Genomic DNA, 55057 nt, shown 5'->3' with positions numbered 1-55057 from the left:
CGAAAGTTACGCGATAGACTGCCCGGTGCTGGCCACCGAGCGGCTGGTGATGCGGGCGCCGCGCGAGAGCGACATCGCGCAACTGGTCGAGCTTGCCGACAACCGTCACGTCGCCGAGATGCTGGCGCGCATGCCGCACCCCTATGGTGAGGCCGAGGCCCGCGCATTCCTGGCCATGACACGGTCGCGCCGCGCCGGCATCGCCTACGCCTTGACGCTGGCCGGCACCGACACGTTCGTCGGCTGCGCGGGGCTCAACACCACCGATCGCGGGCTGGAGCTCGGCTACTGGATCGGCGAACCCTACTGGAAGCGCGGCTATGCGACGGAAGCCGCCCACGCGCTGGTCGACCTCGCCTTCCAGCAGACGTCGGTCCAGGTGCTGCATGCCTCGACGCGGGTGATCAATCCGGCCTCGCGCCGGGTCATCCACAAGTGCGGCTTCCAGTATGCCGGGCAGGGCATGCTGAATTCGATCGTCGCCGGCCAGGTGCCGGTCGAGCGTTACAGGCTCGACAGGAAGACGTGGACGAGCCTGCGCAACTGGGTGCATTTTTGATGAATGGCGCCGGGCAAGCCAATGGTCGATGACAGCAACGATGTCGAAACGATCGCGATCGCGCCGATAACGCCGGATCACATCGACAGTTTTCATCGCGCGCTCGATCTCGTTGCGCGTGAGCGGAAGTACCTGTCCTTCCTCGAGGCGCCGCCACTGGATCAAACGCGGCGCTTCGTATTGGACCGTATCGCGGCCGGAGATCCAGGTTTCGTGGCCGTTGTTCGCGGCGAGGTTGTCGGCTGGTGCGATATCTCACGCCATGACCGGCTCATCCATGCGCATCGCGGCAGCCTTGGAATGGGGATTGTTACTTCCCATCGCGGGCGTGGCCTCGGACTGAGGCTTATCAATGCGACCTTGGCGCAGGCACGCAAGGTGGGCCTTGTCCGCGTCGAGCTGTTCGTACACGCCGACAATGCCCGCGCCATCGCTCTTTACGACAAGGTCGGGTTTGTCAGGGAGGGTCTGCAGCGCGACGCTATCCATATCGACGGGCAATACGGCGATACGATCATGATGGCGATCGTCGAACGCGAAAACGCAGCCTGATGAGGTGCGTCAGCCCAGTTCGGCCCATACCGGCAGATGGTCCGAACCGGTTGCCTGCCGGTCGACCCACAGGCGCTGCAGCGATCGGGCCAGCGAGGCGCTGGTGAAGACGTAGTCGATGCGCTTGTGGCGGCTGGTGTTTGCCGGGTCCTTGGGGTCGACCCAGCTGGCGAGATCGTCGCCGGTGACATCGAGGCGCACGGCGGCGTCAACGGCGAAGTCGGCGGTCAGCGGCATGCCGAATTCATGGTCCGGCCGGCCGGCGAGTTCGACATATTCGGGCGAGCCGGCCAGCATGTTGAAATCGCCCATGGCGACAAAGGCCTCGGGATGGGGCAGTTCCGGCAGGCCGATCTCGGCGACGCCGGACAATGCGCCGCCTTCGAGCGCATAGTTCAACAGGCGCCGGCGCAGGAACTGGATCTGCCTGGCGCGTTCGACCGGGCTGCGGTGATCGAGATGGATGGAATAGAAACGGATGAAACCAAGCGGCGTCTCGATCAGCGCCTCCAGCGCGCCGCGCTGGAAATTCATCATCTCGAAGCTGCGGCTGCGCGGCAAAAGCAGGTTGCGCGACAGATGAATGGGCGTCTTCGACAGCATCATGTTGCCGAGCTGGAAGGTGGTGGTGATGGCGCGGCCGTTCTCGATGCGCGAGCCGATATTGGCCTCGAAATTGCTGCCATAGACGGCGAAATAGTCGGGCAGCGCCTCGCCGATCTCGGCGACCATGTCGCGCCCGCCGTTCCTTGGATTGTTGCGGGTGACCTCCTGCAGCGCGATCACATCGGCACCGCACACCGTGTCGGCAATGCGGGCGACATCGTATTGTCCATCAAGGCCGATGCCGTACTGGATGTTGTAGGTTACAAGTTTCATCCCGACATGTCTCCGGCCGACCCCACGCGGCCATTGTCATAAAACGGTCTCGCCCTTGACCGCGCCTTGGTTTAGAGCAAGGCCCAAGGTTTAGAGCAATGCCGCAAGGCCAATAAAAGAAACTGCAATCCCATGAAATTTCTCGATCAAGCCAAGGTCTATGTCCGCTCGGGTGACGGGGGCGCCGGTTCGGTGTCGTTCCGGCGCGAGAAATTCATCGAGTTCGGCGGGCCGGACGGCGGCGATGGCGGCCGCGGCGGCGATGTCTGGCTGGAAGCGGTCGACGGGCTGAACACGCTGATCGATTATCGCTACCAGCAGCATTTCAAGGCCAAGACCGGCGTCCACGGCATGGGCCGCAACATGACCGGCGCCAAGGGCGCCGACGTGACGCTGAAAGTGCCGGCCGGAACGCAGGTGTTCGAGGAAGACAATGAGACGCTGATCTGCGACCTCACCGTGGTCGGCCAGCGCTTCCTGCTCGCCAAGGGCGGCAATGGCGGCTTCGGCAACCAGCATTTCAAGACCTCGACCAACCAGGCGCCGCGCCGCGCCAATCCCGGCCTTCCCGGCGAAGAACTCAACATCTGGCTGCGGCTGAAGCTGATCGCCGATGCCGGGCTGGTCGGGCTGCCCAATGCCGGCAAGTCGACCTTCCTGGCCGCCGTCACCGCGGCCAAGCCGAAGATCGCCGATTATCCCTTCACGACGCTGCATCCCGGCCTCGGCGTCGCGCGCATCGATGCGCGCGAATTCGTCATTGCCGACATTCCGGGCCTCATCGAGGGCGCGCATGAGGGCGTCGGCATCGGCGACCGTTTCCTCGGCCATGTCGAGCGCACGCGCGTGCTGTTGCACCTGGTTTCGGCGCAGGAGGAAAATCCGGGCAAGGCCTACAAGACCGTGCGCGCCGAGCTCGAGGCCTATGGCCACGGCCTGACCGAAAAGGCCGAGATCCTGGCGCTCAGCCAGGTCGACACGCTCGATGCCGATGAACGCAAGAAGAAGGTCGCCTCGCTGAAGCGCGCCGCGGGCCGGGCGCCGATGCTGCTGTCCGCCGTCACCGGCGAAGGCGTGGAGGCGGTGCTTCGGGCGCTGATGGCCGTCGTTGCCGAGGCGCGGGCGCAGATTGCCGCGCCGGTCGAGACGCGCTGGGAAAAGTAAGGCCATGCAGTCGCTGAAAAAATACCGGCGCATCACCGTCAAGATCGGCTCGGCGCTGCTCGTCGACCGGGCGAGCGGCCTGAAGCGCGACTGGCTGGACTCGCTCGCCGACGACATCGCGGTGCTTGCCCAGGGTGGCGCCGAAATCCTCGTCGTCTCCTCCGGCGCCATTGCGCTTGGCCGCACCATCCTTGGCCTCGGCAAGCGGGCGCTGAAGCTCGAGGAAAGCCAGGCGGCGGCGGCGGTCGGACAGATCGCGCTCGCCGGCGCCTGGTCGGATGCGCTCGGCAGGGGCGCCCTGAAGTCGGGCCAGATTCTTCTGACGCTTGGCGACACGGAGGAGCGCCGCCGCTATCTCAATGCGCGGGCGACGATCTCGACATTGCTCAAGATGAAGGCGGTGCCGGTCATCAACGAGAACGACACGGTGGCCACCTCAGAAATCCGCTATGGCGACAATGACCGGCTGGCCGCGCGCGTTGCCACCATGATGGGCGCCGACCTCCTGGTGCTGCTCTCCGATATTGACGGGCTCTACACCGCGCCGCCGGTGCGCGACCCCCAAGCCAAGTTCATTCCGGTGGTCGACCGCATCACATCAGACATCGAGGCGATGGCGGGGGCTGCCGCCTCCGAACTGTCGCGCGGCGGCATGCGCACCAAGCTCGATGCCGGCAAGATCGCCACCGCCGCCGGCACGGCGATGATCATCACCTCGGGCACGCGGCTGTCGCCGCTGATGGCGATCGAGCGCGGAGAACGCGCCACCTTCTTCCGGCCGAGCGCCAATCCGGTCAAGGGCTACAAGACCTGGATCGCCGGCCAGCTCGAACCGGCCGGCCGGCTGACGGTCGACGCCGGCGCCGTCGGTGCGCTGGCATCGGGCAAATCGCTGCTGCCGGCCGGCGTCAAACTGGTCAGCGGCAATTTTTCGCGCGGCGATACGGTGGCGATCCTGTCGCCCGAGGGCCGCGAGATCGCGCGCGGGCTGGTTGCCTATGATGCCGCCGATGCCGTAAGGATCGCAGGCCTGAAGACGGCCGAGATCGAAACCGTGCTCGGTTACGAAGCGCGTTCGGCGATGATCCACCGCGATGATCTCGTGGTGAGTCACGCGGGAGGCGACATAAGCGGAGGATGAGCCATGCTGAAGCTGCATGAAAAATCCGGGGATGACACCGTGGCGCTGATGGCCGATATCGGCCGCCGCGCCCGCGCCGCCGCCCGACCGCTGGCCATCGCCGCCACCGCCGCCAAGAACGCCGCGCTGCTTGCCATGGCAGAGGCGATCGTCGCCGGGCAACAGGACATTCTCGACGCCAACGCCATCGACATCTCGAATGGCCAGGAGTCAGGGCTTTCCGCCTCCTTCATGGACCGGCTGAAGCTCAATCCGGCGCGCATCCGTGCCATGGCCGACGGCATCCGCGAAATCGCTGAACTCAACGATCCGGTCGGCGACGTGATCGCCGCATGGGAACGGCCGAATGGCCTGCGGATCGAGCGCGTACGGACGCCGCTCGGCGTCGTCGGCGTCATCTATGAGAGCCGCCCGAACGTGACGGCCGATGCCGGTGCGCTCTGCCTCAAGGCAGGCAATCCGGTGATCCTGCGCGGCGGTTCGGATTCGCTCAATTCGTCCGCTGCCATCCATGCCTGCCTGGTCGAGGGCCTGAAGGCCGCCGGCCTGCCGGATGACGCCATCCAACTGGTGCCGACCACCGATCGCGCCGCCGTCGGCGAGATGCTGAAGGGGCTCGATGGTGCGCTCGACGTCATCATCCCGCGCGGCGGCAAAAGCCTGGTCGGGCGGGTGCAGAGCGAGGCGCGCGTGCCGGTCTTCGCCCATCTCGAAGGCATCTGCCACCTCTACATCGACCGCTCCGCCGACCTCGACATGGCGGTCAAGATCGCCGTCAACGCCAAGATGCGGCGCACCGGCGTCTGCGGCGCGGCCGAGACGCTGCTGGTCGACCGCGCGGTGGCGTCCACGCATCTGGTGCCGATCCTCGATGCGCTCCGCGCCGCCGGCTGCGAGATCCATGCCGATCAAGAGGTGCTGAAGGTGTTTTTCGACGCCAAGCCGGCGACCGATGCCGACTGGGTGACCGAATATCTCGACGCCATCATCGCGGTGAAGCTGGTCGACGGCATCGGTGGCGCGATCGAGCATATCGAGACCTTCTCCTCGCATCACACCGAGGCGATTATCGCCGAGGATCCGAAAGCCGTGGAGCGGTTCTTCAACGAGATCGATTCGGCGATCCTGCTGCACAATGCCTCGACGCAGTTCGCCGATGGCGGCGAGTTCGGCATGGGCGCCGAGATCGGCATCGCCACCGGCAAGATGCATGCGCGCGGGCCGGTCGGCGTCGAGCAGCTGACCTCGTTCAAATATCGCGTGCGCGGGTCGGGACAGGTGAGGCCTTGAAGCTTCTCGTTGTCAGAGCCTGAGGCGATGCTGGCATCTTCCGGACCGCCAGTGCCCTCCGCCTACCTGAAAATGCCGCATGCCGAGAAAGGCCTGGCCGTCGGCCTGTTCGGCGGCTCGTTCAATCCGCCGCATGCGGGCCATGCACTGGTCGCCGAGATCGCGCTGAGGCGCCTGGCGCTCGACCAGCTGTGGTGGATGGTGACGCCGGGCAATCCGCTGAAGAGCACGCGGGAATTGGCGCCGCTGGCCGAGCGGCTGCAACTGTCCGAGCAGATCGCCAAGAACCCGAAGATCAAGATCACCGCCTTCGAGGCGGCGCATCATGTGCGCTACACCGCCGACACGCTGGCGCTGGTCAAGGCGCGCAATCCGGGTGTCGACTTCGTCTGGATCATGGGCGCGGACAGTCTGCGCGATTTCCACCGCTGGCAGCGCTGGCGCGAGATCGTGCTGACGTTCCCCATCGCGGTCATCGACCGGCCGGGCGCGACGCTGTCGTTCCTGTCGTCGGTGGTCGCCAAGACCTTCGATTATGCCCGCATCGACGAAGGCGACGCGCCACTGCTCGCCCACATGAAGGCGCCGGCCTGGACCTTCATCCACGGCCCGCGCTCATCGCTGTCGTCAAGCGCGATCCGCAAGATGGCGAAGGGGTAGGGCTTGCACGGATCTTCCTTCTTCCCTTGCGGGAGAAGGAAGATCGCTGATGTCGTTTTTGCAGGGGCTTTTCGCCGCCGAATGGGCGATCGTGTCTGAACATGGCCACTCCCGTGAAGCACCATACCAAAATCGAACCGGAGCATAGCAGCGCGCCGACGCCGCTGATCGCGATCGCCAGTGTCATCGTGTCGATGGCGCTGATCGCCATCGGCAACGGGCTGATGTTTGCCTACATCCCGGTCCGGCTCGGCGTCGAAAGCTTCGATCCGACCTGGGCCGGGCTGATCGTCACCGGCCTGTCGGCCGGCGGTCTTGCCGGCTGCATCCTGACCGGGCCGCTGGTGCGCAGGGTCGGCCATGCCCGCGCCTTCATGGTGCTGTCTGCGCTGATCGCGCTGTCCAACGCGGCCATCGGCGCCGGTCCGCATCCCGTGCCGTGGATCGGCGCGCGTGCTCTCTACGGCTTTGCCATATGCGGCCTGTTCATCGTCGCGCAGAGCTGGCTGAACGATGCCGTGGCCAACACCATACGCGGCCGGGTGATGGCCTTTTTCTACGTCGCCTATGTCGCCGGGCTCGGCGTCGGCTATGCGACGCTGGCGTTGGTCGACATCAAAACCGCGGACGCGCCGTTGATCGGTATTGCCTTCACGGCTTTGTCGATCCTGCCCGTCGGCATGACACGGCTGGCGCAGCCACCGGCGCCGCAGGCCGCCTCCGTGGCGCTGCGCCGGGCCTGGCGGATTTCGCCGGTCGGCGTTGCCGGCATGCTGGCGGTCGGCGGCCTGTCGATGTCGATTTCCGGTTTCGCGCCGATCCATGCCACGGCCAAGGGCTACAGCCAGGCCGATGTGGCGTTGCTGCTTTCGGTGATGCCGCTCGGCACATTGATCCTGCAGCTTCCCTTCGGCTGGATTTCCGACCGCACCGATCGCCGTTACGTGCTGATCGGGGCATCCGCGCTGGCCGCGGTGGCCGGCATGTTCGCGCTCGGTTTCGACGGCGGCGCGCTGCCGGCGCTGCTGGTGATCTATGTCTTGTGGGACGGCGCCTCGGAATCGATCTATTCGCTGTCCAGTGCGCACGCCGCCGACCGGGCCGGCAAGGACGACATGGTGGCGCTGTCCAGCTCGCTCCTGTTCGCCTGGTCGCTGGCCGGGTTCGTGGTGCCGGGTATCGTCACGGCGCTGTCGGCCGTCTTCGGCACGCAGGCCTTCATCTATGTTACTGTCGTCATCGCCTGCGCCTTCTGCCTGTTCGTGCTGTTGCGTGTGTTCACCACACAGGCGGTACCCGCCACCGACACCGGCAGCTTCGCGCCGATGACGGCACAGGCGCCGCTGCCGGTCGAACTCGCTTATGCGCCGGACGAGACCGCAGGCCGGACCAAGGACTGAACCGGTTTCCTTCGCACGGCCGGGGGGAAAGCGCTCTGGACGCCTCGCGGCTGCTTACTGCTTACGGGTCTCTTGTGCAGGCGCTTCCGGCGGCGGCAGCGGGATGGAGATGCCCTCGCTGTCGAAAGCCTGCTTTGCGCGCTTCGTCATGTCGATATTCGTGGAGAAATAGTCGGCCGCCGAGGTCCAATAGCGCAAGGTAAGCGAAACGGTCGTATCACCGAGGCTGGCCACGAAGGCGATCGGCGCCGGTTCACGACGGATGCGCTTGTCGGCACCGGCAAGGGCAAGCAATGTCTTCTGGGCGCCGTCGATGTCGTTCCACGAGCCGATGCTCAGGCTGATGTCGGAGCGGCGCACCCCGTTGCGCGAAAAGTTGCGGACCGGCTGGTTCCACAGCGTCGAATTGGGCGCCAGTATGTAGACGCCGTCGGCGGTCCTGAGCCTGGTGGCGAACAGACCGATTTCCTCGATCGACCCTGAAATGGCGCCGACCTCGACGGATTCGCCGATGCGGAACGGCCGCAGCGCCAGAAGCATGATGCCGGCGGCGATGTTCTGCAGCGTGCCTTGCAGCGCCAGGCCGATGGCCAGGCCGATGGCGCCGATCGCGGCGATGATCGAGGCGGTCTGCACGCCGAATTGGCCGAGCACCATGATGACGACCAGGATCAGGATGGCGTAGCGGACGATCTTGGAAAAGAAATGCCGCAGCGTGGCGTCGAAACCGTGGATATGGCCGAGGCCGGCAAAGATCGAGCGCTCGGCGAGGCCGGCGACGATATAGCCGACCACCAGCAGGATGATGGCGCCGATGGCCGAGAAGGAATAGGAGACAATCAGCGTACTGAGCTGCGCCAGGCCGGCCTGGACTGTGAGAAGCGTGTTTTGTGGGTCGATCGGCATGACGGGTTTCCGGTTGGTCGGTCAGCCGATAACCCATGCCAGACGCCAGGGTTCCGATCTTTTTTGCGCCCCGCATGGAACAGGCTGGCAATCGGCGAGTTCGCGTCAGTTGTGACTGCGTCTTGAAACTGCAACGGAACTCTGCCTATCTAAGTGGTGTCACCTGCTTTTGGGGTGATTTGGTTGTTCTTGCTGCGAAAGGAAATACACTGAGAACAGCACTGCGGAAGAAGGCCGACATCGTGCCTTCGCCGGCCGGGATCAGCGTAAACGACGCCGTGTCCCGCGCCATCAACACAGTCCTTGCCAGTCTGGAAGACTCCAAGGCCGAAAACATCGTCTCAATCGACATTCAGGGGAAATCGAGCCTCGGCGACTACATGGTCGTCGCGTCGGGCCGATCGCACCGGCATGTCTCGGCTGTCGCCGACCATCTCCTCAAGGCGCTCAAGGATGCCGGCCTCGGCACGGCGCGCGTCGAGGGGCTGTCCGGCGCCGACTGGGTCCTGATCGATTCGGGCGACATCATCGTCCACGTCTTCCGCCCCGAAGTCCGCGAATTCTACAATCTCGAAAAGATGTGGCAGGCGCCGGATCTCGAGGAAGAGACCCTCCACTAAGCCGCCTTTGTTTTGATGCATGTCATTGCCCCAAAACCGCTTCCCACTTTTGGGTGACATGCATTAGCGGCTTATAGAGGCGAGGATGAAGATTTCAGTTCATGCCGTGGGCCGAATGAAAGCCGGCCCCGAGCGGGAGTTGGCCGACCGCTATTTCGAGCGCTTCGCCAAGAGCGGGCCGGCGGTCGGGCTTGAATTTGTCGGGATAACCGAGATCACCGAGGGCCGGGCGCAGAGCGCTATCGAGCGCCAGCGCGACGAAGGCTCCCGACTGCAGGCGCAGCTGCAGCCGGGCACGGCGCTGATCCTGCTCGATGAGCGCGGCAAGAGCCTTTCCTCTCAGGATTTAGCCAATCGCATCGGGCAGTTGCGCGACGGTGGGCGCAAGGCGCTGGTTCTGGCCATAGGGGGCGCCGACGGCCACGATCCACCGCTGCGCGACCAGGCCGATCTGGTGCTGTCGTTCGGTGCGCTGACCTGGCCGCATCAGCTGGTGCGGGTGATGCTGGGGGAGCAACTCTACCGAGTGGCGACGATCCTTTCCGGCCACCCCTATCATCGCGCGTGAGCCTGCCGCTAGAGTTGCAATCAGCAGTGATTCGTCGCCCATTGCCCGGATTTCCGCCCCAATGCCGAGCTAGATTGAGAATCTGTGGTTTTGATGCATGTCGTTGCCCAAAACGGGGACCACTTGGGGCAACATCCATTCGGGGACGGGCTGGTCAAACATGGTTGATGGTTCGTTAACGAAGCCGCGGATAGTATAGATCGCGAATGTTTGAGGGCTGGAAATCGACAACGGGCCCGACAGGGGGCTCCTGGCGCGCGCGCTGCGGCATGGCTGCGGTGGCGATGTTCCTGTCGCTCCACTCGGCGCGGGCCGAAAACACGCTCGACATGGCGCCCGATCCGGACCAGAGCCGCGCCGAGTACGAGCAGGTTTCCAAGGAAATAACGCTGTCGTCCGAACGGCTTGCCAAGCTCGCCGCCGATATCGCCGCGGTCAAGAAGGACCATGCCTCGATTACCGCCGCGCTGATCCAGTCGGCGATGACCGAGCAGAAGCTTGGCCAGGACATCGAGGATATCGGCGCCAAGCTGGAAGGGCTGAAGAACCAGCAACAGAAAATCCGCGGCTCGCTCATGGCGCGACGCGATGTGCTGGCCGAAGTGCTGGGCGCGCTGCAGCGCATGGGGCTCAACCCGCCGCCGGCGATCCTGGTCAAGCCGGAGGACGCGCTGTCGTCGGTGCGCAGCGCCATCCTGCTCGGCGCCGTGGTGCCGGAATTGCGCCAGCAGACCGACAGCCTGCTGGCCGACCTCAAGGAGCAGACCCGGGTGACGGCCTCGATCGAGGCCGAGCGGGCGCGGCTGACGGACGCTGTCGGCGAGCAGGTGGCGGAAAAGAAGCGGCTCGGCATGCTGCTGGAAGCCAAGCAGAAGCTCGAGGCCGATACGCAGGCGCAAATGGCGGCCGAACAGCAGCGTTCCGCGCAGTTGGCGGCCAAGGCCTCCAGCCTGAAGGACCTGATCGCCTCGCTCGAAGCGCAGGCCGACAAGGCCCGCAAGGCCGCGGATGCCGCAAAGGCAGCCGCCGCGGGCCAGCCGGGTGACGTTCAGACGGACAGCGACAAAACGGCATCGTTGGCGTCGCTGCCGGTTCCCGAAGGCAACCGGCTCACCGCGACCGCGCCCTTTTCGGCGCTGCAGGGGCAGATCGCGCTGCCGGTCACCGGCCGCATCAAACGCCGGTTTGGCGCGGACGACGGTAATGGCGCGGTGATGCTTGGCGACATGCTTGCGACACAATCGGGAGCCATCGTCACCGCTCCGGCGGATGGGAATGTGCTTTATGCGGGGCCGTTTCGCTCCTATGGTCAACTCTTGATCCTCAATGCTGGCGACGGTTATCATGTCGTTCTGGCGGGGATGAGCAGAATCAGCGTCGTGACTGGCCAGTCAGTGCTCGCAGGAGAGCCGGTCGGTGCGATGGGAGAGGCCCGGGTGGCAAGCACCTCGGTTTCGAAGAATGGAAATGCCACGCCGGAACTCTACGTCGAGTTCCGCAAGGATGGAAAACCCGTCGATCCGACCCCATGGTGGGCGGACCGTTTTTCTGGAAGGACGTGAAATGATGCGGAAACTGTCGCTTCTGTTTGCCGGTGCGCTGATGGGCGCATCCGCCATGAGCCTTGTCTATGGTGCTCCTGGCTCGTCGGCGAACGCTGCGGGATCGGAGACCTACAAGCAGCTGGCGATCTTCGGCGACATCTTCGAGCGGGTGCGGGCACAATATGTCACGCCGCCCGACGACAAGTCGCTGGTCGAGAACGCCATTAACGGCATGCTTTCCTCTCTCGATCCGCACTCCTCCTACATGAATGCCGAACAGGCGCAGGATATGCGCGTGCAGACCAAGGGCGAGTTCGGCGGCCTCGGCATCGAGGTCACCATGGAGAATGACCTGGTCAAGGTGATCACGCCGATCGACGATACGCCGGCCGCCAAGGCTGGCGTGCTGGCTGGCGACTACATCGCCAAGATCGACGGCGAAGAGGTTCGCGGCCTGACGCTCAACGACGCGGTCGAAAAGATGCGTGGCCTGGTCAACACGCCGATCAAGCTCACCATCCTGCGCCAGGGCGCCGACAAGCCGATCGAGCTGACGGTGGTGCGCGACATCATCAAGGTCAAGGCGGTCAAGTTCCGGGTCGAGAACGACATCGGCTACATGAAGATCACCTCCTTCACCGAAAAGACCTATGACGACCTCGAGAACGCCATCGAGACCATCAAGAAGCAGGTGCCGGACGACAAGCTCAAGGGTTATGTGCTCGACCTGCGCCTCAATCCGGGTGGCCTGCTCGACCAGGCGGTGAGCGTGTCTGACGCCTTCCTGAAGCGCGGCGAGATCGTCTCGACGCGCGGCCGCGATCCGAAGGACGTCACCCGCTTCGACGCCAAGCCGAAGCAGACCGACGACATCAACGGCAAGCCGATGATCGTGCTCGTCAATGGCGGCTCGGCCAGTGCGTCCGAAATCGTCGCCGGCGCGCTGCAGGATCTGCGCCGCGTCACGGTGGTGGGCACGCAGTCCTTCGGCAAGGGTTCGGTGCAGACCATCATTCCGCTCGGCGAGAATGGCGCGCTCAGGCTGACGACGGCGCTCTATTACACGCCGTCAGGCAAGTCGATCCAGGGCAAGGGTATTACGCCCGACATCAAGGTCGACCAGCCGCTGCCGCCGGAACTGCAGGGTAGGGACCTGACGCGCGGCGAATCCGATCTCAAGGGCCACATCAAGGGCGCCGACGAGAGCGCGACCGGCTCGGGCTCGGCCGCCTATGTGCCGCCGGATCCGAAGGACGATCTGCAGCTGATCTTTGCCGAGAAGCTGCTGCGCGGCGAGAAGACCGATCCGGCCTTCCCGCCCAATCCGGAAAAGGCCGTGCTCAACCAGTAATGGTTTGGTCGGCCGGGTCTGGCCGCCCGAACGAAGCAATGCGATGCTGCCGGGACCGAAAGGTTCCGGCAGTTTGATTCGGGGAGGCAAGATCAAGCCTCCGGATGCGGCGCCAGGGGCGCCAGGGTTGATGAATTCGCGCATGTCGTCGAAGGGATCGCCTTCGCAACCATGCGTCCGGGGACAGGGCTTGGCTGATATCGGCAAGGACATCGAACGCCCGCTTGGACAGTCGCTCCGGGCGCCGCGCGCTGCCCGCAAGGTCAGCACTGGCGTGGTCGCGTCGACCGTTGTCGTGCTGGCGCTGGTCGGCGTCTCGGCCGCGATCGCGCTCAGGGAAAAGCCGTTTCGCAAGCCGCAAGAGGTCGCCGTTTCGACGCCGAAAGTGACTGCCGCGGGCCCACCCGCCGCCGCGCCATCCGCTCTGGCCCCGGTCGCGGCGCCAAAGGTTGAAGCGCCGTCCAAGACCGGTGGTCCCCAGATCATCCATGTGCAGAAGGAGGAGGGCGATGGTCCTCCGCAGGCGGCCATCGTCATCCGCGATCCGTCTGGTATCGGGCAGAACCTGAAGATCGCGCATCTTCCCGACAAGGCGCTGATCGAAGCCAGCGACGCCGGACCCTTGCCGATACGCTCCGCCGATGGAAGGCGGCCGTTCGATGTCTATGCACGGCCGTGGTCCGGGGCGCGCGGCGCGCGGGTGGCGATCGTCATCGGTGGGTTGGCCGTCTCGCAGACCGGCACCCAGGCTGCGATCGCCAAGCTGCCGCCGGAAGTGACGCTCGCCTTCGCGCCGCAAGGCAACAGCATCGGCCGCTGGATGCAGGCCGCCCGGCAGAGCGGCCACGAGATCGTCATGCAGGTGCCGCTCGAACCGTTCGACTATCCCAACGTCAATCCCGGCCGCAACACGCTGACCGTGGCGGCGAGCGCCGAGGAGAACCTCAAGGATTTGCACTGGGCGCTGTCGCGCACGACGAACTATACCGGCGTCATGAACTATATGGGCGCGCGTTTCTCCGCCGACCCGGCGGCGATGCAGCCGTTCATGGCCGAACTCGGCAAACGGGGTCTCGCCTATATAGACGACGGCTCGTCGGCGCGCAGTCTGGCGCCCGACCTGGCGCTGAAGGACGGCGTGCCCTTCGTCGCCGGCGATACGGCGATCGACGCCGTGCAGGATCGCGGCGCCATCCTGAAGAAACTCGACGGTCTCGAAGCCACGGCGCGGGCCAAGGGCACTGCCGTCGGCATCGGCTCGGCCTTTGATCTCACGGTCGACATCGTCTCATCCTGGATTGCCGAGGCCAGGAAGCGCGGCATCGAGATCGTGCCGATTTCTGCGGTGGCGATCGATCCACAAAAGGGTTAGCCATCGCAAGATGGCTGGAGAGACTGACTGATGCCGAAGACGAAAATGGTCGACCGCGAAACGCTGCCCTACCGTCCCTGTGTCGGGCTGATGATCCTCAATGGCGAGGGCCTGGTCTGGGTCGGGCATCGCATTGCCGAGCCCGACAGCGAATTTGCCGGTACGACGCAGCTATGGCAAATGCCGCAAGGCGGCATCGACAAGGGTGAGGAACCGTTGCAGGCGGCCGAGCGCGAGCTTTATGAGGAGACCGGCATGCGCAGCGTCTCGCTGCTCGCCGAAGCGCCGGACTGGATCAATTACGACCTGCCGGACCATCTCGTCGGCATTGCCTTCAAGGGCCGGTACCGCGGCCAGACGCAGAAATGGTTCGCCTTCCGCTTCCATGGCGAGAGCAGCGAAATCCAGATCAATCCGCCGCCCGGCGGCCACACCGCCGAATTCGACAAATGGTCGTGGCGGACGATGCAGGACCTGCCCGACCTGACCGTGCCGTTCAAGCGCAAGGTCTATGAAGACGTGGTGGCGGCGTTCAGCCATCTGGCGCGGTAATCGCGCGTCGAGGTTGCCGCGTTGGTGCGAGGGTCGTATTGATGGCCGATGCAATGAGGGTCGCCATGAACGACGCCGTCAACCGGACCGCTGCGAAAACCGTCACCGGTTGGCCGGTCAGCGAAGCGGCGGCCGGAGCGATCCTGACGATCGATCTCGGCGCGGTCCGTGAAAACTACCGGCGGCTGAAGGCGCGGCTGGGCGGCGTGGCCTGCGCCGGCGTGGTCAAGGCCAATGGCTACGGCCTCGGCGCGGCCCAGGTGGCTGCGGCCCTGATCCGGGAAGGCTGCGACATCTTCTTTGTCGCGCTCCTGGCCGAAGGCGTTGCGCTGCGCAAGACGATCGGAACCGGACCGGACATCTACGTGCTGAACGGGCTGCCGCCGGGCTCCGAGCCGGAAGCGGTGGCGGCCGGGCTCTGCGCGGTCATCAACAGTGGCGCGCAGTTGAAAGCCTGGCGCGCGGCGGCGCACGATGCCGGTCGCCGGCTGCCGGCGGCCATCCAGGTCGACAGCGGCATGTCTCGGCTCGGCTTGGCGCCGACCGAGGTCGAGGCGCTGGGCGGGGATAGCAGTGCGTTCGACGGCATCGACGTTAGATATGTCATGAGCCATCTGGCCTGCGCCGACGAGCCGCGCCATCCGGCCAACGAACAGCAGAGGCTGGCCTTTGAACGGCTGCGCGCCATGCTGCCTGAGGCGCCCGCCTCGCTCGCCAATTCTTCCGGCATCTTTCTCGGACCGTCCTATCAGCACGATCTCGCTCGGCCGGGAGCGGCGCTCTACGGCATCAACCCGACGCCCGGCGAGCCCAATCCGATGCTGCCCGTGGTGTGGCTGCAGGCCAAGGTGGCGCAGACGCGCCGCGTCGAAAAGGGCGCCGGCATCGGCTATGGCCACAGCTATCACGCGGACGCTCCGCTGGGCCTGGCGACGATTTCGTTCGGCTATGCGGATGGCTGGCTGCGCCGCTCCGCTTCGGCGGGCTGGTTCGAGGGCGTGCGCCTGCCTTTCCTCGGGCGTGTGTCGATGGATTCGATCATTCTCGACATATCGGCCCTGCCGCCCGGCAGGCTGCGCGAGGGCGATCTGGTCGAGTTGCTCGGTCCCTCGCAGAGCGTCGACGACGCCGCCGGCCATGCCGGCACCATCGGCTATGAAATCCTGGCCAGTCTCGGCCCGCGCTTTCACCGCCGCTATGTCGGCGGTTGAGCGGTTTGGCCGCGCTTGACAAGCGTGCGCCTGTCGGCAAGGTTCAGGGTATGAGCAACCTCGCTTACACCAGAACCTTGTTCAGGGTCTGCCCGATCGCGGGATCGTAGCCCCGGCGCGGCCGCCTTCCGGCGTCCGTCCGCATCGGGGCATCCATACATCCAAAACCGCCATCAAACCGTACAGCCCTTCGCGGCTGCCGGCTTCATAACGCCGCCGTCAGTGCGGTGGCAAGCGCGCATCCATTCGATGCGCCGATCCAAGAGGTTTGCCATGCAATATGCAACAGGACTGCGTCCGCCGAGCCGGATTCTGATCAGCGACACCGACCATGACAGGTTGACCGGCCTGGCGAGAGCCTTGCTCGACCGCGCCCCGGAGACGGCCGAGGAACTGCTCTTCGAAATGGACCGCGCCATCGTCACGGACGCGGCGGCGATGCCGGCCGACGTGGTGCGTATGGGTTCGATCGTGACGGTCCGCAGCGAAGGCGGGGAGACCCAGCGCGTCATGCTGGTCTATCCCGGCGAAGCCGACATTGCCGAAAACAGGATCTCGGTGCTGACGCCGATGGGAACGGCGCTCATCGGAGCGGCGATCGGGCAGGCGGTGTGCTGGAGCAGTCGTGGCGGGCGTGAACTGTCGGTGACGGTCGAGGCCGTCGACACGCCGGCCTCCGGCGCGCCGCGGCGCTGAACGTGGAGGCGGTGATGAAAAGCACGAATTGCTGCCTGACGACGAAGGACCGCGCCGTCCTCGAAATCATGCTGGAGCGCCGGCGGGCATTCGCGGACCCGATCGTGCAGATGCTCGAACACAAGCTTTCAAGCGCCGATATCGTCCCGATCGATTCGGTCGGCCCCGATATCGTCACGCTGAACAGCAGGGTGGTGTTCAGCGTCGATGCCGGTCACGCCGAGACGCGCACCCTGGTGCAGAACGAGGTGCGCGGACCGGTGGGCTCCAGCCTGTCGGTGGCAACCAGGCGTGGGCTGTGCATGCTTGGCATGGCGCAGGGCCAAGCGGCTTCGATCGAGCATGCCGACGGCCGGCGGGAGTCGATCCTGATCAAGGCCGTGCTCTACCAGCCGGAGGCTGCCCGGCGCGCGGTCAGGCAGAAAGACCGGACCGACGGGCGGCGACCGCACGGGCTCACTCTCGTCTACAGCGCCGCAGACGATTGGCGGCCTCTTGGCGAGACGGCCGGAATGCGGCAGACAGAAGATGACGACCCCGGTCCCTCGGCGGCGTGAATGGGCAACGGCGCATGGTTCTCGAAAATCGGCATCGATTTTCATTTGGGATCATGCGCAAATCGAGAAATGCGGTGGCGTCCACGGGCGTCCTGAGGACGCGCGGCGCGGCAAGGAGTGAACGATGCAGATCATGGTGCTGGGCGGCGGCGTCATTGGGGTGACCACGGCCTATTATCTTGCCGAGGCCGGTCACGAGGTGACGGTGCTCGACCGCCAGAAAGGCCCGGCGCTGGAAACCAGTTTCGCCAATGCCGGCGAGATTTCGCCCGGCTATGCCTCGCCCTGGGCCGGGCCCGGCATTCCGCTGAAGGCGATCAAATGGCTGTTGATGAAGCATGGCCCGCTGGTGGTGCGGCCGGCCTTCGATCCGCACATGTGGACCTGGCTGGTCAAGATGCTGCGCAACTGCACCGCGGAGCGCTATGCCCTCAACAAGTCGCGCATGGTGCCGCTGGCCGAATACAGCCGCGACACGCTGAAGGCGCTGCGCGAGGCGACCGGCATCACCTATGACGAGCGCAGCCGGGGCACGCTGCAGCTGTTTCGCACGCAAAAACAGCTCGACGGCACCGGTGGCGATGTCGATGTGCTGAAGAAATATGGCGTGCCCTACGAGATCCTCGACCAGGACGGCTGCATCGCGGCGGAGCCGGCGCTGGCCGGCGTGCGCGAGAAATTCGTCGGCGGGCTCAGGCTGCCGCATGACGAGACCGGCGACTGCAAGATGTTCACCGAGAAACTGGCCGAGCTCTGCGTGGCGCGCGGCGTCAAGTTCGAATACGACACGACGATCTGGCGCGTCCTGCGCAGCCGCAACCGCATTGCCAATATCAGCACCAGCAAGGGGTTCAAGGCCTCCGAAGCCTATGTGATGGCCCTGGGCAGCTACTCGGCCGGCTTCATGCGCCGGATGAAGCGGTCGGTCCCGGTCTATCCGGTCAAGGGCTATTCGATCACCGTGCCGATCAAGGATGCCGCTCTGGCGCCGGTGTCGACAGTGATGGACGAAACCTACAAGGTGGCGATCACCCGGCTGGGCGACCGCATCCGCGTCGGCGGTACGGCCGAGATTTCAGGCTTCGATCTCAGGCTGCACGAATCGCGGCGGCGCACGCTCGAACATTCGGTCGGCGATCTCTTTCCGGGCGCCGGCGCCATGCGCGAGGCGACCTTCTGGTGCGGCCTGCGGCCGATGACGCCGGACGGGCCGCCGCTGATCGGCCGCACCGAGCTTTCCAATCTCTTCCTCAACACCGGCCATGGCACGCTCGGTTGGACCATGGCGTGCGGCTCTGCCAAGGTGCTGGCCGACATCATGTCGAACAAGGTGCCCGACATCGATGCCCGAGCGCTGGCTCAGGAGCGCTACCTGAAATAGGCGCGGCGCGGGAAGATCAGAACGCCTGCCTGACCCAAGCCTCGTCGAACAGCAGCCGATAGGCCCAAGGGATCGTCACGTTGGCGGCGACCGGGTTCGAGTGGGCGAGATAGTCGTCATAGATCGGCTTCATCCTGACGTAGAAGGCGGGATCGAGCACCATCATGCCGTTCTCTGAATCGTGGAAGAAGCTGCGGTTGTTGAGATTGACCGAGGAGATGGCGACCAGCCTTTCGTCGATCATCATGATCTTGGAATGCAGCACCACGTCGGGCGCCTTGAACTCGCGAATGTTGATGCGGTCGCCATATTTCTCGACGAACAGCTTGTTGAGCGCGGTGAGGAACTTGCCGCCAATGTCGTCCTTGAGGTCGATGCGGCCGACAATGTCGATCTTGACGCCGCGGGCGAGCGCCCGGTCGAAGGCCTGGGCGAGGCTCGGCGTCAGATTGAGGTAGGGGTTTACGATCTGGATATGGTGGCGGGCGGCGTCGACCAGTTCGACGAAATAGTCCTCCAGCGCATGGTCGTCCTCATAGGGCACGGAAATGAAATGCCGGGCATTGCCCTGGGGGTGGCCATCTCCACGGACCGGGATGGAGAAGGGGCGCGCCAGATTGGTGTCGGCGTCGCGCAACCATATCGTCGACAGATGCGCGGCGAGCGTCTCGACCGTCGCCCTGTCGGCGAACTCGATGTCGAAGTCGCTCCAGTTCGAATAGTAGTTCAGCGAAAAGCCATCGGTCTTACCGTATTGCTGCAGGTCCGGATAGCGCGACAGGTCGATCGGACTGTGGAACAGGAAACCGTCATGGATGTTGCGGCCGCCGATGATGACGCGCGAGCGCGCAGGGTCCAAAGCCAGCGTCGCCAGCATCTTGATATGATGGGTCTTGTGCAGCTGTGAGATCTGCTCGTCGATCGGCGCGCCGTGATCGGCGCGCCAGCGATATTCCTGCAATTCGACATTGGGGAACTCCGCCGCCAGCCGGTGCAGCATGGCGTCGTCCTTTTCGCGCTCCAGCACGTCCGTGACCAGGATGCGCACCTTGGTGCCAAGGGCGGCATGATGGCGGATCAGCCGCTCGATGATGCGGCCGGAAAAGTCGGCCTTGAATTCGAGCGACGACAGATAGATCAGCTTCAGCCTGGGCGCCCTGGAGAAATCGAGCGGCAGTTCCGGGTCGCCTTTGTCTATTGCCGCATCGGAAAGCGGTGCGCCCATCAGCGCCTCGACCTTGGCGTTGAAGCCGTCGCGCGACTTGCGCAGCAGCCGAGGCTCGCCGATTGGCAGGGCGCAGGTCTGCGACAGCCAGCGGCTGGCATAGAAGGCACGCTCAAGCGCGTCGAGGCCGGCGCTGTCGGGGACCGAGCAGCGCTCGTAGCGGCTGTCGAAGCTGGCGAGTGAGGGATCCGCGGCCTCTTCGCGCCGGATGGTGAGCGGCGCGCCGGCCGGGGCAAGGCTGGAGCGGACCCTTGCCGTGCAGCGGTTCAGGCTGTCACTTGGAAACAGGCTGACCGTGTCGTCCTCACCCGACAGGCGGAAGCGAAATGCCGCGCCGACGGCGATGGTGCGCGCGGCGCCGGCGGCGCGGATCGCCAACGCGCCGTCGCAAGTAGCCTCGATCTCAGCCGGCTGCTCGCCGGCCTGGCGCACGACGATCTCGGTACTGCGCGCCTGCAGGCCGGAGAAATCGAAACTCCTGGGTGCCGAGGGCCGCGCCGCCGCGTCGATGTAGAGCGTCTGCCGCGAGACCCGCCAGCGTCCGTCGAAACGACCCTCGCCGCTGCCGCCATTGGCCGGCGGCAGATGCGTCCTGGTGACCGGTCCGGCCAGTTGCTGCAGCTTCGAATAGGTCGCCTGAAAGTCGCTGTTCCGTACGTCGCGGCGGTTGCGCCCGAACGGGCCGGTGCCGTTGGCGCGGTCCATGGCGCCGAGCTGATTGTGGGCGAGCAGCGCCAGGAAGCGCCTTTCGTAGTCGCTGGCGCCGGCGTCGTCAAAAAACCGCGACGCGGCGACCTGCGGCCCAGGCATGCTTGCTGACAGCCAGGGCCGCGCACAGGCCGCCTCTCCCGGCAGGAGATCGCAGGAATCGCGGCCTGTTCCGGCACAACCGGCAAGGGCGATCAGCCCGAACAGGGCAAGGATGACAAATGCGTGGCGATTCACCCGGTGGCTCCGGCCTTCATGACGCTCAACTGAGCCGGGTCGCGCGGCGGCATGAAGCCTTGGGGAAACACCTTGCAGACGGGAATGGTGAAGGTAGCGATCAGCAATTCCGCCTCGCCGCGCATCTTGCGTGGCGCCGTCTTGTCATCACGGATCGCCCTGGCGGAGGCGACGAGCGCGCCGTCGCAATCGCAATGATCGTGGCGCGCGATGTAGCAGGCGTCGTGGGTCCGGCACACCGCGTCGAGGCGGTCGACCGGCCGGGCCGACAGATCGCCGGTGCGGGTGCCGGGGCCGCAATAATTGCCGAAGACGAAAGGCGAGGGGCGCGCCATGGCGTAGCGGATCGGCTTGGGCAGTTCGGCTTGCGGCACTTTTGCCCACGGGTTGGCGCAGGCCGAAACGAAAATCAGCGGCAGGATGGCAAGAACGGCTCGCATGTCTATCCGCGCCAGCTTTCTGAACGATATTCCCACCCGGCGACCTGCCCGTGGTCGGCGCTGCACGCCTGATGCCACAGTGGCCGGTTTTGTGGCAAGGAAAAGGCGTCGCCTATTGACCGATCCTGATATATCGTGGCGGCACAATCTGCCCATGGCGCCACCTGCGCCTCACATTCGCGAGCGGTGATGCGTATCTGCTTCCTGGTTACGGCCGTCGGATTTCTATTCTGCGCAACAGCGGCCAATGCCGCCGACAAGACCGTCCACGACCGGGAAAATGGGTTCGCACTAACCTTTCCACCGGAATGGATCAATGAGCCGCCTTCCGGCGAAGCGATGCGGCTGAGCGTGCAATCCCCCGATCGGGCCCTTACCTGCATGGTGTCGACCTCGCTTTACGATGCATCCGCACCGGATTCTCCGTCCGATCCGAGCAAGTTTATCGAGGGCTGGTCCATGGAAACATGGACGATGATGATGGGCAAATCGTTCAGCACAGCCGATTTCAGCAATGACAAGCTTGCAAGGTTTCCCGACGGCTACCCGGTGCGACTTGCCGACCTGGATTTTACGGTTATCGACAACGATGTTCGCGTGCACGGCCATTCCAGATTTGCGTTCTCGTTGCGGGGAGCGCGCTATGGCTATGTCAATTGCAGCGTGATGAGCGAGAGCGCCGAGCAGGTGAAGCAGATGTGGGCGCCGCTGGCGGACAAGGCCGAGCGTGTCGTGAATTCGTTCGTTCTCGACCCACCTTGAACAGCGCATTGCGTCTGCCGGTTTGCGAAATCAGGCAAAGAGGCCCCGCTCCCGCTCCACCGCCTTGGTGATGAAGCCGGCGACGATCTGGATGCGACGCAGCGGCCTGACCGATTCGTGATAGACCAGCCAGTAGGCGCGGCGGATGGGCGCCACCACGTCGACGGCCACCAGTTCCGGCATCGAGCGGGCGACGAAGGTGTGCAGGATGCCGATGCCGGCGCCCGAACGCACCGCTTCGGCCTGGCCGAGCGCCGAGGAGATGGCGAAGCTGGTGCGCCAGTCCGCGCTGAATTCGGCCGCGTAGTCGAGTGAAGGGCTGACGATGAGGTCGGGCACATAGCCGATGAGTGTGTGCCGGCCGAGTTCGGCTGCGGTTTTGGGCAGGCCATTGGCATCGGCATAGGCGCGTGAGGCAAACAGGCCCAGCGAATAATCGACCAGCTTTCCCGCCACCAGCCGGCCCTCGGTCGGCCGCTCGACGGTGATGGCGATGTCGGCTTCGCGACGGGACAGGGAGAAGGAGCGCGGCACCGGCACGAGCTGGATCGTGAGTTCGCGATGCAGCGCGGTGAGTTCGCCGAGGCGCCTGGCCAGGAAGGCGACGCCGAACCCGTCCGGCGCGCCGATGCGCACGGTGCCGGAGATATCGTCGCCTTCGCCTGATATGGTCGAGCGCGCGGCGATCATGTCGCTCTCCATGCGCTCGGCAATATCAAGGAATCGCTCGCCGGCCGGCGTCAGTTCGCTGCCGGTGGTCAGCCGGCGGAAGAGCTTCGTGCGCAGTGCTTCCTCGAGCGCTGCGATGCGGCGCGAGACTGTGGCGTGGTTCAGCTCCAGCCGCCGGGCGGCGCCGAGGATCTGGCCGGCGCGTGCCACGGCGAGAAAGATGCGGACGTCATCCCAGTTCATGGGAATCCCCAGGAGATATCTTGTCGTCAGTCATTTGCGAGAATTGATGCTCGCCCGTCAACCGATATCTAATTTTCGCACAACGGTTGCGTTCTCCCTCGCGTTGCCTTCGCCACCGCAAAGGCGGACAATGCGCCATCACAAACAAGGGAGAGATATCATGATCGAATACGGTCATTTCATCGGCGGGAAGCGTGTCGCCGGCACCAGCGGCCGCAAGCAGGACGTCATGCAGCCGATGGACGGCTCCGTGCGCGGCACGGTGGCGCTGGCCTCGCAAGCGGAACTGCGCGCGGCGGTCGAGAATGCCAAGGCGGCGCAGCCGAAATGGGCCGCCACCAACCCGCAGCGCCGCGTGCGCGTGCTGATGAAATTCCTCGAACTGGTCGCCCGCGACTATGACGAACTAGCCGACATACTGGCACGCGAGCACGGCAAGACCATCGCCGACGCCAAGGGTGACATCCAGCGCGGCCTCGAAGTGGTCGAAGTCTGCATCGGCGCGCCGCACATGATGAAGGGCGAATTCACCGATGGCGCCGGCCCCGGCATCGACGTCTATTCGATGCGCCAGCCGCTCGGCGTCGTCGCCGGCATCACGCCGTTCAATTTCCCGGCGATGATCCCGCTGTGGAAGATCGCGCCGGCGATCGCCTGCGGCAATGCCTTCATCCTCAAGCCGTCCGAGCGTGATCCGGGCGTGCCGATCCGCATCGCCGAACTGTTCCTCGAAGCCGGCCTGCCTGCCGGCATCCTCAACGTCGTCAACGGCGACAAGGAAGTCGTCGACGCCATCCTCGACGATCCCGACATCAAGGCCGTCGGCTTTGTCGGCTCGACGCCGATCGCCCACTACATCTATTCGCGCGGCACCGCGGCGGGCAAGCGGGTGCAGTGCTTCGGCGGCGCCAAGAACCACATGATCATCATGCCCGACGCCGACATGGACCAGACCGTCGACGCGCTGATCGGCGCCGGCTACGGCTCGGCCGGCGAGCGCTGCATGGCGATCTCGGTGGCTGTCCCGGTCGGCAACGACACTGCCAACCGGCTGATGGAAAAGCTGGTGCCGCGCGTCGAGAGCCTGAAGGTCGGCCCGTCGACGGATTCGGCCGCCGATTTCGGCCCGCTGGTGACGGCTCAGGCGCTGGAGCGCGTGAAAGGTTACGTCGATACCGGCGTCAAGGAAGGCGCCACTCTGGTCGTCGATGGCCGCGGCTTCAAGATGCAGGGCTATGAGAACGGCTACTATATGGGCGGCTGCTTGTTCGACAACGTCACGGCGGACATGCGCATCTACAAGGAAGAAATCTTCGGGCCGGTGCTCTCGGTGGTTCGTGCTCCGACCTATGAGAGCGCGATCAAGCTCGCCAACGACCATGAGATGGGCAATGGCGTCGCCATCTTCACCCGCGACGGCGACGCCGCGCGTGACTTTGCAAGCCGTGTCCAGGTCGGCATGGTCGGCGTCAACGTGCCGATCCCGGTGCCGATCGCCTATTACACGTTCGGCGGCTGGAAGGCGTCGTCCTTCGGCGACCTCAACCAGCACGGCCCGGACGCCTTCCGCTTCTACACCAAGACCAAGACGGTGACCTCGCGCTGGCCGTCCGGCATCAAGGACGGTGCGGAATTCGTCATCCCGACGATGAACTGAGCTGACGGTTTTCTTGCTTGCGCGCCTCTCGCCCTCGGCGGCGGGCGCGCGGCAACATATCCGACATCGAAGGCCCGGGCTGCATGCCCGGGCCTTTTCGTTGTGGTCGCGGCGTTATCCGCCAAATCGCTAATGTGATGGAACCAAGCGGGCGCCATACGTCTTACGCTGTATCCTGCAGCGCTTGCAGGCCAATCAACAGCGCCGGTAGCAGCTGGGGTTTTGCGTCTGGCGCAGGGAGGTCTCAGATGACACGAGGTCTTGTGGCGACGATGATCTTGATGTCGCTTGCGATATCAGCCGGTGCGGCGCAGGCGAATGCGGCTGGACAATGCGCACCGCGGGCCGATCTGATCAAGGCACTTGGCGAGAAGTTCCATGAGATCGAGGCCGGGCGTGGCCTGATCAATTCCAGCGTGGTTCTCGAGGTCTTTGTTTCCGAGCAAGGCAGTTGGACCGTTCTGGCCTCCGATACCAAGGGCCAGAGCTGCATACTGTCCGTCGGTGAAGGCTGGGACAGTACAATGATGAAAGCGGCCCTGCCGGGTGCTTGAGCGACCCGGCGCGTTCGCGGCCCCTCGGCAGGTCACGCCGTGACGGCAGGCCCTTTTTGCAGCGGCCTGAGTGTGGCTTGTTTTCAGATCGGGGCCTCACCATATCGATTCCAGGGAAATGATAAAATTCCCTGACGACAGACCGGAAACCAGAAGGAGTGACGTGATGAAGACGTCGAACCCGGCCTGGAGCGTTCTGGTGTATTGAGGCTGCCCCATGTGCCTCCCTTTGCCGGAACGCCAAGGCGAAGGAGGTGCCAAATGGCACACAAATTTTCGTTTCGATGGATCAGGATAGCCGCGATCGGCGCCGTGCTGGCGTTGTGGACGCTATCGGCGCAGGCGCAATTTATCTGCGGCGGCCACAGTGACCTTGTCACGGGACTGGCGCAGGCCTTTGAACAAAAGCAGATCGGCTACGGTGTGGTCGGGCAATCCGCCATTGTGGAGATCTATGTCTCGGCAAGCGGGACCTGGTCGATGCTGGTGACCGACGTGCAGGGTCGAAGCTGCATTTTCGCGACCGGTGAGGGATGGGAGAATACCGCCATCGCCGCCGCGCGAGGGATTTGATCGCCCGATCAGCGTGTCGCGGCGACCTCGGCATGGCCGCGCAGCAGCGCCATCAGCCGCTTGGCATCCTTGGCGGCTGCATCCTCGTCGCCGTCGAGGATCGAGCGGATCAGCGCGACGTGATGCTCGGCTGACTCGGCGAGGCCCGTGTCCGCCTTGTAGCGGAACCAGAAGCGGCGGCTGTGGGTCTGCAGCGGCGCCGCCAGCCGCGCGGCGAAGGGGTTGTCGGCGGCCATCGCCAGCGCCTCGTCGAGCGCCTTGTCGGCCTGGATGAAGGCAAGCACATTGCCCGAGATGACCGCCTTCTGCATGGCGAGCGCCGCCTCGTGAAACAGGTCCGCCGCCTCGCGGGTGACGAAGCGGGCGGCCGAACGGGCCAGCACCACCTCGACACCGCGCCGGGCGTCGAGCACGCGCAGCCAGTCGCCGGGATGCAGCGGCGCGATCGCGATGCCGGCGCGCGGCCTGACATCAAGCAGCCCTTCCCAGGCCAGCCGCTGGATCGCCTCGCGCACCGGCGTGCGGCCGAGGTCCAGCTTCTCGATAAGCGCCCCCTCGGTGACAAAGCTCGACGGCGCCAGTTCCAGCGTAACGATCATATGCTCGAGCACGCGATAGGCCCTGGCCGCCGCCGGCTCGGAGGTCATAGTTGCTTCCATGGATATCAAAGGCGATCTCCTGATATATTCAAAATATATCATAACGGATTCCGCATTGACAGCGAGTTTCCTAACAGATATACGACTGATATATCAGATGGAGACACGACTATGTGGACCGGAGTTTTCCCCGCCGTCACGACCAAATTCACCGCCGACGACCGGCTCGACCATGCCGAAATGGAGCGCTGCTTCGGCCTGCAGATGGAGGCCGGTTGCGATGGCATCATCGCATGCGGCTCGCTTGGCGAAGGGCCGATGCTGTCGCCTGACGAGAAGATCGAAGTGCTGAAGACAGCGCAGAAAGTCGCCGGCAAGAAGCCGGTACTGCTGACCGTCAATGAGGCGGGCACCCGTGAGGCCGCCGCTATTGCCAGGCGCGCCGCCAGGGAAGGCGCCGATGGCCTGATGGTGGTGCCGAGCCCGATCTACCACACCAATGCGGAAGAGACCGTTGCCGCGCTGCGCGCGGTCGCCGAGGCTGGCGACCTGCCGGTCATGATCTACTCCAACCGGCTCGCCTATCGCGTCGACGTCACCGTCGACCAGATGGAGGAGTTGGCGTCGGACAAGCGCTTCGTCGCCATCAAGGAATCCTCCGACGATATCAGGCGCTCGACGGAGATCATCAACCGGCTTGGCGACCGCTACGATCTGTTCACCGGTGTCGACAATCTTGCTTTCGAGGCGCTGTCGGTCGGCGCCATCGGCTGGGTGGCCGGCCTGGTCACCGCCTTCCCGCGCGAAACCGTCGCCATCTTCCAGCTGATGAAGCAGGGCCGCCGCGAGGAGGCGCTCGCCATCTACCGCTGGTTCCGGCCACTGCTCGACCTCGACGTCTCGACCTATCTGGTACAGAACATCAAGCTTGCCGAAGTGCTGGCAATCGATACCAATGATCGCGTGCGCATGCCACGCCAGCCGCTGTCGGGCGAGCGCCGCAAGGCGGTCGAGAAGATCATACGGGATGCGCTGGCGGCGCGGCCGAAGCTGCCTTCGCTCCAGACGTCTCCTCTATCGGCGGACAGACTGGTGGCAGCCGAATAAGGGACAGCATCGACGTGCCAGGAAATCCCAAATTGCCGGAACAGGAGCAGTGCTCCGCCGCTGGGGCACCTTCTCCGCGTGAACGGGGAGAAGGGAAAGATATCGCCATTGTCGGCGGTGGCATTATTGGCATCTGTGCCGCCGCCTTCCTCGCCGAGGCGGGGCGCGGCGTAACGATCTTCGACCGCACCGGCATCTGCGAGGAGACGAGCTCCGGCAATGCGGCCGCCTTCGCCTTTTCGGACGTGCTGCCGCTGGCGCACAAGGGCATGATCAAGCACCTGCCGAAATGGCTGGCCGATCCGCTCGGCCCGCTCAGCATTCCGCCCGCCTACCTGCCGCGGCTTCTGCCCTGGCTGATCCGCTTCTGGCGCGCCGGCGCGCCGGCGAAATACGAAGCCAGCCTCGCCGCCCAGGCCGGCATGATGAAGCTCGCCGAAACCGAATGGATGGGACTGCTCGATCGCTCCGGCACGCGGCCGATGCTGCGCGAGGACGGCTCGCTGGAGCTCTACGAGAGCGAAGCCGAGTTCCGCGCCTCGCTGTCCGGCTGGGCCGCGCGCGAGCGCTTCGGCATCGGCTTTCGCCATGTCGAGGGCGAAGGCCTGGCGGGTCTGCAGCCGGGCCTGTCCCCGCGCTTCATCAAGGGCACCTTCGTGCCGGGCTGGAAGACGGTCGCCGATCCAAAGCTGCTCGGCAAGGCGGTGTGGGCTTACGCCGAGGCCAGGGGTGCCCGCTTCGAAAGGGCTGGGATCGACCGGATCGCGGCGGACCAGCATGGCGCGACGCTGACGCTGACCGACGGCACGACCAGGCAGGCAAGGCACCTGATCGTCGCCGCCGGCGCCTGGTCGCACCTCCTGGCACAGCAGCTTGGCGACCGCATTCCGCTGGAGACCGAGCGCGGCTACAACACGACGCTGCCCAAAAGCGCCTTCGATGTGAAGCGGCAGCTGATCTTCTCCGGCCATGGCTTCGTCATCACGCCGCTGGAGACGGGCCTGCGCGTCGGCGGCGCGGTCGAGCTCGGCGGCATAGAGCGGCCGCCCAATTTCAACAGATCGAAGGCGCTCCTGCAGAAGGCGCAGCAGTTCCTGCCCGGGCTCAATCCCTCGGGCGGGCGCGAATGGATGGGGTTCCGGCCCTCGCTGCCGGATTCGGTGCCCGTCATCGGCAAGGCATCGGGAAGCCGGCCGGTCGTCTATGCCTTCGGCCACGGCCATCTCGGCCTGACCCAGGCCGCGGCGACCGGACGGTTGATCCGGGAAATCATCCTGGGGCAGGTTGCGTCTGTTGATCTCGCCCCCTTCAGTCCACAACGGTTTTGAATTTTCGAGGAACGACATGGCCAAGAAATCCTTCTTCTGCATCGACGGCCACACATGCGGCAATCCGGTGCGGCTGGTCGCCGGCGGCGGCCCGCTGCTCGAGGGCTCGACGATGATGGAACGGCGCGCGCATTTCCTCGCCGAATATGACTGGATCCGCACCGGGCTGATGTTCGAGCCGCGCGGCCATGACGTGATGTCGGGTTCGATCCTCTATCCGCCGACGCGCGAGGATTGCGACATCGCCATTCTGTTCATCGAGACCTCCGGCTGCCTGCCGATGTGCGGCCACGGCACCATCGGCACGGTGACGATGGCCATCGAACACGCGCTGATCAAGCCGAAGACGCCGGGTGTGCTGAGGCTCGATACGCCAGCCGGGCTGGTCATCGCCGAATACAAACAGGTCGGCGAATATGTCGAGGAGGTGCGCATCACCAATGTGCCGTCGTTCCTCCATGCCGAAGGTTTGACGGTCGAATGTCCCGGGCTCGGCGAGATCACCGTCGATGTCGCCTATGGCGGCAATTTCTACGCCATCGTCGAGCCGCAGGAGAACTACCTCGACATGGCGGATCATTCCGCCGGCGACCTCATCGCCTGGAGCCCGGTGGTGCGGCAGCGCCTCAACGAGAAGTATTCCTTCGTGCATCCGGAGAACCCCGGCATCAACAGGCTGTCGCACATGTTGTGGACCGGCAAGCCGACGGTGGAAGGGGCCGACGCCCGCAACGCCGTATTCTATGGCGACAAGGCGATCGACCGCTCACCGTGCGGCACCGGCACCTCGGCGCGCATGGCGCAGCTCCATGCCAAGGGCAAGCTCAAGGCAGGCGACGCCTTCGTGCATGAATCGATCATCGGTTCGCTGTTCAAGGGCAAGGTCGAAAAGGAGATCACCGTGGCGGGGAAGCCCGCGATCATTCCTTCGATCGGCGGCTGGGCGCGGATGACCGGACTGAACACGATCTTCATCGACGACCGCGATCCGTTCGCGCATGGTTTCGTGGTCACGTGAGGAGAATCCTGACGCCGCGGAAAGGAGTGTGACGAAAAGACCAACCTTGTCAGGAACGCAACGATTCCTCTTGTCACCTAATTTTGACGATGATTTCTTCGAAACGGGGCGCATGATACGGCCGAATCGTCAAAGACATTGCGTTATGCCAATGATAGGGTCCGCGATAGTCCAGGGGTCGGGTGCAGAAAACGGGCGGTCGGAACGACGTGAATCGGAAACACGCGGGGCGGTCAAAAAAATCACGTTGCAATCCGGGCTCGAAACTTTACGACTAGGGGAAATACGAAAAGGAATGCGTCTGCATGGGCGACATTCCAGGGGAGCCACGTACACATGCAGTATTTTGTCCAGCAGCTTATCAACGGGCTGACGCTGGGATCGATCTATGGGCTGATCGCAATCGGCTACACGATGGTCTACGGCATCATCGGCATGATCAACTTCGCCCATGGCGACATTTTCATGGTGGGCGCCTTCACGGCGCTGATCGTCTTCCTCATCCTCGGCGCGCTGTTCTATTCGGTGCCCGTGGTCATCGCTCTGCTGGTCATGATGATCGTGGCGATGCTGCTGACCAGCCTCTACAACTGGACGATCGAGAAGGTGGCCTACCGGCCGCTGCGCGGTTCGTTCCGGCTGGCGCCGCTGATCACCGCCATCGGCATGTCGATCGCGCTGTCGAACTTCGTCCAGGTGACGCAAGGTCCGCGCAACAAGCCGATCCCGCCGATGGTCAGCCAAGTCTACAACATCGACGGCGTCAGCGTGTCGCTGAAGCAGATCATCATCGTCATCGTCACCGCGCTGCTCCTGGTGGTGTTCTGGTACCTGGTCAACAGGACCTCGCTTGGCCGGGCGCAACGCGCCTGCGAGCAGGATCGCAAGATGGCCGCACTGCTCGGCATCGACGTCGACCGCACCATCTCGATCACCTTCATCATGGGTGCCTCGCTTGCCGCCGTCGCCGGTACGCTGTTCCTGATGTACTATGGCGTGGTGGCTTTCTCCGACGGTTTTGTGCCGGGTGTGAAGGCATTCACCGCGGCGGTGCTTGGCGGCATCGGCTCGTTGCCGGGCGCCGTGCTCGGCGGGCTGCTGATCGGCTTCATCGAGAGCATGTGGTCGGCCTATTTCTCGATCGACTACAAGGACGTCGCGGCGTTCTCGATCCTGGCCATCGTGCTGATCTTCCTGCCTTCCGGCATATTGGGCCGGCCTGAAGTCGAAAAGGTCTGAGATCATGGCCGTGACCGTATCTCGCGAGAGCGACAGCGTCGCCACCCCCACCCAACGCGCGCTTAAGGAAGCGTTCTATGCCGGCGCCATCGCGCTTGGCCTGTTCGTGCTGTTCATCGGGCTGAAGACCGGTCAGAACATGTCCAATGAACTGGTCCTGACTCAGCGCTGGGGCCTGCTCGCCGCCGTGGTGATCGCCACGGCCGTCGGCCGTTTCCTCTATGTCGCCTATGGCCAGCCCTTCATGGCCAACCAAAAGATCGCCAACGTCGCCACCGGTCTGTTGCCGGCCAGCGTGGGGTCACGGTTCTTCACGCTGCCGGCCTTCATCGTGGCTGTCGTCGCGGCGGTGCTGCTGTTCGTGTTCAACAGCTCCCTCGCCGGATGGGTGGGAGCAGAACCGGCCGGCTATCTGCAATTCCTGCGCGCCCTGGCGGTCATCTATCTACTGGCTTGCGCGATCTACTACTTCCGCGCCTTCATCCATGCCAACTTCACCAAATTGGGCATCACCGCGCTGGTGCTGTACCCGATCCTCGTGGTCGCGGTGCTGTCGCTGAACGCGTGGTCGATTGCCGGAGGGCTGCAGGGCTCGCTGAAATGGGTCGACAATTTCGGCATCCAGATCCTGATCTATGTGATGCTGGCCTGGGGACTGAACATCGTCGTTGGCCTCGCCGGCCTGCTCGACCTCGGTTACGTCGCCTTTTATGCACTTGGCGCCTATGCCTATGCGCTTCTTGCCACGCATTACGGCCTGTCGTTCTGGATCCTGCTGCCGGCCGCGGGCTGCATGGCCGCCCTGTGGGGGGTGCTGCTCGGCTTCCCCGTGCTGCGCCTGCGCGGCGATTATCTGGCGATCGTGACGCTCGCCTTCGGCGAGATCATCCGCCTGGTGCTGATCAACTGGCGCGACGTCACCAACGGGTCGGCCGGTATCTCCGGCATTCCCAAGGTTTCCTTCTTCGGCCTGATGACCTTCAACGTGTCGGACCCCAACTACATTGCCAAGGTTCTGCATCTCGCGACATCGAGCGCCTACTACAAGATCTTCCTCTACTATCTGATCCTCGGCCTGTGCCTGCTTACCGCCTTCGTCACCATCAGGCTGCGCCGTCTGCCGGTCGGCCGCGCCTGGGAAGCCTTGCGTGAGGACGAGATCGCCTGCCGCTCGCTCGGCATCAACACCACCACCACCAAGCTGACCGCCTTCGCCACCGGCGCCATGTTCGGTGGCTTCGCCGGCTCGTTCTTCGCCGCGCGGCAAGGCTTCGTCAGCCCGGAATCCTTCGTTTTCCTGGAATCGGCCATCATCCTCGCCATCGTCGTTCTCGGCGGCATGGGCTCGCTGGTCGGCATCGCGGTCGCCGCGATGGTGATGATCGGCGGCACCGAGGCGCTGCGCGAACTCGATTTCCTCAAGCAGATCTTCGGGCCGGACTTCACCCCCGAACTCTACCGCATGCTTCTGTTCGGCATGGCCATGGTCATCGTCATGCTGTGGAAGCCGCGCGGCTTCGTCGGCAGTCGTGAACCGACCGCCTTCCTCAAAGAGCGAAGGGCTGTCTCAAGCTCCTTCACCAAGGAGGGCCACGGCTGATGAACGCGACCACGCAAATGAACGACGCCATCCTGCAGGTCGAACATCTGTCGATGAAGTTCGGCGGGCTGGTCGCCATCGGCGACCTCTCCTTCACAGCCAGACGCGGCGAGATCACGGCGCTGATCGGGCCTAACGGCGCCGGCAAGACCACCGTGTTCAACTGCATCACCGGCTTCTACAAGCCGTCCGAAGGCATGATCACGCTCAACCGTTCCGACGGCTCGACCTATCTCTTGGAACGGCTGCCCAACCATGAGATCCCGGCGCGCGCCAAGGTGGCGCGCACCTTCCAGAACATCCGCCTGTTCTCGGGCATGACGCTGCTGGAGAACCTTCTGGTTGCCCAGCACAACAAGCTGATGAAGGCCTCGGGCTATACGGTGCTCGGCCTGTTCGGCTTCAGCGGTTACCGCAAGGCATCGGCAGAGTCGATGGACCTGGCCAGGCATTGGCTGGAGAAGGCCGATCTCGTCGATCGCGCCGACGATCCGGCCGGCGATCTGCCCTATGGCGCGCAGCGGCGCCTCGAGATCGCGCGTGCCATGTGCACGGGTCCGGAACTTCTGTGCCTCGACGAGCCGGCGGCCGGCCTCAACCCGAAGGAATCGGCGGCACTCAACGAGCTCTTGATGGACATCAAGAACAACACCGGCACCTCGATCCTGCTGATCGAGCACGACATGTCGGTGGTCATGCAGATTTCCGACCATGTCGTGGTGCTGGAGTATGGCCGCAAGATCTCCGACGGCAATCCGCAGTCGGTGCGCACCGATCCACGCGTCATCGCCGCCTATCTCGGCGTCGACGACGAGGAGGTCGAGACCGTGCTGACCGAGGTCGGCGACGAGGACGTCATCGAGCAGCTCGACATTGGGCCGGATGCCGCACATGGCCCGGGGACATCGTCGTCATACCTGGCCGGACCCGTGACCGACACCGTCGGACACAGCGATGGCGAGCGCGTCACGGTGTCGAAAGGCGCCTCGAAGGCGGCACAGGTCGATGCCCGCGCGGCTACCGTGGCGAGTAAACCCGTCGCAAAACCGGCCGCGCCGGCCAAGCCGGCGGCGAAAGCGGCACCGAAGAAAACGGCCGCCAAGGCGCCCGCGGCAAAGGCCGAAGGCATTTCCAACCGCCTCGCCGCCCCTCGTGGCGGCAAGGCCGACAACCTGACCCGCATCAAGGGCATCGGCACGGTCAACGAGAAGAAGCTCAACGACCACGGCATCTTCCACTTCGACCAGATCGGCGCCTGGAAGAAGGCCGATGTCGAGGCTGCCGAAGCCTATCTCGCCTTTGACGGACGCATTGCGCGCGAGGAATGGGTCAAGCAGGCCAAGCTGCTCGGTCAGGGCAAAGACACGGAATTCTCGCGCCGCGTCGACGCCGGCAAGGTGGCGACCAGCCATGCTTCCGCCAAGACTACCGGTGCGGCCAAGCCTGTGTCGGGCAAGCGTGGAGGGGGCAAATAATGGCCAGGACAACGCTGCTCGATATCAAGGGCGTGGAGACCTATTATGGCAACATCCGGGCGCTGAACGGCGTCGATGTCACCGTCAAGGAGGGCGAGATCGTGGCGCTGATCGGCGCCAACGGCGCCGGCAAATCGACGCTGATGATGACTATTTTCGGCGCTCCCCGCGCCCGCACGGGGACCATCACCTTCGCCGGCACCGACATCACCCAGTTGCCGACGCACGAGATCGCGCGCATGCGCATCGCCCAGTCACCCGAAGGCCGGCGCATCTTCCCGCGCATGACGGTGATGGAAAACCTGCAGATGGGCGCCAGCCTCGACAACCTCAAGCACTATGACGAGGACGTCGAGAAGGTGTTCGCGCTGTTCCCGCGGCTCAAGGAGCGCATCGCGCAGCGCGGCGGCACGCTGTCGGGCGGCGAGCAGCAGATGCTGTCGATTGGACGCGCGCTGATGGCGCGGCCGAAGCTGCTTCTGCTCGACGAGCCGTCGCTGGGCCTGGCGCCGCTGATCGTCAAGCAGATCTTCGACGCGATCCGCGAGCTGAACCGCACGCAAGGGCTGACCGTGTTCCTGGTCGAGCAGAACGCGTTCGGCGCGCTGAAGCTCGCCACGCGCGGCTACGTCATGGTCAACGGCAATGTGACGATGAGCGGCACCGGCAAGGAACTGCTCGCCAATCCGGAAGTGCGCGCCGCCTATCTCGAAGGCGGACATCACTGAGTTTGGAGCGGAATGTGCATCCGGTATCCCGCTCCAACTTGTTTGTTTGTCGCATGATCCTTGTCCGAAAAGTCTGCAACTTTTCGGGATCATGCTAGGGAGACTTCATCATGCAGGGCATTCTCTATGAGGAACCCTCGATCTGGCAGTTCTTCTTCGTCACCTGTCTGCTCGGCGGCTGGGCGGCCTGGATGACTGGCAAGGCCAGCGCCCAGACATGGCGCTCCTTCATCCAGCTTTTCGCCTATCTGCTGGGTCTCGGCATCGGCATCCGCTTCATCCATCACGCGCTGTTCGACGGCACGATGTTCTCGCTGCAGTACTATATCGTCGACACCATCGTGCTGATGATATTGGGCTTCGTCGGCTATCAATACACACGAACCAACCAGATGGTCACACAGTATAATTGGCTCTACGAAAGAGCTTCAATCTTGAGCTGGAAACCGAAAGGTTGACGTTCATCATTAACGCCGGGTCAGGGATGAATCGGCGTGACAAGTGCCTGAAAATCGGCAAACTATGCTTTCTGCGATAAGGGTGGGCATCGCATGAAAGCTTCATCCACGCCCACTCCGTTAATGGGAGCGTTTAAATGAAAAAGTCACTTTTGTCCGCCGTCGCCCTGACCGCGCTTGTCGCGTTCGGCGGCAACGCGTGGGCTGATGTAATGTTCGGCGTTGCCGGTCCGATCACCGGTCCGAATGCGGCCTTCGGCGCACAGCTGCAGAAGGGCGCAGAGGCGGCGGTCGCCGAGATCAATGCCAAGGGCGGCATCAACGGCGAGCAGATCAAGCTCGAAGTCGGCGACGACGTCTCCGATCCGAAGCAAGGCATCTCGGTCGCCAACAAGTTCGTCGGCGACGGCGTCAAGTTCGTGATCGGCCACTTCAACTCGGGCGTCTCGATCCCGGCCTCGGAAGTCTACGCCGAAAACAACATCGTCGAAATCACGCCGGCCGCGACCAACCCGAAGTTCACCGAGCGCGGTCTGTGGAACGTGTTCCGCACCTGCGGACGCGACGATCAGCAGGGCAGCATCGCCGGCGCCTACATCGCCGCGAACTTCAAGGATGCCAAGGTCGCCGTCGTGCACGACAAGACCCCTTATGGCCAGGGCCTCGCCGATGAAACCAAGAAGGCGATGAACGCCGCGGGCGTCAAGGAAGTGATGTATGAAGGCGTCAATGTCGGCGACAAGGACTTCTCGGCGCTCATCGCCAAGATGAAGGAAGCCGGCGTCACCCTGATCTACTGGGGCGGCCTCCATACCGAAGCCGGCCTGATCATCCGCCAGTCGGCGGACCAGGGCCTCAAGGCGCCGATGATGTCGGGTGACGGCATCGTGACGGACGAACTCGCCGCGATCGCGGGCGACGCCGTCGCCGGCACGCTCAACACGTTCGGACCCGATCCGCGCCTGATCCCGGCCAACAAGGAACTCGTCGAGAAGTTCCGCGCGCAGGGCTTCGAGCCGGAAGCCTACACGCTCTACGCCTACGCTGCCGTGCAGGTGGTCGCCGAGGCGGCCGCTGCCGCCAAGACGAACGACCCGCAGGCCGTCGCCAAGGCGATGCATGAAAGCGGCCCGTTCCCGACCGTGCTGGGCGATCTTGCCTATGACGCCAAGGGCGACCCGAAGCTGCCGGGCTACATCATGTACGAGTGGAAGAAGAAGGACGACGGCAAGTATTCCTGGTTCCCGAAATAAGCTGCTCTGGCAGGTCTGAAATCCAAGATGCCCGGCGCGACGCGCCGGGCATTTTCTTTTGGTGCGTTCGGGTCGGCGATGATCTTTCTTGCCGGCACCTCTCAGGCGGAGAGATCGCATCCAGGATCGAAATTGTCGTCATTGTTCCGTCCGTTCGCGCCAAGGCATGCGAGTGTTGGCCGGATAATTGATTTAAATCGGTTTAAACCGGCGTTGATTTTGTTTGCACTGCAGCATTTTCACGCTAATCATTGCACCGATTTCCCGTCCCTGCCGCTGCTGGAGCCCAGTCCTTGGCCATCACGAAGATCCTCGTCGCCAACCGGTCAGAAATCGCCATCCGCGTCTTTCGCGCGGCCAATGAGTTGGGCCTCAAAACCGTGGCGATCTGGGCCGAGGAAGACAAATATTCGTTGCACCGCTTCAAGGCCGACGAGAGCTACCAGGTCGGGCGTGGTCCGCATCTCGCCAAGGATATGGGGCCGATCGAGAGCTATCTGTCGATCGAGGAGGTGATCCGCGTCGCCAGGCTTTCCGGCGCCGATGCCATCCATCCCGGCTATGGGCTCCTGTCCGAAAGCCCCGAATTCGCCGAAGCCTGCGCGCAAGCGGGCATCACCTTCATCGGGCCGAAGCCGGACACGATGCGCCGTCTCGGCAACAAGGTCGCGGCGCGCAATCTCGCCATTGAGGTCGGCGTGCCGGTCATTCCCGCCACCGATCCGTTGCCGGACGATATGGAGGCGGTCAAGAAACTGGCCAAGGAGATCGGCTATCCGGTGATGCTGAAGGCCTCGTGGGGTGGCGGTGGGCGCGGCATGCGCGCCATCCGTTCCGAGGCCGATCTCGCCCGAGAGGTCACGGAAGGCAAGCGCGAGGCGAAGGCCGCCTTCGGCAAGGACGAGGTCTACCTCGAAAAGCTGATCGAGCGCGCCCGCCATGTCGAGGTGCAGGTGCTTGGCGACACGCATGGCAATGCCGTGCACCTGTTCGAGCGCGACTGCTCGATTCAGCGCCGCAACCAGAAGGTCGTCGAGCGGGCGCCGGCGCCCTATCTCGAAATGGCGCAGCGCGAGGAGCTTTGCGGCCACGCGCTAAAGATCGCGCGCGAGACCAGTTATATCGGCGCCGGCACGGTCGAGTTCCTGCAGGATGCCGATACCGGAAAATTCTATTTCATCGAGGTCAACCCGCGCATCCAGGTCGAGCATACCGTCACCGAACAGGTGACCGGCATCGACATCGTCAAGGCGCAGATCCACATCCTCGACGGCTTCGCCATCGGCACACCGCAATCGGGCGTGCCGGCGCAGAAGGACATCAGGCTCAACGGCCACGCCTTGCAGTGCCGCATCACCACCGAGGATCCCGAGCACAATTTCATTCCGGACTATGGCCGCATCACCGCCTACCGCGGCGCCACCGGCTTCGGCATCCGGCTGGATGGCGGCACTGCCTATTCCGGCGCGGTCATCACTCGCTTCTACGATCCGCTGCTGGAGAAGGTGACGGCGTGGGCACCGACGCCGGCCGAGACGATTGCCCGCATGAACCGGGCGCTTCGCGAATTCCGCATCCGCGGCGTCGCCACCAACCTCACCTTCCTCGAAGCGATCATCAACCACCCGAGCTTCGCCGACAATTCCTATACGACGAAGTTCATCGATACGACGCCGGAACTGTTCCAGCAGGTCAAGCGGCAGGACCGCGCGACCAAGCTGCTCAACTATCTGGCCGATGTCAGCGTCAACGGCCACCCCGAGACGCGCGGCCGGCCGATGCCGAAAGCCGATGCGGCGGCACCGGTGGTGCCCTACCTCAATGGCAATGTGCCGGGCGGCAGCAAGCAGAAGCTGGACGTGCTCGGTCCTGAGAGATTCGCCGGCTGGATGCGCGAGCAAAGGCAAGTTCTGGTCACCGACACGACGATGCGCGACGGCCACCAGTCGCTGCTGGCGACACGCATGCGCACGCATGACATTGCCAATATTGCCGGCACCTATGCCCGCGCCCTGCCGCAGCTTCTGTCGCTCGAATGCTGGGGCGGCGCGACCTTCGACGTCGCCATGCGCTTCCTCACCGAGGATCCTTGGGAGCGGCTGTCGCTGGTGCGCGAGGCGGCGCCCAACCTGTTGCTGCAAATGCTGCTGCGCGGCGCCAACGGCGTCGGCTACACCAACTATCCCGACAATGTCGTGCAGCATTTCGTCAAGCAGGCGGCTGCCGGCGGTATCGACCTGTTCCGCGTCTTCGATTGCCTGAACTGGGTCGAGAACATGCGCGTCGCCATGGACGCGGTCGGGGCCGAAGGCAAGCTGATCGAAGCGGCGATGTGCTACACCGGCGACATTCTCGATCCGGCGCGGGCCAAATACGATCTGAAATACTATGTCGGCCTGGCCGGCGAATTGCAGGCCGCCGGCGCCCATATCATCGCCGTCAAGGACATGGCGGGTCTGTTGAAGCCGGCCGCCGCCCGCGTGCTGTTCAGGGCGCTGCGCGAGGCGACCGACCTGCCGATCCATTTCCACACCCACGACACGTCTGGCCTGTCGGCGGCGACCGTGCTGGCGTCGGTGGAGAGTGGCGTCGACGCCATAGACGCGGCGATGGATGCCTTCTCCGGCAACACGTCGCAGCCTTGCCTGGGCTCGATCGTCGAGGCGCTGAAGGGCACCGAGCGCGACCCCGGCCTCGACCCGCAATGGATCCGCAAGATCTCGTTCTACTGGGAAGCGGTGCGCAACCAGTACGCCGCCTTCGAAAGCGATCTCAAGGGGCCGGCCTCGGAAGTCTATCTGCATGAAATGCCGGGCGGACAGTTCACCAACCTCAAGGAACAGGCGCGCTCGCTTGGGCTGGAAACGCGCTGGCACGAGGTGGCGCAGACCTATCACGACGTCAATCTGATGTTCGGCGACATCGTCAAGGTGACGCCGTCATCCAAGGTCGTCGGCGACATGGCTCTGATGATGGTCAGCCAGGACCTGACCGTCGCGGATGTCGAGAACCCGGCCAGGGATATCGCCTTCCCGGACTCGGTCGTCTCGATGCTGCGCGGCGATCTCGGCCAGTCGCCCGGCGGTTGGCCGGCGGCGCTGCAGAAGAAGGCGCTGAAAGGCGACAGGCCGATCACGGCGCGGCCCGGCTCGCTGCTGAAGCCCGCCGATCTCAAGGCCAGCCGCAAGGAGATCGAGGAGAAGCTGGAGCGCAAGCTCTCGGAATACGAATTCGCCTCCTGGCTGATGTATCCGAAGGTGTTCACCGACTTCGCCGGCGCGCAAGAGACCTACGGCCCGGTCAGCGTCCTGCCGACGCCGACCTATTTTTACGGCATGAAGTCCGAAGACGAGATCTTCATCGACATCGAGAAGGGCAAGACGCTGGTCGTGCGGTGCCTCGCCATCGGCGATGTCGACGAGAAGGGCTTGGTCACCGTGTTCTTCGAGCTCAACGGCCAGCCGCGGCGCGTGAAGGTGCCGGACCGGGCGCATGGCGCCTCCGCCGCCAAGGCGCGCCGCAAGGCCGAGCCTGGCAACGAGGCGCATGTCGGCGCGCCGATGCCGGGCGTGGTCTCCGCGCTTTCGGTCGCCACCGGCCAGGCGGTGAAGGCCGGCGACGTGCTGCTCTCCATCGAGGCGATGAAGATGGAAACGGCGCTGCATGCCGAGCGCGACGGCACCGTCGCCGAGGTGCTGGTCAAGGCCGGCGACCAGATCGATGCCAAGGATCTGCTGATCGCCTTCGCTTGAGAAGCGGCAAAGGGCGGGCAGGCTGTCGGCTTCTGTCGGCAGCCCCCATGCCTTGTTCGATAACGGCTTGACCCGCCGCCGCCGGTCGGGCATCGAACCGGCTCAAATTTGCCGCCGTCTTTCGCCGAGTCGCGGCGCCGAACCCTTTTGGAGAAAAACATGGCCGACGATATCACCGAGACCAGCCAGACTGTTGCCGCCGGCCAGCTGCGTGCCTTCATCGAGCGCATCGAGCGGCTCGAGGAAGAGAAGAAGACGATCGCCGACGACATCAAGGAAGTGTTCGCCGAGGCCAAGGGCACCGGCTTCGACACCAAGGCGATGCGCACCATCATCCGCCTGCGCAAGAAGGACCAGGCCGAGCGCCAGGAAGAGGATGCGATCCTCGATCTGTACATGGCCGCGCTCGGCATGGTGTAAGGCGCGTGGCCGGAAACCGGCCATGAGTGGTTTGACGTCGGCGGCCGCCGCGCCTCGGCCAGCGATGGCGGTGGCGTCACATGAGCAGGCCGGGCGGCTCAGGATGACGAAATCGATCCTGGCCGCCGCGTGAAGCCGAGGCCCCTCGATTTCGGATCGGCATATCGAGGGCGGAGCGCATCTAAATTTGGACCGCTGCTTAAAGCGCGTCGCGATCCTTCGGGCTGTGAGCAAGTCTTGAAAGTTGTGCGCGGATAAACGCTCTTCGCGCCGGTGCTGTGCTCCGCTACAACGGAGCCGAGGGATGCTCTCCACAAAAGACTGGTCGTTCAGCACACCGGGTTAAAACGAACCGTCTTCGGCGGCGTCGCATCACCGAGAGCGATGCCCACGCTTACGCAGGACTTGTCGATGAACGAGACCGTCGTTGAAATCCGAAGATATTCCGGGGAGGTCGAGAGGCACCAGCATGACTATCCCCAAGTGGTCCTACCGGTTTCCGGAGCGCTCGAAATCGATCTGGGGCACCGTTCAGGACGGGTTTCGGGCAGCACTGGCGTCTTTGTTTCTGCCGGTTGCCAGCACGCGTTCTACGCCAAACAAACGGACTCTTTCGTTGTCCTCGACCTGCCGTCCCGCCTCGGCATCCGGGAGCCGGATGAAGACATACCCGCATTTTTTGCGATCGGCCGGGAGGTTCACGGCCTGATCGACTACATGGCGGTGCTGGCGACATCGCAGGAGCTTTCCGCCTCGCTTCGACACGCCTGGTCGACATTGCTGCTGGATCGCATCGCTCCTGCAAGGGATCGTCCGGATCGCGCAGAGCTTGCTGTCAGAAGAGCCACGGCGTTCATGCAACGAAAGCTTGCCGAGCCAATCCGCATTGCCGATATCGCGGAAGCGGCAGGGATGAGCCCAACCCGTCTGCATGAAGCCTTCACCAGACGGCGCGCGACCACGCCGCACGCGCATTTGGTTGCGATGCGCCTCGATGCGGCTGAACGGATGCTTGCCGATCCGCGCCTTTCCATCGCGGATATCGCGATGTTCAGTGGTCACTCTGACCAGAGCGCCTTGACGCGCGCAATGCGGCGGGAGCGAAACTCAACCCCGGCCGAAGTTCGCCGAAATCTGCTCGGAAGAACGGGAGGAAAAGCCTAAAATCCGGAAGGTTCTGCCGAGATATCGGCCTCGCGCGGCGCTACGGATACGGAAATTACGCGTGTGTGAGGATCACCGATATGGATTTGACTCGTTTCAAAGCGCTGACATTCGATGTCTATGGCACGCTCATCGACTGGGAAACCGGCATCTGGAACGCGCTTCAGCCGCTTTTGAGCATGGCAAATCGCGAAATCAGCCGAAACGAAGCGTTGGAAACCTATGGGGAAATAGAGACGCGGCAGGAAGCCGAGACTCCTTCCTTGCGCTACAGAACACTGTTGGCGGCAGTGCACGCAAGGCTGGCTCGACATTGGGAGATCACCGCGCAGGCTGATCTGCATGAACGTTTCGGCACCTCGGTGCCCGATTGGCCCGCCTTTCCGGATTCCAGGGAGGCGCTGGCCTATCTGAAACAGCACTTCCGTTTGGTCGTATTGTCCAATGTCGACGGCCAGAGTTTCGCGGCTTCAAACCGCAAGCTCGGTGTGAGCTTCGATGCCGTTTACACGGCGGAAGACATAGGCAGCTACAAGCCGGATCTGGGCAACTTCCGTTTCCTGTTCGGCAGGCTGAAGCAGGATCTGGGCATTCAGCAGGATGAAGTCCTTCATGTGGCCCAGAGTCTGTTTCATGATCATGCGCCGGCAGAGAGCATCGGGCTCGCCAGCGTTTGGATCGACCGCAGGTTTGGGATGGAGGGGTCAGGTGCAACGAAGCGGCCTCTTGCCCAGCCGAAGGTCGGAGGTCATTTTCCAACCTTGGCAGACTTTGCCGCTATGCATCGCGCAGCGAAGGAGAAGCATTGATCCCGTTCGCCAGATACGGGCGACGAGATCTGACGGTACACGCCGTCCTCGGCCGCGACCAAATGCGGCGTCTGCCGCATTGGCTGTCCTGGCGTTTTCTGCGCCTGCGTTGCGTGCGGACCCAAATGTCCGCTACGCTACGTTCTCAAAACGCCATCATATGACTCGCCAGAACGAATTTCGAAACAGCCTCGGGCAGCGGGGCAGCCGGCCATGAACGAATTCGACTTCGGTGGCCGCCGTGCCTCGGAGTTCCGCCATCGCGGCTTCTGGGCACTGTTCGCCGAGCGGCATCCGCAAGAAAGAGCCACGCTTGCAAGGCGGGGGCCGTGGTTCTGGCAGCGCGGGCTGCCGGATTTCGCTTTGGTGCTTTCGATGTATGTCGCGCCGGCGCAGAACCAAGTCGGCGTCTTCTTCGGGCGCAACGAAAAGTTCGGCGCCACGGAGTCCTGGTCGCGGCTGAAGCCTTTCCAGCCGGCGATCGAGGCCAGGCTGAAGCTCAAGCCCGAACAGAGTTGCCAGGGTCTCGGCATCAACTCGGTGTGGCGGGTGAACTGCTACGCCGAAGACAACTGGCCGGCCATGACCGACTGGCTGGTGAGGGAGTGCACACGCTTCGAAGAGGCCGTGACCGACGTTCTGGGGCAGGGGTGACGCGTCGGCGATGACGGACTTTTTCCGTACGCGCTGGAGGGGTGAAGCGCCGCTCGACCGGCTGTTCTGGCGCGACATGCTGCTCGTCGGGACGATCTTGAGCATCCTCTCTTCGGCGCTGGCGCTGATCCTGCTTGGATTGAAGCTGCCGCTCTGGCTGGTGCTGGTGGTGCATTTCCTCCCCGTTCCCTACAATATCTTCCTCACCATCGCCGTCTGGCGGACGGTGGAGAAGGGCGGCGGCCTGAAGGCGCAGCTGATGATGCTGGGTGCGGCGCTCTGGCTGATCGCGACGGTCGTGGCATGAGCCAAACGAAAAAGGGCGGCTGAAGCCGCCCTTTGCGAAGTCTTTTCCGAGGCATCAAGCCGCCGGTTCGAATTTCAGCGCCACGCCATTGATGCAGTAGCGCAGGCCGGTCGGCGGCGGGCCATCCTCGAAGACGTGGCCAAGATGGCTGCCGCAGCGCGAGCAATGGCACTCGGTGCGGACCATGCCGTAGCTGCGGTCGACAGTGGTCTCGATCGAGCCGGGCACCGGGTCGTTGAAGCTCGGCCAGCCGGTGCCGCTCTCGAACTTCAGCTTGGATTCGAACAGCGACTGGTCGCAGCCGACGCAGGAAAATGTGCCGGCGCGCTTCTCGTAGAGCAAGGCGCAGCTGCCCGGCCGCTCGGTGCCGTGATTGCGCATGACCGCATATTGCTCCGGCGTCAGCCGGGCGCGCCATTCGGCATCGGTGCGGGTGACGGGGTAGGTTTGGGTGTCCATTTGATCTCCTCAGCCTTGGCGGCTCGTTCTTGGTTGCAAGCTATATTCGCACCAACATAGGCATTTGTTACCGGATTTTCTCGCATTTTCGATCGCCGTCATGCGATGGCGGCGAGATAACGAGCCACCGATGCGTTGAATGCCGCCTTTGCGCCGCCGATGATGTTCAGGTCCCACCATGCGCCGCGGATATCGTTGAAGTCGAATGGTTCAAGCGCCGTCGCGATGCGGCGGACAGCTGCCGCGTTGAGCGGTATCTGGTTGGGATAACTGTACATGAAGCTGACATGGCGGCGCGTCGGCGTCACCTGCACGGTGTCGCCGGTCAGCAGCGCGTTGCCGCCCTCGCGCTGCCAGTGCAGCACCTGGCTGCCGGAAAAGTGGCCGCCGCAGCGGATGAGCGTCAGCGACGGGTTTATGGCAAGCGTCTGGCCTTGCCAGCTGACGATCGAGGGATGCGGCCGCATGATCCATTGGCGGTCGTCGGCGTGGAGATAGATCGGCACGCCGCCAAACGCCTCGCTCCAACAGGCCATCGCCGAGTAGAAGTGGCAGTGCGAGATGGCGATGGCCGCCAGGCCGCCGCGACGGTTGATCTCGGCCACCGCCTCCTCGCTCACCATCGAGACGCAGTCCCACAGCACATTGCCGTGCGTCGTCTGCACCAGCTGCGCCCGCTGGCCTATGGCGAAGCGCGGCTCGATGCCGAAGCCGAGCACGCCGGCATCGTCCCTCGTCACCAGCCGATGCCCGGTGGCAAGCTCCCGCGGGGTTATCCAGGCCTGGCCTTCCCAGCGCACGAACTGCCGCTCATCCTCGCAGACCGGGCAGTGCTGCAGCGGCGTCTCCGTCGCCGCAAATTGGACGCCGCACTGCAGACAGAGGAAGCAGGTCATCGGATTTCCCGTCGGTCCTTCAATGTTTTCGAGAAAGCTGCTTCGTCGCGCCTTCGAGTCCGGCCAGCGTCAGCGGGAACATGCGGCCGCCGAAGATATCGCGGATCATGGCGATCGAATGGGTGAAACCCCAGTTCTTTTCGCTCTCGGGGTTCAGCCATACCGCGTTCGGCCATTGCCGCAGCAGGCGGCCGAGCCAGACGGCGCCGGCCTCCGGGTTCCAGTGCTCCACTGACCCACCGGGGTGGGCGATCTCGTAAGGGCTCATCGAGGCGTCGCCGACGACGGTCACCTTGTAGTCCGGCCCGTATTTGTGGAGGAGGTCGAAGGTCGGGATCACCTCCGCATGGCGGCGCCGGTTGTCCTTCCACACGCCTTCGTAGAGGCAATTGTGAAAGTAGAAATATTCGAGCTGGCGGAATTCGGCGCGGGCCGCTGAAAACAGTTCCTCGACGCTCTTGACGTGGTCGTCCATCGAGCCGCCGACATCGAAGAACATCAAAAGCTTCACCGCGTTACGCCGCTCGGGCCGCGTCTGCACGTCGAGATAGCCATGCTCGGCGGTGGCGTGGATGGTGCCGGGCAGGTCGAATTCCTCCTCGGCACCCTCGCGCACCCAGCGGCGCAGGCGTTTCAGCGCGATCTTGATGTTGCGGGTGCCGAGCTCGACGGCATCGTCGAAATTGCGGAACTCGCGCTTGTCCCAGACCTTCACCGCGCGGCGGTTGCGGCTTTCGTGCTGGCCGATGCGCACGCCTTCGGGATTGTAGCCATAGGCGCCGAAGGGCGAGGTGCCGCCGGTGCCGATCCATTTCGAGCCGCCCTGGTGGCGGCCTTTTTGCTCCTCGAGCCTTTGCTTCAGGGTCTCCATCAGCCTTTCGAAGCCGCCGAGCGCCTCGACCAGCTTTTTCTCCTCCTCGGTCAGGTGCTTTTCGGCAAGCCGGCGCAGCCATTCCTCGGGAATATTGGCGACATCGACCGCATCCGGTCCGCCCAGCGCCTCGATGCCCTTGAAGACATGCGCGAACACCTGGTCGAAGCGGTCGATGTGGCGCTCATCCTTCACCAGAGCGGCGCGGGCCAGGTAATAAAAACCCTCGACGTCATAGTCGACCAGCCCGGCTTCCAGCCCTTCCAGCAGCGACAGATATTCCCTGAGCGAGACGGGAACGCGTGCAGCCTTCAGTTCTAGGAAGAAAGGGATGAACATTTTCTATTTATAGCAGATCATACTCGATGAAGCCGGTGCGGCGCGCCACGTGGTCGTAGAGCTTGCGCGCCGTGGTGTTGGTTTCGTGCGTCATCCAGTAGACGTTCTTGACGCCGATCTTTGCCGCTTCCTGCTTCACGGCATTGATCAGCGCGGCACCGATGCCCTTGCCGCGCACGTCCGGGTCGGCGAACAGATCCTGCAGATAGCAGTTGTTTTTCTCGGACCAGCCCGAGCGATGGTAGAGATAGTGGGTGAGGCCGACGGCCTTGCCGTCGAGCATGGCGATAAAACCCTTCGGCTCGAATTCGCCTGCCGTGAACAGTCGCTTCCAGGTGACGGCATAGACCTCATCCGGCAGCCTGGTTTCATAGAAGGTCAGGTAGTCGGTCCACAGGCGCTTCCAGTCGGCGTGGTCGGACTGCGCGAACGGGCGGACAATAATCTCGGACATTTCATCTCCTGCGAAAGGTTGCGGCCGAAGCTGCCTTCCCGTCCGACCGGCGGCAACGGTCCACGGAAGGGGAAAGCGCTATTGCTGCGGCCCTATTGCTGCCTTCTGGCCATGAAGGCCAGCCGCTCGAACAGATGCACGTCCTGTTCGTTCTTCAGCAGCGCGCCATGCAGCTTGGGCAATGCGTTCTTCGGGTCGGCGCGCAAATCCTCGGGCGCGATGTCGTCGGCGACCAGCAGGCGGATCCAGTCGAGCGCCTCGGAGGTCGACGGCTTCTTCTTCAGGCCCGGGACCTCGCGGATCTCGTAGAACTGGGTAAGGGCCGCCCGCACCAGGTTCTGCTTGATGCCGGGATAGTGGGCGTCGACGATCCTGTGCAGCGTGTCGACGTCGGGAAAGCGGATGTAGTGGAAGAAGCAGCGGCGCAGGAAGGCGTCCGGCAGTTCCTTCTCATTGTTGGAGGTGATGATGACGATCGGTCTGATAGCAGCGCGGATGGTCTCGCCGGTCTCGTAGACGAAGAACTCCATCCGATCGAGTTCCTGCAGCAGGTCGTTGGGGAACTCGATGTCGGCCTTGTCGATCTCGTCGATCAAAAGCACGACCTTCTTGCCGGCCGCGAACGCCTCCCAGAGCTTGCCGCGCTTGATGTAGTTCTTGATGTCGTTGAACCTGGCATCGCCGAGCTGGCTGTCGCGCAGCCGCGACACCGCGTCATACTCGTAAAGACCTTGCTGGGCTCGCGTCGTCGATTTGACATGCCATTCGATGAGGTCGAGGCCGAGTGCCGCCGCCACCTGGCGGGCAAGCTCGGTCTTGCCGGTGCCGGGCTCGCCCTTGACCAGCAGGGGCCGCTCCAGCGCGATCGCTGCGTTGACGGCCACCATCAGATCCTTGTCGGCGACATAGGCCGCCGTACCTTCGAAACGCATTGTTGCTCCTTGGTTCACCCGGTGACCGTAAGGACGCCGCCCGGCCTGCGCAAGGGTGCGGCGCGGATGGCGAATAAAGCCGCCGAGACTGCCTGCGTCACTGGCGCTTGACCGATGAGCGGCCTATATTGGTCACGACGGTCTGTGCTTCCCGGCAGGAGAACATTTCCCCGGGGCCTTAACGATCCTTAGGGAGCTGTCCCTGGGAAGACCCGTGGGTTTTCTCACACGGCGCCCACCTACTTTGTAGGTTCCCGGGATCGCTCTCTCCACCGGTTGTGTGGATCGTCACTTCTTGTTGCGCATCCATGCATTGCGGTGGATGATGCGGTGGAAAACGTCGCTCCCAAAACGCCATCCCGATCCGGCCTTTTCTACCATCCGCGCATGACATCTCTCAAAGACCAGAAGAAACAGCTGCGACTCCAGGCGCTTGGACGCCGCGACGCGCTCGACGAATTCTGGCGGGTGGAAATGGCGCTCGAAATGGCCGAGACGGCGCGCGATCATCTCGCCATCGAGCCCGGCCAAATCGTCTCCGGCTTCTGGCCGATGCGTTCGGAAGTCGACGTCAGGCCCTTGATGTTTGCCTTGCGTGAACAGGGCGCCAGGCTTTGCCTGCCCGCCATTCTCGACAAGACCACGATCGTCTTTCGCGAACTGGTGCGCGGCGCGCCGATGGTCGACATGGGCTTCGGCACGATCGGACCTCATGAAGAGGCCGAGGTGCTTGACCCCCAGGTGATGCTGGTACCGCTTGCCGCCTTCGACGCGCGCGGCCACCGCATCGGCTATGGCGCCGGCTATTACGACCGCGCGATCGCCAAGCTCGTCGACAAGGGGCATACGCCCCGGCTGATCGGCATCGCCTTCGACTGCCAGGAGGTGGCGCAGGTTCCGGACGAGAACCATGACGTGATCATCCCGGAAATACTCACCGAGAGCGGGTTGCGTCGCTTCACGCCAAAATTGTAGATAATGGAGGCATGATCTTTTCGCGGATGTCATGCAGCTTTTGCTTCGCTGACTTTCGGTGCGGGATCATATGAGACTTCTCTTCCTCGGTGACATGGTCGGAAAAACGGGACGCACGGCGGTGTGGGAACAACTGCCCGGCCTGATCTCGGACTTCAAACTCGATTTCGTCATCGTCAATGGCGAGAATGCCGCCGGCGGCTTCGGCATCACCGAGGAGATCTTTCGCGAGACGATCGCGGCCGGCGCCGATGTCGTCACCACCGGCAATCATGTCTGGGACCAGCGCGATGCGCTGGCCTTCGCGCCGCGCGAAGAACGCTTCCTGCGTCCGTCGAATTTTCCCAAAGGCACACCCGGGCGCGGCTCCGGCGTCTACATCGCCAGAAGTGGCGCGCGCGTGCTGGTCGCCAACATCATGGGCCGGGTGTTCATGCATCCCGAGCTCGACGATCCGTTCCAGGCCGGCGAGCGCGAGCTTGCCGCCTGCCCGCTCGGCGAGCAGGCGGATGCGGTGGTGATCGACTTCCACGCCGAGGCGACCTCGGAAAAGATGTGCTTTGCGCATTTCGTCGACGGCCGCGCCAGCCTGGTCGTCGGCACCCACACCCACCAGCCGACCGCCGACCACCAGATCCTCAATGGCGGCACCGGCTATCTGTCGGATGCCGGCATGTGCGGCGACTATGATTCCTCGCTCGGCATGGACAAGGAGGAACCGCTCAACCGGTTCCTGTCGAAAGTGCCGAAGGGGCGCTTCGAGGCGGCGACCGGCCCGGCGACCTTGTGCGGGGTCGGTGTCAATATTTCCGATCGTACCGGACTGACCGAGAGGATCGCGCCGTTTCGTCGCGGGCCGCGACTGGAAGAAACGACTCCGTCCTTCTGGTCATGACATTGATATAGGCGCGCGCGGTACCTAACTGCCGACGACATCTGCTTCAGATCGTTAACAGAGGGGACAACGACCTCCATGCAGCTTATCGAATTTCTTGCGCCGCATTTTCAATTCGTTTCCGATCCAACCGCATGGGTCGCCTTGCTGACGCTGGTGGTGCTCGAGATCGTGCTCGGCATCGACAATCTGATCTTCATCTCGATCCTGACCAACAAGCTGCCGGAAGCGCAGCGGGCCCGTGCCCGCCGGCTCGGCATTTCGGCGGCGCTGGTCATGCGGCTGGTGCTGCTGGCCACCATCTCGGTCATCGTCCAGCTGACGACGCCGGTCTTCACCGCCCTCGGCCACGGCTTCTCCTGGCGCGACCTGATCCTGATCGCCGGCGGCCTGTTCCTGGTGTGGAAGGCGACCAAGGAGATCCATCACACGGTCGATCCCGACGACCACAAGGACACGATGATGGGTGAGACGCTCAAGATCTCGCTTGCCGGTGCGATCTTCCAGATCCTGCTGCTCGACCTCGTCTTTTCGATCGATTCCATCATCACCGCGGTCGGCATGACCGACGAGATCGCCATCATGTACATCGCCGTGATCGTGGCTGTCAGCGTCATGATGCTGGCGGCGGGTCCGCTGGCCAACTTCATCGCCAAGAACCCCAGCATCGTCATGCTGGCCCTGGGCTTCCTGTTGATGATCGGCATGACGCTGATCGCCGACGGCATGGGTTACCATGTGCCCAAGGGCTACATCTACGCGGCGATGGGTTTCTCGGCCCTGGTCGAGGGGCTCAACATGCTGGCGCGGCGGCGCAGGAAAGCGAAGCCCGGCGACGGGCATTGAGTATCGGGGTGCTGGGCATCTAACGCCCCGGCGCACCCTCCGGGTGGCGGTCGCCGATCAGGCCTAGCGTCAGGCCCTGTTCCAGCCAGGCCTTGGCGCCGGCCAGCACGAGCGTGAAGCCACCGGTCGAGCCGATCGCTTCCTTGATCTGTTCGTCGGGCGTGCCACCGAAACCGAAGTTGCGGACCTCGAGAAAGGTCGCATTGCCAGACATTTCGGTGAACGTCCAGACCACCTTTGTCGGCGGATCGCTCCATTGCATGACGATCCTTTCATTCCTGACGATCTCGCTGACCTTGGCGGTCGTCGAGACGCCATACATGCGCCACTCCCAGCGGACCTCCTTGCCGCTGTCCAGCCGGCCGCTGCCATGGGTGAACCAGAATTTGGTGGTGATAGCCGGGTCGACGATGGCCTCGAACACCTCGGCGACGGGCCGTCGGATCAGCATGCCGGCTTCGGCTGTCGGGGTTTCACGGATCTCCATGGCGGTCTCCTTTCTGGTCGTGGCGCTCACCAGGCGTCGGGCTCGCGCAGCATGTGAACGATGCTGGCCGGGCTGGTGATCCAGCCGCCGCGAAAGCCTTCGCCCAAGGGCTCGATGGCATCGCAACGCACGATGCCGGCCTCGGCGAAGTGTGCGGCAGCGGTGAAAAAATCTTCGGTGAACAGTTCCAGCCAGACCTCGGCCTGGCTCAACATCGGCGCCTCGTCGATCCACAGGCGGTTGGGTCCGAGCTCGAAGCCGACCGCCGGCGCCTTGGCGGTGAACGGCTTCAGGCCGACGATGTCGCGGTAGAAGGCGATCGTCGCCTCATACTGATGCGGTGGCACCTTCATGGCTATGTTGATGCCGCCGGTGATTTTCGTCGTCATTGCTGTCTCCATTGCGCTGCGCTTGGGTCGGCCATGTTCGGTCAGGCCAGGTTGACCTGCCATGAGACACCAAACCTGTCGTTCAACCAGGCGAAGCGGCGGCTGAAACCATAATTGTCGGGTGGCATCAGGAATCCGCCCTCCTTTGCCAGTGCGTCGACAATGCGGTCCAGTTCCTCCAAGGAGGAACAGTCGACGTAGAACGAGACCGACGGCGTGAAGCCGAAGGCGTGGTGTACGGGGCTGTTGAAGACCATGACGTCCCGGCCGGCGATGGAAGCGCGCGCCAGCTTCAGCGTCCCTTCAGGGCCATCCTCACCGGCACCATAGCGCGTGATGTCGAGGATGCTGCTGCCGGGAATGGTGTCGCAATAGAGGGCCATCGCCTCCTCGGCCTTGCCCTCGAACATCAGGAACGGCGTTACTATCGTCATCGCTGGCCTCCGTTTCCCTGCTCAAACATTGGTCTCGTTGGCGGGCTCGCCCTTCATCTCGCTGCGGTAATAGCCGTCGCGCAGATTGATGCCGTATTCGACATAGGCCTTCATGCAGGCCAGCATCTGCGACCAGCCCTCGCAGTTGAGGTAGGATTTCTTCAGGCCGACCGCGCCTTCCTGCCAACCGCTTTCGGCGATGGTGACGAGGGTGCCGCCATCGTCCAGCGGTTCGAAATTCATCTCGATGCGCGTCTTGTAGGCCGGCTTGCCGTCGGCGTCGGTGGCGTCCCAGCGCAGCACGATACGGCTGTCCTTGACCACCTCGTCGACCTCGACCGGCACCTTGCCCCACCAGACGACGCTCGTGCCGGTTTGCAGCGGTGCGCTGGCGCCGCCAATGGTGGTGAAATAGCCGCTGAGCTTCTTGGGGTTGACGACGGCGTCGAAAACTTCGGCGGCCGGTTTGCCGATGCGGCCGGAAACGCGGAATCCAAGAGACATATCCACAGCTCCATCCTTGAAAGGTTCAACAATATGTTATATAAACATAACATGTCAAGCCGATCGCAAGATGACAATGTTTTCAAGGCGCTGGCGCACCCGCGCCGGCGCGAAATGCTCGATCGGCTGAAGGACGAGCCGAAGACCACCGGCATGCTGTGCGATGCCTTTCCCGATATCGACCGCTGCACCGTCATGCTGCATCTGAAGGTGCTGGAGGAGGCGGAGCTGATCGTTGCGCGCCGCGATGGACGCGAGCGCTGGAACCATCTCAACGCACTGCCGATCAAGCAGATCCACGATCGCTGGATCAGCCAGTATGCCGGCCATGCGCTCAGCATCATCGACCGGCTGAAGTCCGATCTGGAGGCGTAAGCGTTTGCAGCAGCCTGTCCGGTTACGCCACGCGCGCGGTGCGGCTGGACGAATTGAGCCGATTTATCTATAAGCCGGCCATTCCGACAAAGAGCGCCATACGTCCTCCGGACGCATCAAGGACGTTCTGAAATTTTGAATTCGAGCATTTTGCAACAGGCGAGGTAATGCATCTCGCTGCAGAACGCTCTAGCCGAACACGACAGGGGTGCCATGGCTGGCCATTCACAGTTCAAGAACATCATGCACCGCAAGGGCCGTCAGGACGCGGTGCGGTCGAAAATGTTTTCCAAGCTGGCGCGCGAAATCACCGTGGCCGCCAAGAGCGGCACGCCCGACCCATCGATGAATCCACGCCTGCGGCTGGCGATCCAGAACGCCAAGGCAGTGTCGATGCCGAAGGACAACATCCAGCGCGCCATCAACAAGGCGTCGATGGGCGATGCCGAAAACTACGAGGCCGTGCGCTATGAGGGCTATGGCCCAGGTGGCGTCGCCGTCATCGTCGAGGCGTTGACCGACAACCGCAACCGCTCGGCGTCGAATGTGCGCGCCGCCTTCACCAAGGCCGGCGGCGCGATGGGCGAAACCGGCTCGGTGTCCTTCATGTGGGACCGTGTCGGTGAGATCTATTATCCGGCATCGGCCGGCAGTGCCGACAAGGTCATGGAAGCGGCGATCGAAGCCGGCGCCGACGACGTCGAAACCGACGAGGAAGGCCACACGATCTATTGCGCCTTCGAGAATCTCGGCGAGGTGTCGAAGGCACTGGAAGCCTCGCTCGGCGAAGCGGAATCGGTGAAGCTGATCTGGCGGCCGCAGAACAATGTTCCGGTCGACGAGGAGCGGGCACAGTCGCTGATGAAGCTGGTCGCCACGCTCGAGGACGACGATGACGTGCAAAGCGTCTACGCCAACTTCGAAGTCGACGACGAGACCTTGGCCAAGCTCAGCGCGGCGTGATGAGCGAGACGCCGCTGCCCGCCATCCGCATCACCTATTGCACGCAGTGCCAGTGGCTGCTGCGCGCCGGCTGGATGGCGCAGGAGCTGCTCTCCACCTTCGGCACCGACCTTGGCGAAGTGACGCTTGTGCCCGGCACCGGCGGCGTCTTCACCATTTCCTGCAACGACGTGCTCATCTGGGACCGCAAGCGCGACGGCGGCTTTCCGGACGCGGCAAAACTCAAGCAGCTGGTCCGCGACGTGATCGATCCGGACCGCGACCTGGGCCATGCCGACCGCAAAACGCACAAGAAGACAGACCCCGCCTGAGGCGGGGTCTTTTGCATTCGCGGGCTGCTGTCTTCAGATCAAAGCCATGATGAAGCAGGCCATCGCCACGATGGCGGTGACGGTGCGGACGTGGTTCCACATTACCCACTGGCTCAGATGGTTCGCCCATACGGCGGCGCCGTTGGCGCTCGCAGGATCGACGGCGGCGAGTGCGTCGTTGAGCGGCACGTTGAAGACCATGGTCACGATCGGATTGCCGATGAAATAGATCACGGCGCCGGCAAGCAGCCAGTATGAGCCTGATTGGCTCCAGCCCAGAAGAACGGCGGCAATCAGCACGAGGCAGATGAGGCCGGTGCCGAAAAGAGCGGTCATGAAGCTTGGGGTGATCACCGTGACGTTGATCGAATTCATCGCGGCGATGCCTTGCGGGACGGGCAGCCGGGCAAGGGCTGCCATGACGAAATTGGAAAAGGCGAAGAAGACGCCGCCGACGACGCCCGAGCCGATTGCGGCGATGATGGTGAGGGTGGGAACAAGCTTGCTCATCTCAGTTACTCCAGATTCGGCTAGCGGCGGTTTCGGTTGCGTAGGCGGAAAAGTCTTTCGGTGCACGGCCGAGCACGCGCTGGACGCCGTCAGTGAGCATCTCGTTGCGGCCGTCGAGCACTTGGGTGAACAGCTCATCGAGCAGCCAGACGATTTCGGGTGGCAGTTCATGCGACGCGATAGCGGCCGTGAACTCGTCATGCGAAATTCTGACAAAGCGGATGTCACGTCCGGCTGCCTTGGCAATTTCGGCGACCGCGTCGGCGAAGCTCAACAGCCGCGGCCCCGTCAGCTCATAGAGCTGGCCGACATGACCAGGCCCGGTCAGCACCACTTCGGCGGCGTCAGCGATGTCGTCGACATCGACAAAGGGTTCGCCGACAGGTCCGACCGGCAGGGCAACTTCGCCCGCCAGCAACGGCTCGACGAGAAAGCCTTCGCTGAAGTTCTGCGAGAACCATGCGCAGCGCAGGATCGTCCAGTCGGCCCCGGAAGCCTGCAGCATCTCTTCGGCGCGCTGCGCCTCGTGCTCGCCGCGGCCCGACAACAGCACCAGACGTCGAACGCCATGCGCCACGGCAAGGCGGGTGAAGGCATCGATCACCTCGGCGGCGCCCGGCACGGCGATGTCAGGATAGGAGCTGATGTAGACCGCGCTGACGTCCTTGAGTGCCGGAGCCCAGCTTGCGGGCGCCTCCCAGTCGAAGCGCGGCGTGCCGGAACGCGAGCCGATGCGTACCGGAATGCCGCGCGCCGTCAGCCGCTCGGCAAGACGGCGGCCGGTCTTGCCGGTGCCGCCGAGGATCAGAATTGGTTTGGTGTCGGTCATGGTGGTTTTCCTCCGTTTGCAAATATGAGTAATCCTCATATTTGCAAAACGTGATAAACCCTCGTATTTTATCAGTCAAGCCATTTTCTCGGCGATTGTGCCGAATGCATTGTTGGAGACAGTCCATGGAAGGCACGCCGTCCAATGAGCAGATCGCTTCGCCACGGCGGGCGCCAAGCCAGCAGCGCAGCCGCGAGCGGGTGGAG

General features: G+C 63.8%; 60 protein-coding genes and 1 other RNA gene (2 of these 61 cut by a window edge). 44 read left to right on the top strand and 17 right to left on the bottom strand.

All coding sequences use genetic code 11. From position 1 onward, the window contains the following. Positions 1 to 559, top strand: the 3' portion of a protein-coding gene (locus CK227_RS08020) for a GNAT family protein (protein WP_179296388.1). 29 nt of this gene lie to the left of the window's left edge; only the last 559 of its 588 coding nucleotides appear in the window; its start codon lies beyond the left edge, outside the window; its stop codon occupies positions 557 to 559. A 3-nt stretch (positions 560 to 562) separates the two neighbouring features. Beyond that, entirely contained in the window at positions 563 to 1111 is a 549-nt protein-coding gene (locus CK227_RS08015; protein ID WP_245318087.1) for a GNAT family protein, read from the top strand. 9 nt (positions 1112 to 1120) lie between these two features. On the opposite strand, the gene CK227_RS08010 is transcribed toward CK227_RS08015, so the two are convergent. Next, on the bottom strand, positions 1121 to 1990 hold the full coding sequence (locus CK227_RS08010) for an endonuclease/exonuclease/phosphatase family protein (protein ID WP_095771986.1): 870 nt from the start codon (positions 1988 to 1990) through the stop codon (positions 1121 to 1123). Between the two features lie 132 nt (positions 1991 to 2122). On the opposite strand from CK227_RS08010, the gene obgE reads away from it, so the two are divergent. From obgE to CK227_RS07985, 5 genes are all read left to right on the top strand, one after another. After that, entirely contained in the window at positions 2123 to 3154 is a 1032-nt protein-coding gene (gene obgE, locus CK227_RS08005) for a GTPase ObgE (RefSeq protein WP_095771987.1), read from the top strand. A gap of 4 nt (positions 3155 to 3158) precedes the next feature. Beyond that, a complete protein-coding gene (gene proB, locus CK227_RS08000; RefSeq protein ID WP_095771988.1) occupies positions 3159 to 4295 on the top strand; it encodes a glutamate 5-kinase in 1137 nt (378 codons plus the stop codon). A 3-nt stretch (positions 4296 to 4298) separates the two neighbouring features. Continuing rightward, a complete protein-coding gene (locus CK227_RS07995; RefSeq protein ID WP_095771989.1) occupies positions 4299 to 5585 on the top strand; it encodes a glutamate-5-semialdehyde dehydrogenase in 1287 nt (428 codons plus the stop codon). Positions 5586 to 5657: 72 nt separating this feature from the next. Further along, a complete protein-coding gene (locus tag CK227_RS07990) occupies positions 5658 to 6245 on the top strand; it encodes a nicotinate-nucleotide adenylyltransferase (protein WP_095771990.1) in 588 nt (195 codons plus the stop codon). 101 nt (positions 6246 to 6346) lie between these two features. Then, positions 6347 to 7645: an MFS transporter gene (locus tag CK227_RS07985; protein ID WP_095771991.1), complete on the top strand. Its 1299-nt coding sequence runs from the start codon at positions 6347 to 6349 to the stop codon at positions 7643 to 7645. Positions 7646 to 7699: 54 nt separating this feature from the next. Here CK227_RS07985 and CK227_RS07980 read toward each other — a convergent pair whose 3' ends face one another. Then, a complete protein-coding gene (locus tag CK227_RS07980; protein ID WP_095771992.1) occupies positions 7700 to 8551 on the bottom strand; it encodes a mechanosensitive ion channel domain-containing protein in 852 nt (283 codons plus the stop codon). A 242-nt stretch (positions 8552 to 8793) separates the two neighbouring features. On the opposite strand from CK227_RS07980, the gene rsfS reads away from it, so the two are divergent. The 10 genes from rsfS to CK227_RS07925 all read left to right on the top strand — a co-directional run bounded on the left by rsfS (position 8794) and on the right by CK227_RS07925 (position 18403). After that, positions 8794 to 9171, top strand: a complete 378-nt coding sequence (gene rsfS / locus CK227_RS07975; RefSeq protein ID WP_010912111.1) for a ribosome silencing factor — start codon at positions 8794 to 8796, stop codon at positions 9169 to 9171. Between the two features lie 85 nt (positions 9172 to 9256). Further along, on the top strand, positions 9257 to 9739 hold the full coding sequence (gene rlmH, locus CK227_RS07965) for a 23S rRNA (pseudouridine(1915)-N(3))-methyltransferase RlmH (protein WP_095771993.1): 483 nt from the start codon (positions 9257 to 9259) through the stop codon (positions 9737 to 9739). A 206-nt stretch (positions 9740 to 9945) separates the two neighbouring features. Next, positions 9946 to 11301 carry a murein hydrolase activator EnvC gene (locus tag CK227_RS07960; RefSeq protein WP_095771994.1) on the top strand — a complete coding sequence of 452 codons (1356 nt, stop codon included), beginning with the start codon at positions 9946 to 9948 and terminating at the stop codon, positions 11299 to 11301. Position 11302: 1 nt separating this feature from the next. Further along, complete coding sequence (locus tag CK227_RS07955) at positions 11303 to 12634, top strand: S41 family peptidase (protein ID WP_095771995.1); 1332 nt, start codon at positions 11303 to 11305, stop codon at positions 12632 to 12634. A 190-nt stretch (positions 12635 to 12824) separates the two neighbouring features. Further along, positions 12825 to 14006: a divergent polysaccharide deacetylase family protein gene (locus CK227_RS07950; protein ID WP_095771996.1), complete on the top strand. Its 1182-nt coding sequence runs from the start codon at positions 12825 to 12827 to the stop codon at positions 14004 to 14006. Positions 14007 to 14036: 30 nt separating this feature from the next. Continuing rightward, positions 14037 to 14558 (top strand): RNA pyrophosphohydrolase, encoded by a 522-nt coding sequence (locus tag CK227_RS07945; RefSeq protein WP_095771997.1) that lies wholly within the window; start codon positions 14037 to 14039, stop codon positions 14556 to 14558. Positions 14559 to 14623: 65 nt separating this feature from the next. Further along, positions 14624 to 15769, top strand: a complete 1146-nt coding sequence (alr, locus tag CK227_RS07940; protein ID WP_095772325.1) for an alanine racemase — start codon at positions 14624 to 14626, stop codon at positions 15767 to 15769. Between the two features lie 273 nt (positions 15770 to 16042). Beyond that, a complete protein-coding gene (gene rnk, locus CK227_RS07935; protein WP_095771998.1) occupies positions 16043 to 16465 on the top strand; it encodes a nucleoside diphosphate kinase regulator in 423 nt (140 codons plus the stop codon). A 14-nt stretch (positions 16466 to 16479) separates the two neighbouring features. Next, positions 16480 to 17022 (top strand): nucleoside-diphosphate kinase, encoded by a 543-nt coding sequence (locus CK227_RS07930; protein ID WP_095772326.1) that lies wholly within the window; start codon positions 16480 to 16482, stop codon positions 17020 to 17022. A 124-nt stretch (positions 17023 to 17146) separates the two neighbouring features. Further along, complete coding sequence (locus tag CK227_RS07925; RefSeq protein ID WP_095771999.1) at positions 17147 to 18403, top strand: D-amino acid dehydrogenase; 1257 nt, start codon at positions 17147 to 17149, stop codon at positions 18401 to 18403. Between the two features lie 16 nt (positions 18404 to 18419). On the opposite strand, the gene CK227_RS07920 is transcribed toward CK227_RS07925, so the two are convergent. After that, positions 18420 to 20573: a phosphatidylserine/phosphatidylglycerophosphate/cardiolipin synthase family protein gene (locus tag CK227_RS07920; RefSeq protein WP_095772000.1), complete on the bottom strand. Its 2154-nt coding sequence runs from the start codon at positions 20571 to 20573 to the stop codon at positions 18420 to 18422. Then, positions 20570 to 21013, bottom strand: a complete 444-nt coding sequence (locus tag CK227_RS07915; RefSeq protein WP_095772001.1) for a hypothetical protein — start codon at positions 21011 to 21013, stop codon at positions 20570 to 20572. Before CK227_RS07915 ends, CK227_RS07920 begins: the two co-directional genes overlap by 4 nt. Positions 21014 to 21202: 189 nt before the next feature. On the opposite strand from CK227_RS07915, the gene CK227_RS07910 reads away from it, so the two are divergent. Next, entirely contained in the window at positions 21203 to 21775 is a 573-nt protein-coding gene (locus CK227_RS07910; protein ID WP_095772002.1) for a hypothetical protein, read from the top strand. A gap of 30 nt (positions 21776 to 21805) precedes the next feature. Here CK227_RS07910 and CK227_RS07905 read toward each other — a convergent pair whose 3' ends face one another. Continuing rightward, positions 21806 to 22687 carry a LysR family transcriptional regulator gene (locus CK227_RS07905; protein ID WP_095772003.1) on the bottom strand — a complete coding sequence of 294 codons (882 nt, stop codon included), beginning with the start codon at positions 22685 to 22687 and terminating at the stop codon, positions 21806 to 21808. Positions 22688 to 22847: 160 nt separating this feature from the next. Between CK227_RS07905 and CK227_RS07900 the strand changes: the two genes are divergently transcribed. The 3 genes from CK227_RS07900 (at position 22848) to CK227_RS07890 (ending at position 25471) form a co-directional block, all read left to right on the top strand. Then, on the top strand, positions 22848 to 24344 hold the full coding sequence (locus tag CK227_RS07900; RefSeq protein WP_095772004.1) for a CoA-acylating methylmalonate-semialdehyde dehydrogenase: 1497 nt from the start codon (positions 22848 to 22850) through the stop codon (positions 24342 to 24344). Positions 24345 to 24592: 248 nt separating this feature from the next. Next, the gene (locus CK227_RS07895) at positions 24593 to 24898 is read left to right on the top strand and encodes a hypothetical protein (protein ID WP_095772005.1); all 306 of its coding nucleotides are present in this window, start codon (positions 24593 to 24595) and stop codon (positions 24896 to 24898) included. Positions 24899 to 25159: 261 nt separating this feature from the next. Beyond that, positions 25160 to 25471, top strand: coding sequence for a hypothetical protein (locus tag CK227_RS07890; protein ID WP_095772006.1), 312 nt, complete (start codon positions 25160 to 25162; stop codon positions 25469 to 25471). Positions 25472 to 25479: 8 nt separating this feature from the next. On the opposite strand, the gene CK227_RS07885 is transcribed toward CK227_RS07890, so the two are convergent. Next, positions 25480 to 26172 carry a GntR family transcriptional regulator gene (locus CK227_RS07885; RefSeq protein ID WP_179296389.1) on the bottom strand — a complete coding sequence of 231 codons (693 nt, stop codon included), beginning with the start codon at positions 26170 to 26172 and terminating at the stop codon, positions 25480 to 25482. Positions 26173 to 26241: 69 nt separating this feature from the next. On the opposite strand from CK227_RS07885, the gene CK227_RS07880 reads away from it, so the two are divergent. The 15 genes from CK227_RS07880 (at position 26242) to CK227_RS07810 (ending at position 43382) form a co-directional block, all read left to right on the top strand. After that, on the top strand, positions 26242 to 27177 hold the full coding sequence (locus CK227_RS07880) for a dihydrodipicolinate synthase family protein (RefSeq protein ID WP_095772007.1): 936 nt from the start codon (positions 26242 to 26244) through the stop codon (positions 27175 to 27177). A gap of 14 nt (positions 27178 to 27191) precedes the next feature. Beyond that, positions 27192 to 28505, top strand: a complete 1314-nt coding sequence (locus tag CK227_RS07875; RefSeq protein ID WP_179296390.1) for an FAD-binding oxidoreductase — start codon at positions 27192 to 27194, stop codon at positions 28503 to 28505. Between the two features lie 16 nt (positions 28506 to 28521). Then, the gene (locus CK227_RS07870) at positions 28522 to 29523 is read left to right on the top strand and encodes a 4-hydroxyproline epimerase (protein WP_095772008.1); all 1002 of its coding nucleotides are present in this window, start codon (positions 28522 to 28524) and stop codon (positions 29521 to 29523) included. A 336-nt stretch (positions 29524 to 29859) separates the two neighbouring features. Further along, positions 29860 to 30762: a branched-chain amino acid ABC transporter permease LivH gene (locus tag CK227_RS07865; protein ID WP_095772009.1), complete on the top strand. Its 903-nt coding sequence runs from the start codon at positions 29860 to 29862 to the stop codon at positions 30760 to 30762. Between the two features lie 4 nt (positions 30763 to 30766). Continuing rightward, positions 30767 to 32362 (top strand): high-affinity branched-chain amino acid ABC transporter permease LivM, encoded by a 1596-nt coding sequence (gene livM / locus CK227_RS07860; protein ID WP_095772010.1) that lies wholly within the window; start codon positions 30767 to 30769, stop codon positions 32360 to 32362. Next, positions 32362 to 33837, top strand: coding sequence for an ATP-binding cassette domain-containing protein (locus CK227_RS07855; protein ID WP_095772011.1), 1476 nt, complete (start codon positions 32362 to 32364; stop codon positions 33835 to 33837). The genes livM and CK227_RS07855 overlap by 1 nt, the downstream gene beginning before the upstream one ends. After that, complete coding sequence (locus CK227_RS07850) at positions 33837 to 34565, top strand: ABC transporter ATP-binding protein (protein WP_095772012.1); 729 nt, start codon at positions 33837 to 33839, stop codon at positions 34563 to 34565. The genes CK227_RS07855 and CK227_RS07850 overlap by 1 nt, the downstream gene beginning before the upstream one ends. A gap of 110 nt (positions 34566 to 34675) precedes the next feature. Next, positions 34676 to 35023: a DUF6867 family protein gene (locus CK227_RS07845; protein ID WP_010912085.1), complete on the top strand. Its 348-nt coding sequence runs from the start codon at positions 34676 to 34678 to the stop codon at positions 35021 to 35023. A gap of 137 nt (positions 35024 to 35160) precedes the next feature. Further along, a complete protein-coding gene (locus CK227_RS07840; protein WP_095772013.1) occupies positions 35161 to 36276 on the top strand; it encodes a branched-chain amino acid ABC transporter substrate-binding protein in 1116 nt (371 codons plus the stop codon). A 293-nt stretch (positions 36277 to 36569) separates the two neighbouring features. Beyond that, complete coding sequence (gene pyc, locus CK227_RS07835) at positions 36570 to 40028, top strand: pyruvate carboxylase (protein ID WP_095772014.1); 3459 nt, start codon at positions 36570 to 36572, stop codon at positions 40026 to 40028. Positions 40029 to 40187: 159 nt separating this feature from the next. After that, complete coding sequence (locus CK227_RS07830; protein ID WP_095772329.1) at positions 40188 to 40448, top strand: DUF2312 domain-containing protein; 261 nt, start codon at positions 40188 to 40190, stop codon at positions 40446 to 40448. Positions 40449 to 40859: 411 nt separating this feature from the next. Then, positions 40860 to 41612 (top strand): AraC family transcriptional regulator, encoded by a 753-nt coding sequence (locus CK227_RS07825; RefSeq protein ID WP_095772330.1) that lies wholly within the window; start codon positions 40860 to 40862, stop codon positions 41610 to 41612. 80 nt (positions 41613 to 41692) lie between these two features. Next, entirely contained in the window at positions 41693 to 42421 is a 729-nt protein-coding gene (locus CK227_RS07820) for a haloacid dehalogenase type II (protein WP_095772015.1), read from the top strand. A gap of 213 nt (positions 42422 to 42634) precedes the next feature. Next, complete coding sequence (locus tag CK227_RS07815; protein ID WP_095772016.1) at positions 42635 to 43075, top strand: hypothetical protein; 441 nt, start codon at positions 42635 to 42637, stop codon at positions 43073 to 43075. A gap of 10 nt (positions 43076 to 43085) precedes the next feature. Continuing rightward, positions 43086 to 43382 carry a hypothetical protein gene (locus tag CK227_RS07810; RefSeq protein WP_095772017.1) on the top strand — a complete coding sequence of 99 codons (297 nt, stop codon included), beginning with the start codon at positions 43086 to 43088 and terminating at the stop codon, positions 43380 to 43382. A 54-nt stretch (positions 43383 to 43436) separates the two neighbouring features. Here the strand turns inward: CK227_RS07810 and msrB are convergent, their stop codons facing one another. From msrB to CK227_RS07785, 5 genes are all read right to left on the bottom strand, one after another. Then, positions 43437 to 43841 (bottom strand): peptide-methionine (R)-S-oxide reductase MsrB, encoded by a 405-nt coding sequence (gene msrB, locus CK227_RS07805; protein WP_095772018.1) that lies wholly within the window; start codon positions 43839 to 43841, stop codon positions 43437 to 43439. A 98-nt stretch (positions 43842 to 43939) separates the two neighbouring features. Further along, positions 43940 to 44737, bottom strand: coding sequence for an MBL fold metallo-hydrolase (locus CK227_RS07800; protein ID WP_095772019.1), 798 nt, complete (start codon positions 44735 to 44737; stop codon positions 43940 to 43942). Between the two features lie 19 nt (positions 44738 to 44756). After that, positions 44757 to 45947 (bottom strand): VWA domain-containing protein, encoded by a 1191-nt coding sequence (locus tag CK227_RS07795; RefSeq protein WP_095772020.1) that lies wholly within the window; start codon positions 45945 to 45947, stop codon positions 44757 to 44759. Between the two features lie 7 nt (positions 45948 to 45954). Further along, positions 45955 to 46401 carry a GNAT family N-acetyltransferase gene (locus CK227_RS07790; RefSeq protein WP_095772021.1) on the bottom strand — a complete coding sequence of 149 codons (447 nt, stop codon included), beginning with the start codon at positions 46399 to 46401 and terminating at the stop codon, positions 45955 to 45957. Positions 46402 to 46493: 92 nt separating this feature from the next. Beyond that, a complete protein-coding gene (locus tag CK227_RS07785) occupies positions 46494 to 47333 on the bottom strand; it encodes a MoxR family ATPase (protein WP_095772022.1) in 840 nt (279 codons plus the stop codon). A 136-nt stretch (positions 47334 to 47469) separates the two neighbouring features. Between CK227_RS07785 and ssrS the strand changes: the two genes are divergently transcribed. From ssrS to CK227_RS07765, 4 genes are all read left to right on the top strand, one after another. Then, a non-coding RNA gene (gene ssrS, locus CK227_RS07780) (6S RNA) lies at positions 47470 to 47624 on the top strand. Between the two features lie 96 nt (positions 47625 to 47720). Beyond that, positions 47721 to 48308, top strand: a complete 588-nt coding sequence (locus tag CK227_RS07775) for a 5-formyltetrahydrofolate cyclo-ligase (protein WP_095772331.1) — start codon at positions 47721 to 47723, stop codon at positions 48306 to 48308. Between the two features lie 70 nt (positions 48309 to 48378). Beyond that, positions 48379 to 49203, top strand: a complete 825-nt coding sequence (locus tag CK227_RS07770; RefSeq protein WP_095772023.1) for a YmdB family metallophosphoesterase — start codon at positions 48379 to 48381, stop codon at positions 49201 to 49203. 78 nt (positions 49204 to 49281) lie between these two features. Continuing rightward, a complete protein-coding gene (locus tag CK227_RS07765; RefSeq protein WP_095772024.1) occupies positions 49282 to 50049 on the top strand; it encodes a TerC family protein in 768 nt (255 codons plus the stop codon). A 19-nt stretch (positions 50050 to 50068) separates the two neighbouring features. Here the strand turns inward: CK227_RS07765 and CK227_RS07760 are convergent, their stop codons facing one another. The 4 genes from CK227_RS07760 to CK227_RS07745 are packed head-to-tail and all read right to left on the bottom strand — an operon-like array spanning position 50069 to position 51863. Further along, positions 50069 to 50536: an SRPBCC family protein gene (locus tag CK227_RS07760; RefSeq protein WP_095772332.1), complete on the bottom strand. Its 468-nt coding sequence runs from the start codon at positions 50534 to 50536 to the stop codon at positions 50069 to 50071. Positions 50537 to 50562: 26 nt separating this feature from the next. After that, positions 50563 to 50925: a hypothetical protein gene (locus tag CK227_RS07755; protein WP_095772025.1), complete on the bottom strand. Its 363-nt coding sequence runs from the start codon at positions 50923 to 50925 to the stop codon at positions 50563 to 50565. A gap of 41 nt (positions 50926 to 50966) precedes the next feature. After that, entirely contained in the window at positions 50967 to 51359 is a 393-nt protein-coding gene (locus tag CK227_RS07750) for a VOC family protein (protein WP_095772026.1), read from the bottom strand. A gap of 21 nt (positions 51360 to 51380) precedes the next feature. Beyond that, positions 51381 to 51863: an SRPBCC domain-containing protein gene (locus CK227_RS07745; protein ID WP_095772027.1), complete on the bottom strand. Its 483-nt coding sequence runs from the start codon at positions 51861 to 51863 to the stop codon at positions 51381 to 51383. Positions 51864 to 51914: 51 nt separating this feature from the next. Between CK227_RS07745 and CK227_RS07740 the strand changes: the two genes are divergently transcribed. From CK227_RS07740 to CK227_RS07730, 3 genes are all read left to right on the top strand, one after another. Then, positions 51915 to 52238 carry a helix-turn-helix domain-containing protein gene (locus CK227_RS07740; RefSeq protein WP_010912067.1) on the top strand — a complete coding sequence of 108 codons (324 nt, stop codon included), beginning with the start codon at positions 51915 to 51917 and terminating at the stop codon, positions 52236 to 52238. A 213-nt stretch (positions 52239 to 52451) separates the two neighbouring features. Next, a complete protein-coding gene (locus CK227_RS07735; protein ID WP_095772028.1) occupies positions 52452 to 53201 on the top strand; it encodes a YebC/PmpR family DNA-binding transcriptional regulator in 750 nt (249 codons plus the stop codon). After that, the gene (locus CK227_RS07730) at positions 53201 to 53512 is read left to right on the top strand and encodes a SelT/SelW/SelH family protein (RefSeq protein WP_095772029.1); all 312 of its coding nucleotides are present in this window, start codon (positions 53201 to 53203) and stop codon (positions 53510 to 53512) included. The genes CK227_RS07735 and CK227_RS07730 overlap by 1 nt, the downstream gene beginning before the upstream one ends. A gap of 33 nt (positions 53513 to 53545) precedes the next feature. Here CK227_RS07730 and CK227_RS07725 read toward each other — a convergent pair whose 3' ends face one another. After that, positions 53546 to 54022 (bottom strand): DUF1772 domain-containing protein, encoded by a 477-nt coding sequence (locus CK227_RS07725; protein ID WP_095772030.1) that lies wholly within the window; start codon positions 54020 to 54022, stop codon positions 53546 to 53548. Between the two features lies 1 nt (position 54023). After that, positions 54024 to 54851, bottom strand: coding sequence for an NAD(P)H-binding protein (locus CK227_RS07720; protein ID WP_095772031.1), 828 nt, complete (start codon positions 54849 to 54851; stop codon positions 54024 to 54026). A 125-nt stretch (positions 54852 to 54976) separates the two neighbouring features. On the opposite strand from CK227_RS07720, the gene CK227_RS07715 reads away from it, so the two are divergent. Continuing rightward, positions 54977 to 55057, top strand: partial view of a TetR/AcrR family transcriptional regulator gene (locus tag CK227_RS07715; RefSeq protein ID WP_095772032.1) — the start only. Its footprint extends 549 nt past the window's final position; only the first 81 of its 630 coding nucleotides appear in the window; it begins with the start codon at positions 54977 to 54979; its stop codon lies beyond the right edge, outside the window.

It is taken from the genome of Mesorhizobium sp. WSM4308 (assembly GCF_002294905.1).
Classification (GTDB): Bacteria; Pseudomonadota; Alphaproteobacteria; order Rhizobiales; family Rhizobiaceae; genus Mesorhizobium.
This window is presented reverse-complemented; position numbering and strand designations above follow the sequence as displayed.

Bases quoted from the DNA above. Each gene is read 5' to 3' on its own strand.
- CK227_RS08015 (WP_245318087.1), top strand. From the start codon at position 563: ATGGCGCCGGGCAAGCCAATGGTCGATGACAGCAACGATGTCGAAACG.
- CK227_RS08010 (WP_095771986.1), bottom strand. From the start codon at position 1,990: ATGAAACTTGTAACCTACAACATCCAGTACGGCATCGGCCTTGATGGA.
- obgE (WP_095771987.1), top strand. From the start codon at position 2,123: ATGAAATTTCTCGATCAAGCCAAGGTCTATGTCCGCTCGGGTGACGGG.
- proB (WP_095771988.1), top strand. From the start codon at position 3,159: ATGCAGTCGCTGAAAAAATACCGGCGCATCACCGTCAAGATCGGCTCG.
- CK227_RS07995 (WP_095771989.1), top strand. From the start codon at position 4,299: ATGCTGAAGCTGCATGAAAAATCCGGGGATGACACCGTGGCGCTGATG.
- CK227_RS07990 (WP_095771990.1), top strand. From the start codon at position 5,658: ATGCCGCATGCCGAGAAAGGCCTGGCCGTCGGCCTGTTCGGCGGCTCG.
- CK227_RS07985 (WP_095771991.1), top strand. From the start codon at position 6,347: ATGGCCACTCCCGTGAAGCACCATACCAAAATCGAACCGGAGCATAGC.
- CK227_RS07980 (WP_095771992.1), bottom strand. From the start codon at position 8,551: ATGCCGATCGACCCACAAAACACGCTTCTCACAGTCCAGGCCGGCCTG.
- rlmH (WP_095771993.1), top strand. From the start codon at position 9,257: ATGAAGATTTCAGTTCATGCCGTGGGCCGAATGAAAGCCGGCCCCGAG.
- CK227_RS07960 (WP_095771994.1), top strand. From the start codon at position 9,946: ATGTTTGAGGGCTGGAAATCGACAACGGGCCCGACAGGGGGCTCCTGG.
- CK227_RS07955 (WP_095771995.1), top strand. From the start codon at position 11,303: ATGATGCGGAAACTGTCGCTTCTGTTTGCCGGTGCGCTGATGGGCGCA.
- CK227_RS07945 (WP_095771997.1), top strand. From the start codon at position 14,037: ATGCCGAAGACGAAAATGGTCGACCGCGAAACGCTGCCCTACCGTCCC.
- alr (WP_095772325.1), top strand. From the start codon at position 14,624: ATGAACGACGCCGTCAACCGGACCGCTGCGAAAACCGTCACCGGTTGG.
- rnk (WP_095771998.1), top strand. From the start codon at position 16,043: ATGCAATATGCAACAGGACTGCGTCCGCCGAGCCGGATTCTGATCAGC.
- CK227_RS07930 (WP_095772326.1), top strand. From the start codon at position 16,480: ATGAAAAGCACGAATTGCTGCCTGACGACGAAGGACCGCGCCGTCCTC.
- CK227_RS07925 (WP_095771999.1), top strand. From the start codon at position 17,147: ATGCAGATCATGGTGCTGGGCGGCGGCGTCATTGGGGTGACCACGGCC.
- CK227_RS07915 (WP_095772001.1), bottom strand. From the start codon at position 21,013: ATGCGAGCCGTTCTTGCCATCCTGCCGCTGATTTTCGTTTCGGCCTGC.
- CK227_RS07910 (WP_095772002.1), top strand. From the start codon at position 21,203: ATGCGTATCTGCTTCCTGGTTACGGCCGTCGGATTTCTATTCTGCGCA.
- CK227_RS07905 (WP_095772003.1), bottom strand. From the start codon at position 22,687: ATGAACTGGGATGACGTCCGCATCTTTCTCGCCGTGGCACGCGCCGGC.
- CK227_RS07900 (WP_095772004.1), top strand. From the start codon at position 22,848: ATGATCGAATACGGTCATTTCATCGGCGGGAAGCGTGTCGCCGGCACC.
- CK227_RS07895 (WP_095772005.1), top strand. From the start codon at position 24,593: ATGACACGAGGTCTTGTGGCGACGATGATCTTGATGTCGCTTGCGATA.
- CK227_RS07890 (WP_095772006.1), top strand. From the start codon at position 25,160: ATGGCACACAAATTTTCGTTTCGATGGATCAGGATAGCCGCGATCGGC.
- CK227_RS07885 (WP_179296389.1), bottom strand. From the start codon at position 26,172: ATGATATATTTTGAATATATCAGGAGATCGCCTTTGATATCCATGGAA.
- CK227_RS07880 (WP_095772007.1), top strand. From the start codon at position 26,242: ATGTGGACCGGAGTTTTCCCCGCCGTCACGACCAAATTCACCGCCGAC.
- CK227_RS07870 (WP_095772008.1), top strand. From the start codon at position 28,522: ATGGCCAAGAAATCCTTCTTCTGCATCGACGGCCACACATGCGGCAAT.
- CK227_RS07865 (WP_095772009.1), top strand. From the start codon at position 29,860: ATGCAGTATTTTGTCCAGCAGCTTATCAACGGGCTGACGCTGGGATCG.
- livM (WP_095772010.1), top strand. From the start codon at position 30,767: ATGGCCGTGACCGTATCTCGCGAGAGCGACAGCGTCGCCACCCCCACC.
- CK227_RS07855 (WP_095772011.1), top strand. From the start codon at position 32,362: ATGAACGCGACCACGCAAATGAACGACGCCATCCTGCAGGTCGAACAT.
- CK227_RS07850 (WP_095772012.1), top strand. From the start codon at position 33,837: ATGGCCAGGACAACGCTGCTCGATATCAAGGGCGTGGAGACCTATTAT.
- CK227_RS07845 (WP_010912085.1), top strand. From the start codon at position 34,676: ATGCAGGGCATTCTCTATGAGGAACCCTCGATCTGGCAGTTCTTCTTC.
- CK227_RS07840 (WP_095772013.1), top strand. From the start codon at position 35,161: ATGAAAAAGTCACTTTTGTCCGCCGTCGCCCTGACCGCGCTTGTCGCG.
- CK227_RS07830 (WP_095772329.1), top strand. From the start codon at position 40,188: ATGGCCGACGATATCACCGAGACCAGCCAGACTGTTGCCGCCGGCCAG.
- CK227_RS07825 (WP_095772330.1), top strand. From the start codon at position 40,860: ATGAACGAGACCGTCGTTGAAATCCGAAGATATTCCGGGGAGGTCGAG.
- CK227_RS07820 (WP_095772015.1), top strand. From the start codon at position 41,693: ATGGATTTGACTCGTTTCAAAGCGCTGACATTCGATGTCTATGGCACG.
- CK227_RS07815 (WP_095772016.1), top strand. From the start codon at position 42,635: ATGAACGAATTCGACTTCGGTGGCCGCCGTGCCTCGGAGTTCCGCCAT.
- CK227_RS07810 (WP_095772017.1), top strand. From the start codon at position 43,086: ATGACGGACTTTTTCCGTACGCGCTGGAGGGGTGAAGCGCCGCTCGAC.
- msrB (WP_095772018.1), bottom strand. From the start codon at position 43,841: ATGGACACCCAAACCTACCCCGTCACCCGCACCGATGCCGAATGGCGC.
- CK227_RS07800 (WP_095772019.1), bottom strand. From the start codon at position 44,737: ATGACCTGCTTCCTCTGTCTGCAGTGCGGCGTCCAATTTGCGGCGACG.
- CK227_RS07795 (WP_095772020.1), bottom strand. From the start codon at position 45,947: ATGTTCATCCCTTTCTTCCTAGAACTGAAGGCTGCACGCGTTCCCGTC.
- CK227_RS07790 (WP_095772021.1), bottom strand. From the start codon at position 46,401: ATGTCCGAGATTATTGTCCGCCCGTTCGCGCAGTCCGACCACGCCGAC.
- CK227_RS07785 (WP_095772022.1), bottom strand. From the start codon at position 47,333: ATGCGTTTCGAAGGTACGGCGGCCTATGTCGCCGACAAGGATCTGATG.
- CK227_RS07775 (WP_095772331.1), top strand. From the start codon at position 47,721: ATGACATCTCTCAAAGACCAGAAGAAACAGCTGCGACTCCAGGCGCTT.
- CK227_RS07770 (WP_095772023.1), top strand. From the start codon at position 48,379: ATGAGACTTCTCTTCCTCGGTGACATGGTCGGAAAAACGGGACGCACG.
- CK227_RS07765 (WP_095772024.1), top strand. From the start codon at position 49,282: ATGCAGCTTATCGAATTTCTTGCGCCGCATTTTCAATTCGTTTCCGAT.
- CK227_RS07760 (WP_095772332.1), bottom strand. From the start codon at position 50,536: ATGGAGATCCGTGAAACCCCGACAGCCGAAGCCGGCATGCTGATCCGA.
- CK227_RS07755 (WP_095772025.1), bottom strand. From the start codon at position 50,925: ATGACGACGAAAATCACCGGCGGCATCAACATAGCCATGAAGGTGCCA.
- CK227_RS07750 (WP_095772026.1), bottom strand. From the start codon at position 51,359: ATGACGATAGTAACGCCGTTCCTGATGTTCGAGGGCAAGGCCGAGGAG.
- CK227_RS07745 (WP_095772027.1), bottom strand. From the start codon at position 51,863: ATGTCTCTTGGATTCCGCGTTTCCGGCCGCATCGGCAAACCGGCCGCC.
- CK227_RS07740 (WP_010912067.1), top strand. From the start codon at position 51,915: ATGTCAAGCCGATCGCAAGATGACAATGTTTTCAAGGCGCTGGCGCAC.
- CK227_RS07735 (WP_095772028.1), top strand. From the start codon at position 52,452: ATGGCTGGCCATTCACAGTTCAAGAACATCATGCACCGCAAGGGCCGT.
- CK227_RS07730 (WP_095772029.1), top strand. From the start codon at position 53,201: ATGAGCGAGACGCCGCTGCCCGCCATCCGCATCACCTATTGCACGCAG.
- CK227_RS07725 (WP_095772030.1), bottom strand. From the start codon at position 54,022: ATGAGCAAGCTTGTTCCCACCCTCACCATCATCGCCGCAATCGGCTCG.
- CK227_RS07720 (WP_095772031.1), bottom strand. From the start codon at position 54,851: ATGACCGACACCAAACCAATTCTGATCCTCGGCGGCACCGGCAAGACC.